We start from the raw sequence: 43,824 nt of genomic DNA, 5'->3' as shown, positions 1-43,824 counted from the left end.
CCCGAATCAAGGCAACGCCGATGTTTTGGCAACGCCAGCGAGCGCCCGTCATTTGAGCCAAGGTGCCGTGAAATGAAAAGGCGCTGACCTTCTGGTCGCGCCTTTGAAGTTGAAAGGCAGATTGCCGCTCTGGCGGGCTTGCAGCGTCAACTGGTTACGCGGTTTGGTAAAACCGCGTAACTTATATGACCATGACGTAGCGGCTGCCCACGTAGTACTGCTTGCCGAGCAAAACCGGCTCGCCATTGGGACCGGTAAAGCCGGCACGCAGGTTGAGCAGCGGATCGTGCGGAGCGATGCCCAGCTCGGCCGCCTGCTCGGCATTGGCGCGAACGGCCTCGACCGTGCGGTAGCCAACCGAGGCAATCGGCGTTCCACCAACACGCTCGACCTCGGCAAAAATCGACTTGTCCTCAAGATCGGCCGTCAACAGCTCACGATATGCGTCAAAGGGCACAAAGATGTTCTCCTCAAAGATGGGCTCGCCGTCGGCCGTACGCACGCGCTTGATATGCAGCAGCAGCGCATCCTTCTGCAGGCCAAAGAACTCCATCTCGTTTTGGCGCGCCGGAACGATCTGGCGATCGATTACATGCGCGCCGGCCTTCATGCCATTGTCGGCACACAGCGCGGTAAACGTCTGCAGCATCGAGGCATGAAACTGGCGGTTGATGTGCGGCGTGGAGACAAACGTGCCACGGCCTTGCTGTTTAACCAGATAGCCATCGGAACACAGCTCCTCTACGGCGCGGCGCACCGTAATACGGCTCACCTCGTACTGCTCGGCAAGCTCAAGCTCGGACGGGATACGCTCCTTGGGTGCATAAACACCCTTCTCGATCGAATCCTTGATTTCGTCGTAAATCTGCTGGTACAGCGGCGCATTTTTGGGTGCAGGCATATCTAATCACTCTTATCGAAATATCGGAATAACAAATACGTATATAACGTCTAGTTTTATGTTACCTCATAACGATAAAACGATACACCCTCCCTACCAAAAAGGGACAGGATTGAGCAGAGCCGGCAAAATGCCAAATACCTTACTTGCCGTCGTCCTGCTGCAGGCTGTCCTGTTCGCTGAGGCGCACCTGCCTGCTGGCCATGCGTGCGGGCTTGTCGGGATCGGGAACGGCCGTGGGCATGGGTTCGTCGACATGACCACCCCACCAACCGCCCACAAAGTTGAGCGTGTGGAACACGTTGATCACGGCGCCGGGATCAACCTCGCATACCAGCCTGATAATGTCCTGGCTCTCGTAGGTCGAGACAACGGTGTGCAGCAGGTACATCTTCTCGCGGCTGTATCCGCCGACGACCTCGGCGCAGCTAATGCCGTGCTGAAAATGGTTTACGTAGGCAGTCATGACCTCGTCTGCCTTACGCGTCGTGATCTGCAGCGTCACACGATCGTAGCGATGATAGAAACTGTCGATGGTCTTGGTCGAAATAAACTGAAACACAATGGAATACGCCGCCTTGTCCCAGCCAAACATAAAACCAAAGATTGCCAGGATAAAGCAGTTGAAGCCAAAGATGACGCCCCAGATGGTCTTGCCCGTGTGGTTGGAGACCCACAACGCGATAAAGTCGGTACCGCCGGTGGATGCGCCGGACTTAAGCGCGATGGCAGCACCCAGGCCCGAGACCACGCCGCCAAAAATGATGAGCATGATCTTGTCGCCCAAAAATGGAGCGAAGTGAAAAACGTTGAGGAACAGCGACGAGAGCACGACCTGCATCATCGAGAAGATGACGAAGCGCTTGCTAATGCCGTTCCAGCATAGGAGCGCCACGGGGATGTTGAGTGCGAGCATACCGAGCGAGATGTCAATGTGAACGCCACCTAGCGAGGTAACGCGATCGAGAAGGACCGCGACGCCGGTAAGACCACTCGGAAGCAGGTCAGCGGGCCAAATGAACGCCTGGATCAGGAATGTCTGGAGAACGGCAGAGACCGTGACTGCCACGGCAGTAATGGCACGGCGGACGATGGTGAGGCGGCCGAGTACGAGCACGCGGTCCGTGAGCTGATCGATGGCATCCGCCACGCAGGCTCCTTTCGAAGGCAGATATAGTTGTGGGGCATGCCCGCGATTGTAGCATGGAGCGTGCGGGGGCGCCTCAATTCACCCTCTCTCGACAACCATCAGAAGGACCGTGAGGCCGCTCAAAAGAAAAACGCCGTGAAGAGAGCGATCCCTTCACGGCGAATTCGGCATTTGCCCAGATAAAACCTGCCAAAATAAACCTGTCCCTAAATGGCAGGTAGGATGTCACACAGATTGTCAATGACAACGTCGGCGGCAGACTGGTCCAGGTTGACGCCCTCGTGCGGACGCAGCGCCAGGACGCGGGCGCCAGAGCGCTTGCCAGCCTCGATGCCCAGAGGCGAATCCTCGATAACCAGGCACTCGGAAGGCTCCACCCCCAGCGCCTCCATGGCACGCTGGTAGATCTCGGGGTCGGGCTTAAACGCACTGCACTCGTGGCCGCTGATGGTGTAGTCCAGCACGTCGGCGATGCCGGCAATCTCCACCAGCTCGTCGATCAGCTCGCGATAGGACGAGCTCGCGATGGCACACTTCACGCCGCGCTCATGCAGCTCACGCATCACCGGCTCCGTCTGCTCGTTGAGAAGCTCGGCATACGGAACGGGGTGGTGCGGGCTGTAGACCTGCTTGTACTCCACGCGCAGGCGCTCACGCAGCTCAACATCGTCGGGCACCAGCGACTTCCAAATGGCCGGCTCGTTAGACCCCGAAAGGTCGGGGATCTCGTCAAAGTGGAACCCCTTCTCTTCCATAAACGCCACGCGGCGACGGTTGTAGAACCACTCGGTATCGACCAGCACGCCGTCCATGTCAAACAGCACTGCCTTGATCATACGCTCCTCCTTCCACCTGCCAAAAAGGGACAGGTTTATTTTGGTAGGTTTTATCTGGGGTTTGCGGCGCGACAAACACGCCCCCAAAGCAAAAAAGGGGACGGGGCGAAAACCCCATCCCCTCTCAATCAACCCGTAAGGTCTACTTACTTGTGATTAGTAGGAAAGCTTCCACATGTAGCGACGCATGGTCAGCGGGTGCTGACGGGCCTCGGCGATCTGGTTGCCGTACTCGCGCATAACGGCGAGGTGCAGCAGCGGGTTGAAGTAGGTGACGACGCTCGCGGGCACGGCGTCAGCCAGGCCGTAGTCCTTGGAGTCGATCAGAGCGACCTTGGCGCCCATGCGCTTAAGGAAGGTGAGGGCGCGGGCGTCCATCGGACGGGTAGCGCCATCGGACATGAAGAAGACGTAGGGCTTACCCTCGGTGGAAACCTCGAACGGGCCGTGGAAGTACTCGCCGGTGTTGTAGGCGGCGGCGTCGATCCACTGCATCTCGGTGAACAGGAAGGCGGCGTGAGAATAAGCCATCTTCTCGGAGGCACCGGAAGCCATGAAGTAGATCATCTTGTCGTCCTTGAAGTCCTCGGCGAACTTCTTGGCGAGCTTCTTGCAGGACTGAGCGGCGTTCTCGCAGAGGTCGAAGACGTTGGTGAGGCCGGTGATCATGTCCTCGTAGTGGTCATAGCCCTCGGTCTGCTGAAGGATCTCGAGAGCAAGAGCGATGGCATAGCCGGGCTTCTCGCACTTGGCAGCGTAGTTGGCGTGGAAGCCGTGGATGATGACGTGGTCGGCGTCGACGGTCAGAGCGGAGCCGGCCTTGTTGGTGAGGGAGACGACCGGGCAGTTGTGCTTCTTAGCGGTCTTGTTGGCCTCGACGGTCTCGGGCGTGGAGCCACCGAGGGAGCAGGTGATCACGAAGGTGTGCTCGTTGACCCAGGAGGGCGTGTCGTAGTTGAACTCGTTTGCGGTGAAGATCTGAACGTTCAGCTTGTCCGTGTTGTTGGCCAGGAAGTACTTGGCGGGGTAAAGGTCGGACATGGAAGCGCCGCAGCCAACGAAGGCGACGCTGTGGATCTCGTGGTTGGACAGGACGTCAGCGACGATCTGCTTAGGGAGGTTAAGGTCGATCTCGTACATCTGACACATTCCTTTCGATTTTTGCGGCGCCACTTTGCCGGACGTGCGCAGGATTACCGTGATTTGGACCGAGTCGCCGGCCCATTGAAGATGTGACATAGGGACTGTCCCTTTGACACATTTAGGGATGGAAGCCTGCCTGGGGTATGGGATGCCAGGCAGGCTCCCCGGGGAAAGCGGTTAGACGCTTGGGCGCGACTAGGCCAGGATGCCGGCCGCGGAGAGGGCGATGCCGCCCACGATGGCGATCACAAGAAGCCAACCGGTGTTGACGTTCTTCTTGATGAGCCAGTACATAAGGCCGGTGAGGCCAAGGGAAATCATCTGGGGCATCATGCCGTCCAGGATGTCCTGGATCACGACGGTGCCGTCAGCGAACTGCAGCGGGGTGGTGGCGCCGATCAGCGTTGCGATCATGCCGCCCACGGACATAAGACCCACGATGCCGCAGACATACATGAGCTTCTCCATGAGGTCGCCGCCCTGAAGCTTGCTCAGGTACTCGTGGCCGCCCTGATAGCCCATCTTGGCTGCGAACCACGTGATCAGCACGGAAGGCACGATGGAGATGAGCATGGCCAGGATCGGGCCCATGATGGAGCCCTGCTGAGCCAGCTGAACGCCCAGACCAAAGGCGATAACGCGGATGGTGCCCTGGAAGAAGGAGTCACCAATACCGGAAAGCGGGCCCATGAGGGAGGTCTTGACCGCGTTGATCGAATCGGGATCGAAGTTCTCGGGATCCTTGGCGTACTCCTCCTCCATGGAGGCGGCGAGGCCCAGGACGAAAGCGCTCGTCTGCGGAGTGCAGTTGTAGAACGCCATGTGACGGCGGTAAGCCTCTTTCTTGGCAGCGAGCTGCTTGGGGTCGGACTCATCCGGATAGAGGCGATCGAGCGTGGGAACCATGCCATAGAGGAAGCCCATGTTCATCTGACGCTCGTAGTTCCAAGAGGCCTGGATGGCCCAGGAGCGCCAGAAGAACTGGCTGACCTTCTTGTTCAGGGACACGTCCTTGGTTGCGGTTGCCATAGTGTGTTCCTCCTTAGTCTTCGTCGTCTTCGAGCGGATCGTAGTCGGAATCGACACCGGCGGCTGCATGGGAACCGTTGAACTTGAAGCCCATGAAGACGACAGCCAGGCACACACCGATCAGAGCGACCGCGATGACGGACAGGTTGAGGTAAGCGGCGAGCAGGAAGCCGATGAACAGGAACGGAGTCATACCCTTCTTGATCATCATGGTGAGCAGCAGGGCCAAGCCGTAGGCGGTCATGATCTTGGTCGAAACGTTAAGACCAGTGGACAGCCACTCGGGGACCATGTTGACGATGGCCTGAACCAGGTCGGTGCCAACAAAGACGGCGAGGAAGATCGGCAGGAAGTACATGACGGCGTACAGACCAGTGCCGACGCAGATGTGCATACGGTAGGCAGTCTTGAACTTTCCGTTATCGATCGCGCTATCTGCCACATGGGTGAGGGCGGCGATGATGGAACGGAACACGATGCCGAGGAGCTGACCCAGGACGGCGACCGGGATGGCGATCGTCATGGCGGTCTCGGCGGAAGCATCGGTCAGGCACGCAAAGGCAGCGGCCACGATGCCGCCCAGGACCATATCGGGCGGAACGGCAGCACCGACCTGCACCAGGCCCATGGACACGAGCTCGACGGCGGCACCGACGGCAAGGCCGGTGGGCACATCGCCCAGCAGCAGACCGACGAGCGTAGCGCCAACGAGGGGCTGCTCGAAGTTAAGACGACCGAGCAGGCGGGAGTCCCACATGCAGAACACGCCGACGAGGCCGACGAGCACCGCACTGATGAACGTATTCATACCCTTCTCCTTTCAGTCAGGCAAAAGCCTGGTTGACTACAGCTTGGCGTCGATGTCGACGCTCTGATACGTGGGGGTCTGCTGGACATAGAGCTTGATGCCCATGTCGAGCAGCTGGTTGATGTCGGCCTTCTGCGTGGCGTCGAAGAAGACGGAGCTGTCCTTGCCGCCGACCTGATCGGCACCGTCGTGGTTGGCGGTAGCGCCCAGGTTGATGGCGTCGAGCTTGTAGCCCTGGCAGAACTGCAGCATCTCGGCAGTGTTGCCAAAGACGAACATGACGCGCTCGCCGAGGGTGTTGAGCTTGTCCATCTTGGCGAGGGCACGCTCGACGGTGAAGACGTTCAGGCGCACGCCCTGGGGCTTGGCCAGCTTAAGAGCGCCCTTCTTGATGTCATCGTTGGCGGCAGCGTTGTCGACGACGATGATGCGCTCAGCCTGAACCTTGGTGGTCCAGGTAAAGACGACCTGACCGTGCAGCAGACGGTAGTCAAGACGTGCGAGGACGATCTTGGCGGGACCGGAGCTGTGACGGGACGCCTTGGCCTTCTTGGCGGGAGCCGCGACGGCCTCGACCGGTGCGTTGGGGTTGGTCAGACCAGTGCGGGCCTCGTTGATGAGGGCCGCGAGCTCGGTGCCCTTGACGGGGGCGGGGCTCATAGCGAGCGTGAGCGCCAGCGGGATGTTGAAACCGCTGACAACCGTGAACTTCGTGCCGTTCTTGGAAAGCTCGACCATGCTGTTGTTGACCGAGCTGCCGAGCATATCGGTCAGCACATAGACGGTGTCGTCCGCGTTGAACGTGGCGATCATGGCGTCCACCTTATTGGTGATGGGCTCCTTGTCGTCACGAGCAAGCGACACGACGTGGACGTTCGACACGTCGCCGAGAACCATCTCGAGCGTGTCTTTGGCGCCTGCGGCCAGGCCGCCATGAGATGCGAGAATGATCTGATTCATCTTGCCTCCTCCTTCTCGTTATGGTCATTATAACGTCTTATACGCTACTTATATTGATAATTAGTATAAAGACCGTTCGCGGTTAAAAATCGACCGTTTACGGGTTTAACGTACTCGAAACGTTGGGGCTGGATAAGCGGACACTGGCTGGATAACCCCAGGTCGGATGCCGCACGCAATTCCCTATCGCACGAAGTACCAGGGACTTTCCTGTACGGTGGGCTCCAGCGCGATGCCGGTGCGTTCCTTAAACAGATCCATGTCCTGCGATTTCTCCGTCCACCACGCGTTGGGCTTAAAGGTCATGCTCTCAATGACATGGCCGACAAACACACTGTTGCGCAGCTTGGAAAAGTCGGTATTCATGATCAGGATGGACGCGAGCACCAGCACGATGCCCAGGACCTTGATCGCGCCGGCGGGCTCGGCGTAGACACCAATGCCCAGCAGTACGGTGACAACTGTCTCGAATGACATTACGACGGGAACTTTCGACGTCTCGAGCCCCATGGACAGACCCTGCATATATAAGATGTAAGCCACGGCTGTGGGGATGAGTCCAAAGCCAAGGAACAGCAGCAGCAGCTGTGGCGACATTGCCGCGGCGACATCCGGCCACGGAGCCGCGATAGCTGCCATAACCGCACCGCCAAAAACAAAGCCCCAAAACGTGACAGCCAGCGGGTGGACCGTCTTGGTTGCTATTCGGCTAAACACCGCGAGCGACGCACCACAAAGGCCTGCAATCACACCCGACGTGACGCCCCAAACCGAAAAATGAAAACCGGAAAGGTCGCCATTGGTCACTGAAAGCACGCAGCCAACGATGTTAAAGACAATGGCAACGAGCTTGTTAGGGGTCACGTCCTCGCGATAAAGCATGCGGCCGAGCATGACGCCAAACACCGGCGAGGTGTAGAGCAGCACCGAGGCCGTGGACATGCCCACCTCGCCCATGCACTCGTAATAGCAGGTGTTGGCGGCGGCCAAACCGACGATACCGACAAGCGCGCAGGGAACAAGCTCTTTAGGGCTTGCCTTGAACAGGGCCAGCGGACCCTGAGCCACGGTAGACCCCTCACCCGGGCGGCAGCCCATAAACATCAGGACCGGCGCCAAGATAAGCGCTCCGACCAACAAGCGAAAGGCAGCCATGCTCTGGGACGAAACGCCCATGGCCGAGATGCCGTTTACAAAGATTCCGATGCTGCCCCACATAAGCGCGGCGATCAGCACCAGCACATAGCCCAGATTGCTTTTCTTCAACGCAGCCTCCTCGGTATTGTTTCCAATATGTTTCATACTACGTTATAGTCGTTATATACATTTTTCAAGCCACAAATCGCCGAACGGAAAAATCTGCTCCCCCACATACTCATTGGGGACGTACTTAAATGACTAGTCATTCAGGAACGTCCCCAATGACTAGTCGTTTAAGTACGTCCCCAATGACTACCCAACGACTAGGACTGTCCCCAACTGCCGGCAGAAAGGGAACGTCCTCAACTGCCACATCTGAACCAAGGCGACGCCGATGCTTTGGCAACGTCAGCGAAAACCCGCCAGAGCGAGCAAGGTGCCTTGAAGCGAAGCGGCATTGACCTTCTGGTCATGCCGCCGAAGTTGAAAGGCAGATTGCCGCTCTGGCGGGTTTGCATCGTCGAGCCGTTACGCGGTTTGGCAAAACCGCGTAACTCCTAGTAGTCGAGCTTCCACATGTAGCGGCGCGTCATATAGTCCTTGTGGGTGACGGCAGAGAGTGCACGCATGTACACGTTGTTGAGGATCGGTGCGAAGATCAGGTGGTTGAAGTATTCGCTCACGCTGTCCTTGATGTCGTTGAGGCCGAGCTCCTTGGCGTCGAGCTGATAGACGCGCTCGCCACCGTACTGGTTGACGAAGCGGATGCCGCGCTCGTCGTTGCAGCGGCTGCGGCCGACGCTGATGAGCTGGAACAGCGAAGTGCGCTTGTCCAGGATCTCGAAGGGGCCATGGAAGAAGTCGCAGGTGTTGATGGTGCAGGAGTCGATCTGTAGCATCTCCTGCACGTTGCAGATGCTAAAGACGTAGGCGGCACCAAAGAGCGGACCCTGAGCCATCACGTTGATGCAGGGCTTGTCGGCGTTCTGCTCGGCCCACTTGGCAGCGAGCGGACGGGTGTACTCGACGGCCTTGCGATAGATGGGGTCGACCAAGTCAAAGGCGGCCATAGCGGTCTCGTACTCGGCATAGCCCTCGGTCTGCTGCGTGAGCTCCATGGCGATCATGGTCACGACGGCGGAGTTGGTGCGGCCCATGCAGGACTCGTCGACGGCCAGGCTGTCGTACTGGATCTTGTAGTCGCAGACCTCGGTGAGGGCGGATTCGTCAACATAGATGGCGATGGTGCTGGCGCCGTGGTCCTTGGCGACCTGGGCGGCGACGATAGTCTCCTTGGTGCCGCGCATGGACACGACGACGGCCAAGGTGTTCTCGTTAACGTAGGCAGGGGTGGCGTGCACGAACTCGTTGCTGGTGTAGCTGGAGCTCACGACCTGCGTGGCCTCGTGCTCCATAAAGTACTGGGCAGGATAGTTACCGCCGTTGGATCCGCCGGCGCCGATCCACACGACGCGCTTGATGCCGCCCTTGTCTGCCTTGTCGGCCAAAACCTGGGAGACGACATCCTTAACCTGTTCCTGAGTGGTCATCGTGCATCAGCCTTTCTTCTCGTTTGATGCTCATCACAGGCATACAAGTTACATACATGTTTTGGTTATGTCGACTAGTTGTATGCTATATTTGTCTTAGAAATTTTGCTGCTGCGGTTTTCGGTAGCTCGCTACCAGCAGTTTTATTGTTTTATTAAATACATGCTTGCTTAGGTAAGCATACAGGTTAGATATAGGTTGGCAATATGGGCGTCACATCTAAAAAGAAACTGACCCAATACGAGCGCTTGGCGGGCACGCTGCGCGATCGCATCGCTGCCGGCACGTATGCGCGCGGAGACAAGCTGCCGTCCGAGATGGAACTCATGGACGAATCGGGGCTGTCACGCAGCACCGTACGCCACGCCCTTAAGGTGCTCGTTGATGAGGGCCTGGTGCGCACCGAGCGCGGGCGTGGCGCCTTTGTGGCCGACACGCCCGCGCTCCACGAGAACAACCTGGTGTTTTCGAGCTATACCAAGCAGGTCGAAGGCCAGGGCATGAAGCCCACCACGCGCACCGTGGACTCGGGCTTTGCCAAGGCGGCCGGCAGCATAGCTAAGTTCTTTGACGCCGCCGTGGGCAGCAAGCTCGTCAAACTTGTCCGCCTGCGCTACCTGGACGACGCGCCGCTGTGCCTGGAGACCACCTACCTGCCGCCAAGCTTCGAGACGCTCATCGATCGCGATATCAACGGTTCGCTCTACGCCACGCTGCGACAGGAGTACCATCGCGCACCGGCACAGGGGCATAAGACCTTTGAGGTGTGCTATGCCTCGCAAAACGAGGCGTTTTTGCTCAACGTTGAGCGCGGGCAGGCGCTGATCCTGATCACCGACTACGTCTACGACACCGACGGCCGACCGCTCCATGTCTCCAAGCGCATCCAACGCACCGACCGCGCCAAATACACCGAACCCATCGGCTAACCTGCCAAAATAAACCTGTCCCTAAATGGTAGGTTTGGGGAGGTCGGGGAACCAGGTTGGTTTGGGTTGGTTGGGCGTGCGCTCGGCTAGGACCAACTCCATCCAACACATGTCGTACCAGCGACCGAACTTTTGGGCGCAGCGATCGAAGGTGCCCACCAGGCGATATCCCATATGGGCATGGAAATCCTGGCTGTTGTGCGTCAGGTACTCGTCGTCCTTGTCGTGCGGCACGGCGATGAGCGCGCACATGTTGGTGATGCCCATCGCAATCAGGCATTGCTTGAGCGCATCGTGCAGCTTGCGGCCCAGCCCGCCGTGGCGCACATCGCGCGCCAGGTAGATCGACGTCTCGACCGACCAGTCGTATGCCTCGCGGCTGTTGAGCGGACTCACATAGGCATAGCCTACCAGACGCCCGTCCAGCTCCATCACCAAATACGGGTAGCGCTTGAGCGTACGCTCGATACGCCCGGCGAACTCCTCAACGCTCGGCACCTCGTATTCGCAGGTAATCGCCGTCTGGCGCACATACGGCTCATAGATGGCAAGCAACGCCGGCGCATCGTCGGGCGTCGCCAGGCGAATCGTCGGCTCGGACATTTCGGTCATACAACCCTTCCCCCTCAAAAACAAAGGCTGCCCTGCGCCAAGCTCTGGCGCAGGGCAGTCCCTTGTCACTACATCAGGCTACAGGACAGCCGCCAACGCGTCGATGTCCTCCTGCGTCGTGGCCCAGCTGGTGCAAAAGCGCACCACCGTGTGGGTCTCGTCGTACTTTTCCCAGTACTCAATCGAGGCATGCTCGCGAATGCGGGCCATGTCCTCGTTGGGCAGAATCACAAACTGCTGGTTGGTCGGCGTCTCCAAAAAGAACTGGTAGCCGCGCTCGTGCAGCACGCGACGCAGCGCCTGAGCGGTCTCGATCGCCTGGCGACCAATCTCAAAATACAGGCCGTCGGTAAAGAGCGCCTCAAACTGCACACCCGTCAGGCGGCCTTTGGCAAGCAGCGCGCCATGCTGCTTAATACGCGGAATGGGATGCGCCGGGGCGTGCATACCGCAGAACACCACAGCCTCTCCGCAGAGCGCGCCGCACTTGGTACCGCCGATGTAGAACACGTCGCACAGCTGCGCCAGCTCGGGCAGGGTAACGTCGCACTCATCGGCCGCCAGCGCATAGGCCAGGCGGGCGCCATCCACAAACAGCGGAATCTCGCGCTTCTGGCACACTGCGTGAATCGCCGCGAGCTCGGCCTTGGAGTACAGCGTGCCGTACTCGGTCGATAGGCTCACGTACACGGCACCCGGGAACACCGTGTGCTCGTAGCTCTCGTTTTCGTAGAACACCTGGATATAGTTCTCAAGGTCCTCGGCGTGCATCTTGCCCTCGTAGCCGGGGATGGTGAGCACCTTGTGGCCGCCAAACTCGATGGCGCCCGCCTCGTGGCAGGCGACGTGGCCGGTCTCGGCAGCAACGACGCCCTCGTACGGCGCGAGCAGCATGTCGATCACCGTCGCGTTGGCCTGCGTGCCGCCCACCAGAAAAAACACGTCGGCATCGGGGGCCTGACAGGCCTCGCGGATAAGCTGCTTGGCACGCTCGGTATGTGCATCGGTACCGTATCCGGGCTGCGGCTCCATATTGGTGTCGACGAGCGCCTGCAGCACCGCCGGGTGTGCGCCGTGGGAATAATCGTTGTTAAACGCGAGCATGGCAATCCTCTCTTACCGGGTATCGGCCAGATGATTCAAACGGAGCTATTGTACGCCGCTGGGATAGGCAATGCGCGCGGCAAGGCACTCAAGTGCCAGCACCAGGGCAAAACCGCAGCTCACATCACTCAAAAAGTGCGCTCCGATCACGATGCGGCCAAACGCGACGAACGCCACAACCACAGCCGCCGTCCAAAAGACCACACGACGGCGCGACGGCTTTTCCTTAAAGGCCGCTGCGGGAAGCCCGGCGAGCATAAGGCCGATTGCCGCGTGCGCCGCGTGTCCGCTCGCAAACGACTTAAAGCCGTCCTTGACTACACCGGCGGCAATATAGGCCCGCGTGTCGGGGTTGCCGATCACCCACCACGGCTGAAACTCGAGCCCCGGCGTCACCTCGATCACGCGCATGCGCGGGCGCGACCACAGTGGCTTGACGATCACGTTGAGGATGATGGCCTGAGCGACCCACACGGCAAGCACCATGAGCGCCCAGCGTGTGAGCTCGTCGGGCTCGGTCGTGCGCGTGAGGCGATAGACGATAAGGTTGGCGACGATGGCCAGCACAAACGTCAGCACCAACTGAGCCACGATGAGTTTGCCGCCAACCCTCAGGGACGAAACGATCTCGTAGCCGGTCAGGCCAACATTGACGAGGATGCCGAGCACGGCGAGCCATTTGCTCCCCCTGGAGTCGGGACGCACCGCGCGCACGAGCATAACGCCCGCGACGCTCGCCGTCAGCTCAAACGGCAGCTCGCCGGCCGCCTCGATAAAGCGGCCGTACATACTGCCGATGTTGAACAGCGCGCTCGAGATCTGATAATCGAAGAAACTGCCCACGCCCAGGCAGAGGGCAAGGATAACCGCGATAGCAGCGGCATCTTTCTTATAAATGTACCCGAACATGCTTTCCTTTCGATGGAACCAGATTGCCCAAATGGGGCGTTTACAACGTCGACCCGTTAGTCATCGTCGGACGTGCCCAGCTGCTGCAGCAGCATGAGTGCCGCGGCCACGGGGCCGGTGCCGTCGTTGGCGTCGAGACCGCGACCCAGGCCGCTGCCCGCGCCGGCGCCCGCCTTGTAGGGCACCGACAGTTTGCGGCTCTTGGGGAAGTTCACCGCGCCATAGCGGGTCTTAAGCTCATAGGCCACCTTCTTGGGAACGTCGACGCCCAAAAACGTGATGCGACCGCCGCTGAGCGTAACGCTCTCGAGCCCCAGGCGCTCGCCGCGAATGCGGATTCGCGCGCGATTGAACAGGTTGAGTCCCGCCAACGGCAGCTCGCCATGCGCGGCCTCGGTCTCTTCCTGCACCTCGTCGATGCTCTCCAGGTCCCCGGCCGCCGCAAGCTTACGGTATACGAGCACGCGCTGATCCACCGCCGGCAGGTACTCCTCGGACAAGAAGTAGTCGGCCGGCAGGTTAATACCCACGCTCGCCGCCTCCACACCGGCATCGTCGTCGCCGCGCGCCTCGGCCACGGCCTGGCCCAGCATCTGCGTAAACAGGTCAAAGCCCACGCTCGACAGGTTGCCGTGTTGCTCGGCGCCCATGAGCGAGCCGGCGCCGCGGATCTCCAGGTCGCGCATGGCGATGCGCATGCCGCTGCCCAGGTCCTGGAACTCGGAGAGTGCGGTCAGGCGTGCCGTAGCCTCCTCGGTGAGCGGCAGCTCGCCCGGGAACATAAAGTACGCGTAGGCTTGCGTGGCAGAACGGCCCACGCGGCCCTTGAGCTGGTAGAGCTGCGCCAGACCCAAGCGCTGCGAATCCTCGATGATGAGCGTGTTGGCGGTCGCGTTGTCGATGCCGCTCTCCACGATGGTCGTGGCGATGAGCACGTCGATCTTTTTGGTCGCGAACTCGATCATCACGTCCTCGACCTCGCGCGGGCTCATCTTGCCGTGCGCCACGCCCACGCGCGCCTCGGGCGCGGCCTCGTGCACGCGCGCCACGGCGTCGTCGATGGTCTTGACGCGGTTGGACACGTAGTACACCTGGCCGCCGCGGCCCACCTCCAGGCGAATCGCCGCGCTCACCACGTCGGGGTCGTACTCCCCCACGTGCACGATCACGGGGCGGCGCCCGGTCGGTGGCGTGGTGATCAGGCTCATGTCGCGCACGCCGCTCGTGGCCATCTGCATGGTTCGCGGAATAGGCGTTGCCGAAAGCGTGAGCACGTCAATCTGCTCGCGCAGGTTTTTGAGCTGCTCCTTGTGCTGCACGCCAAAGCGCTGCTCCTCGTCGATGATCACCAAACCCAGGTTCTTGGGGTTCACATCGGCCGAAAGCAAACGGTGCGTGCCGATGAGCACGTCGATCGTGCCCTCGGCAAACGCCTTGAGCGCGCGCTTCTGCTGCGCCGGCGTGCGAAAGCGGCTGAGCACCTCGACCTCGAGGCCAAACGGGGCAAAGCGCTCAAAGAAGGTCTCGTAGTGCTGTTGGGCCAGAATGGTCGTGGGGCAGAGCACCATGACCTGACGGCCGGAGTCCACGCACTTAAACGCCGCGCGCAGGGCAACCTCGGTCTTGCCAAAGCCCACGTCGCCGCACAGCAGGCGGTCCATGGGCTTGGGCGCCTCCATGTCGGCCTTAATGTCGGCGATAGCCTCCAGCTGGTCGCGCGTCTCGTCGTAAGGAAAGCTCTCCTCCATCTCGATCTGCTCGGGCGTGTCGGGCGGGCAGGCGATACCGGTAATCGAAGAACGGCGCGTATACAGATCGACCAGGTCAAACGCCAGCTTTTTGGCGTTCTTGCGCGCCTTGTTGGTGGCACGCGTCCAGTCGGCGGTGTTGAGCCTAGTCAGGCGCGGCTTGTCGCCGTCGGGACCAACATAGCGCGTGATGCGGTCGACCTGCTCGAGCGGCACGTAGAGCTTGTCGCCGTCGGCATATTCCAGCAAAAAGTAGTCGCGCTCCTTGCCGCCCACTTCCTGGCGCGCGATCTCGCTAAAGAGCGCGATGCCGTGGGTAGCGTGCACCACGTAGTCGCCCGGCTTAAACGGAAACGTGATCTGCGTAATGTCCACCTTGCGACGGCTGCGCACGCGGTTGGCGTCCATGCGGGCATTGAGATCGGCGATCGAGAACACGGCTAGGTTGGCATCGGGCACCACCACGCCCTGCGGCAGGGCGGCATCCACAAAGGTCACGCGTCCGCGCGAGATGGTGGGTACGGCAGCACCGGCGGCAGCCTGGGCGGCGCCCGCCTCGAGCGAGCGGGCGTTGAGCGCGTCGGCCTTGCGCTCGCGGATCGAGGCATGGGCCTCCTGGCGGACAGCACGGTCGGCAGAATCTGCCGCTGCCACGCGTACGCGCTCGCCAATAACGCCGGCGTTTTCGGGGGCGGCCGTCAGCGACTCCTCAAAGGTAATGCCCTCGTCGCCAAAGGTGAGCTCCATCGACTCGCGCGCTCCGCGGTCGGGAATGGCAAACACGCAGGCATAGCGCTTGCCCACGACTTCCTGAACGCGCGTCATAAAGCGGTTGTCCGAGCCCGCGATAGCCGGCTGCTCAATCTTGAGCTCTGCCGTAACCGCACCGCCGGCGCGGATCAGGCTCACGTAGTTCAGGCGCTGCTGAGCACCAAAGTCGAGCTGCTGGGCGCGCACGTACAGGCCGTCCAAGCGGTCAATCCCCGCCTCGCCGGCGCGCGCCTCGATATCCTCGTAGGCACGCAGGCAGTCGTCGAACAGCGAGCGCGGCTCGGACAGAACCACAAGCGCCTTGCCGCTCACGTGCGCCAACGGGCTCACGGTCTGGCCGTACATCACCGGCAAAAAGCGGTCGAGCTCGGGTGTAACAATGCGTGCATCCACCATCTCGAGCAGCGCCGCCAGCTTGCTGTCGTCCTGGCTTGCGCGGTAGAGCGCCACGTGCATGTTGTGAACGGCATCGTCGGTAAGCGCCAGCTCACGGCAGGGGAAAATCTCGATGCTGTCCTCGTTGCCGATGGTTTGGCCCGTGGAGCTCACCATACGGCGAATGCGATCAATTTCGTCGCCAAAGAACTCAATGCGCACGGGTGCTTTCTCTTGTGCGGGGAATACCTCGACGGTGTCGCCGTGCACGCGGAACAGGCCGGGTGCGTCGGCGGCGCCGGCATTGGTGTAGCCCATGCCCACCAGGCGCTGCGGCACCTCGTCAAAAGGAATCTCCTCGCCCACCGCAAAAGTAGTGGACTCCCAGTAGCGGCTCTCGACCGGCGGCACGCAACGCAGCAGCGCGCGGGCCGAGGCAACCATGATGCAGTTGTCCCCGCGCACGATGCGCCCCAGAGCCTCGCAGCGCTGCGCCACCACGGCATCGTCGGGCGCCTGCTCGCGCCACGGATAGTCCTTGCGCTCGGGAAAGCGGCACACGTGCGCCAGGCCCACGTAGGCGGCCAGGCTGCGCGCGGCGCGATCGGCCGCGTCCTCGCCGCTCACAATGTAGACCGTAGGGCGCGGGCGGCGCGCAAACTGAGCAGCCGCCATAAGCGTACGGCCCGACTGCGACACGGCCAGCGTCACATCCTCGCCGGCGTCGAGCCCGGCCTCGACGGTCTGCAAGGCCTCGGCAGTGTAGAGCTGCGCGGCTATACGGTGAATGAGCATGCTGTTCCTCCGGCATCGCAACGCCAAAAGCCCGCCGGGGCAAGCTCGGCGGGTCGTGCGTCAAAAGAGTATTGATTATCATGGTAGCGCATGAGGTGAACACGCCAGCGCACGCCAAACAGCTACCCCAAAACGCGCATGCTCGGGCAAAGGTCTGCCAGCGGGCACTCGTCGCACTTGGGTTTGCGGGCATCGCAGATCTCGCGGCCAAAGGTGATCCACTGGTGGTTGACCGATTCCCAATACTCGTGCGGCAAGATCTTGAGCAGATCCTGCTCGGTCTTGAGCGGCTCTTTGGCGTGCGTCTTGGGACTCAGCATCAGACGGTGCGCGATGCGGTTGACGTGCGTATCGACCGCGATGCCCTCGACAATGCCAAACCCCACGTTGAGCACGATGTTCGCCGTCTTGCGCCCAACGCCCGGCAGCTTGACAAGCTCCTTCATGTCGGCCGGCACCTCGCCACCGTAATCGGCGACGATCATCTGCGCGGCCTCCACGGCGTGCTTGGCCTTGCTCTTATAAAAGCCGAGCGACTTAATGGTATCTGCCACATCGGCAACGCTCGCCCCCGCCATGGCCTCGGGCGTGGGCCACTGGGAAAACAGCTTTGGCGTCACCTTGTTGACCTGCGCGTCGGTCGTCTGCGCCGAGAGCAACACCGCTATGAGCAGCCTATAGGGATTCTCGTGGTCCAAAAAACACTCAACCGGGCCATAGCGACGGTTGAGGCGCTCGCACACCTCAACGGCGCGCTCGCGTTTGGCGGCATTGGTCTCGCGTGGCATAACGACTCCTCGGATTGGCGGCATAACTTACCTATGGGCACGATTGTCCCACGTATGGGGTCTTTACGCCTCCAAAAATGCGCCGGTCTGGCGGCCCCACAAGCTCGCATACTCGCCGCCTGCCTCAACAAGCTGCGCATGCGTACCGTCCTCGACAATCTCGCCGTCCGCCAGCACCACGATGCGGTCGAGCGCCGCCACGGTGGACAGGCGATGTGCCACCACAATAGAGGTGCGGCCGCGCATCAGGTTCTCAAGCGCCTCCTGCACCAGCGCCTCGGACTCACTGTCCAGGGCAGAGGTCGCCTCGTCGAGCACCAGAATCGGCGCGTCGGTGAGGATGGCACGGGCGATGGCCACGCGCTGGCGTTGGCCGCCCGAAAGCTTAACGCCGCGCTCGCCCACCATGGTGTCAATGCCCCGGGGCAGGCGGTCGATAAACTCCAGGGCATTGGCCAAGCGGGCCGCCTCGCGGATCTGTTCGTCGGTGGCGTCGGGGCGGCCGTAGGCGATGTTCTCGCGAATGGAGCGGTGAAACAGCAGCGCCTCCTGCGGCACGTAGGCAACCTGGCGACGCAGGCTCTGCTGCGTGCAGCGCGAGACATCCTGACCGTCCACGAGTACGCGACCGCCCTGTACGTCGTCCAGGCGTAGCAGCAACTTGGTGAGCGTCGTCTTGCCCGAGCCCGATTTGCCCACCAGGCCCACGCGCTGACCCGCCGCCACATGGAGCGTCAGGTCGTCGAACACGCTCTCGCCCGCCGCGGCGTCGCGGTATGCAAAGCTCAGGTGCTCAAAATCAATCGCGCCCTCGCCCACCTTGAGCTCGGGAGCGTTCTCGTCGTCTGCCACCAGACGCGGCTCGTCCAGCACGCGCGTCATCTCGGCCGCATCGCCCAGCGCGCGGTTGATGCGCTGCATCATGGAGCTTACGTAGTTCAGGCGCATGGTGAGGTTGTACGTATAGGTAAAGATCATGACGAGCGCGCCGGCAGAGATGCCAAACCACGCGTTGCCGCCCGCGACGAACACGCTCACCACGGCCATGGTGATGACGATAAGGCCCGAGGTCGTAAAGTTACGCTGCATCATGGCGTGCATCGAAACCGTCTCGGCGTCGCGCGCGGCGCGGTCGGCGCTATCGAACAGGTCGCGCTCAAAGTCTTCGCGTCCGCAGGTCTTGACGGCCAGGATGTTCGTGACCGCGTCGGAAAGCACGCCCGACAGCTTGTTCTGCGCGGCGGACGTCGCGGCCGAAAGCGGCATGATGCGCTTATACATGAGCCAGACAAACGCAATGTAGACGACCATAATGCCCACCAGGATCACGGTAAACGTCGGCACCACCGGAGCGAGCGCCGCCACCGTGCAGACAACCGAGGTGATAGTGGGAATGAGCGAATACACCGTCACGTCCACCAGCCCCGTGTAGCCGCTCATAAAACGGCTCGTCTGGCTCACAAGCGATCCGCCAAAACGGCTGGTGTGGAATGTCATGGATTGATTGGAGAGCGTGTCGAAGCACAGGCGCGCCAAGTGATAGTTACCCGCAATCTCGAGCTTGTAGACGGTGTAGTCCTGCAGCTTGGAGAGGATTTGGCCCACTAGGTTAACGAGCACGAGCGCCAGAATGTAGGGGCCAAAGACCTCAAACACCCGGTCGCCCGCCACGGGGCCGGCCTGGACGCGGTCGACGATAAGCGCCATCACGTAGGTGTTGGCAAACGTGAGCAAAAAGATGTAGCCCGCCGACGAGAGCACCGAGAGAAAGACGATCAGCGGCTGCGTGCGCGTGACGTCCCAAAAACGCTGTAGCGTGCGGCGCACGGTTGAGCGTTTGAGCGGACTGGTGCTTCTCTGTGACATGGGCTTCCTTTCACATCTGGCGGGGCTAAACGTCATTGTTGCATACTAAAGCGCACTTCAGGCAAGCACGATGCGAAAAGCAGCGGGGTGCCCGCGTTTGCGCCGGCGCCCCACCGTCTTGTTGTAATTATTCCTCGTCTTCTTGGTCTGTGGGAAGGCCCGCGGGCATGAGTCCCAAGATCTCATCAGCTTGGTCGGCGTCTTCCAGCGCGTCGATGTCCTTGAGCTTGCGCTCCATGACGTTGGTGCGCGTGGTGATGATGCCCTCGACCGTCTTTCCCGCGGTCTCGATTTGCTGCTGGGCGCGGCGCAGCGCCGCCTGATAGCGCGGCAGCTCGGCCTTGACGGCAGAAAGCACGCGTAGCACGTCATCGGTGCGTTTTTGCAGCCTAAACGTTTGGTAGCTCATCTGCAGGCTGTTGAGGATAGCCGCCATGGTGCTAGGGCCGGCAACGTTGACGTGATAGTCGCGGCCCAGGGTCTCGATAAGTCCCGGACGACTGACAACCTCGGCGTACAGCCCCTCAAACGGCACGAACATAATGCCAAAGTTGGTCGTTGCCGGCACACTCAGGTACTTTTCGCAGATGTCCTTGGCCTCGCGCTTGACCATGGCGTCGAGCGTCTTACGCGCAGCGGCGACGGCCTCAGCGTCACCCGACTCCTGGGCGTCGAGCAGATGCTCATATGCGTCACCCGGGAATTTGGAGTCGATCGGCAGCAGCACGGGATCGCCCTCGTCTACCGGCAGCTTGACGGCAAACTCAACGCGCTCCGAGGCGCCGGGCTTGGTGGCGACGTTTTCCAGATACTGGTCGGGCGTAAGGATGTCCGCCAGGATTGCACCCAGCTGCACCTCGCCCAAAATGCCACGCGCCTTTACGTTGCCCAGCACGCGCTTAAGGTCGCCCACGCCGGTGGCGATGGACTGCATGTCGCCCAGGCCCTTGTACACGGCCTCGAGCTGGTCGCTCACCTGCTTAAACGATGCCGACAGGCGATCGTTGAGCGTGCGGGAGAGCTTCTCGTCCACCGTCGCGCGCATCTGATCGAGTTGCACGTTGTTATCTTTGCGGATAGCACCCAGCTGGGCATCGACCGTCTCGCGCACCTTGTCCAGGCGGTGCTCGATGCCCTCGCGGTTGGCACCGAGTTGTTGGGCCGTCTCGCGGCGCAGGTCATCCATCCGGTCACCAGCTTGCGAAAACTCGCGTGCGATGTTCAGGTAGCGTTGCTGCTCCACGGCCGCATCTGTCGTCTGCTGCTGCGCGATGGCATTGGCCGTGCGGCGGGTTTCGGCCAGCGCGACGTTCAGGGCATCGAGCGCGTTGTTGGCCTGCTCGAGTGCCGCCATCGCCTCCGCACCGCCATCGCTGCGCTCTCGCAGCTCGGCGCGAAGGCCCTTGAGCTGCAGGGCGCAAGCCACAGCCACTCCTACCGCTACCAAGGCGATCACGACCAGCACAATATCAACAGCAGACATAAACTCAGCCTAACAAACCCAATCGATCATCAATCAAAACCGCGATCAATCTTACCCCGCCACACGCACCGGGCGCCCGGCCCCTTCTTGGGCGCCCCTCTCCTCCGCATATTCCATAATGCGGCGCGCCGTCTCCCTGCTCACCTTTGAGTCATCGCCGGCTAAGTATGCGTACACGTTTCCCTTATTCAGATTCAAATCGCGGCAGAGACCGTAGCGCGTTACGCCCGATTCCCCTAGCGCTCCCAACGTTCTTTTTCGCATCAGAGCGTTGATCCTTCTGTCCGCCACTGGCTTTTCCTTCACCGCTCTATACGCACGCCAAACGTTGGCATAACGATTAGGGAGTTTGTCCTCGGCGCATAGAGATGCCAGGCTACCCGTTTGGGCGTACAAGGACAAAACGCCTCGGTAACCCTCTTCCATCCACGAACCCTCGGATAAGCCCAGAACGTATTCGGCTTTACCCTGCGCCAAAGCGAGCAAAAACAGGGGCTCCGCCACGCGCGGCGCAACCGTCGTCGCCTGCTTAACCAGTTTTCTAAAACTGAGCGACTGCTGTCCGGATAGCTCTCGGCAATAGCCTTTTAAGAATCCCTCAAAGGTCAGATTCAATCGAGCACCTCCTTTTTGTATTGCCTGTATGCGCAGACCATCTCTTGATAACTCCGCTCCGAAGGCGACGACGCCAGCGCCTCGCCCTCGTCGAATATAAGCCGTTCGAGCAGTCCCCAATCAAGTCGGTCGACGAATGCCTGGCTATGAAGATCGACGATGTCGTTCGGACGGTAGGCATAGAGCTTCATTACCGCCAGGTCTTCCAAGGATGGCGTAAAGTACCTGATAAAACGCGCCCCAATATCCAAGGGAATCAAACGATCTTCGTAATTGAATGGCATCTGATTACAATATGCCACCGCCATACCATTCACCTCGGGATATCGAGCTATGATCTCGCGGAGGCACCTGTCTGCCTCAAACACATCAATGTCATGTGTAACCGACCGATTCGTCACATCGTTAAGCATGAAGGCGCTCCCTCCCACCAATACAACGCTCGGTCTATCGTCTCTTGGACCTATTTCCAGCTCCGCCTCTTCGTCAATACCCAAAAGAGTCTGTTCTAAATCCTGCTTATGCATAGCAAAATCATATTATTATTCATCATCAATAATACTATTCAGTCGCACGACAGGACCCAAAGGATGCAAGAATTCTACTCGTGGCGATAATCCCTGCACCCTAGAAGTCCTAATGTGACAAACGCTAACTCTCCCAGCCGGCGCGGATGGTTGTTACGACATCGCCCAGGCGCTGGCCGAGAGCTGTTAAATGTTGGAGCACTTCGCTGGGCGAAGCGCCGTTGAGAATGCACGTGAGGGCATATGAGGCCAAGAAGATTGCCGCGAGTCCCAACGGGATCAGCACGATCATCGCCAGCGTACGCAGGCGCTGGGCCCAGCGACGGCGACGCGCACGACGCTTGTCGAACGCAAGCTCCTGCGCATATGAATCTTGCTGTACGGAATAGGCTCCTGGGTCCACCTCACCCGCAGACGATACCGCGGGCGCGGCGTTTTGCGCAGGAGGCTGGACGGCTGCCCCTTGCATTTGCATCTCCATAAGCCGCTGCTGTTGGCGCAGCATGCGCTCGGCTTGTTGCTGCGGGGTCTCAAGAAACAGATCCATGTTGGCCTCCTCAATAGGAGCATTCGATGCTTGCGCCCAGCATCCCGCACCATCGCGGCCGCGGCAATGAAATCCGCGGCAATAGCCGCAAAGATTCTTTTGTCAGAAAACTGTCGAAAAGTTCAACAACTCCCCTACCAGCACTTTCTTTGAGCTTTTTTCGCCAGCAATCTTTTGCCCTCTCGCCCTTGCGCCATCCGACCAAAACCTAACCAAAAGCTTGACGGAAATTGTGAAGACAGGGACCCCAAACAAAACGTGCCGCCCCAAAAGGGGCGGCACACAAACTAATCTATGAGCCAAAACTCGTTGGCAAGCCCGCGCCGTCAGAACCGCGGCGCATGCCTTTGCCTCGCGCGACCCTGCGAAGCCGTGAGCGAGAGGGAAAGGGATGCGCCGCGGTTCTGATGCCCGGAGCGGCGAGGCCGGCAGTTGCCCTGCGGAGCCGTGAGCGAGAGGCAAAGGTATTTCCCCGCCCTGCGCTCCGCAGCAGCCAGCGCCACGCGCTAGTAGTTCACCACCTGCTCCTCAAAGTACGCCTTGGGATGGTTGCAAACCGGGCACACCTCGGGCGCCTTGGCACCAACATGCAGGTGCCCGCAGTTCAGGCACTTCCACACCTTTACGCCCTCGCGCTCAAACACCTCGCCCGATTCAATGCGCTCGACGAGCTTGTTATAGCGCTCCTCGTGAGCCTTCTCGACAGCGCCAACGCCACGGAACTTCGCGGCGATCTCGGCAAAACCCTCCTCTTCGGCGGTCTTGGCGAACTCGTCATACATCGTGGTCCACTCGTAGTTCTCGCCCGCGGCGGCATCGCGCAGGTTGTCCAGCGTATCCGGAACAGCACCGTCGTGCAGGTACTTAAACCACAGCTTGGCATGCTCGGACTCGTTGCCCGCCGTCTCTGCAAAGATATTCGAAATCTGAACGTAGCCGTCCTTTTTGGCCTTGGATGCATAGTAACGATACTTGGTGTGCGCCTGGGACTCACCGGCAAAAGCGGTCTCGAGGTTCTTCTTGGTTTGAGAATTCTCAAAATCCATAGGTGTACTTCCCTTCAATACGCGCCGCCCATAGACTTTGAGCGGCATTGCCTTTAGGATACCCTCATGCCGAGAATCTAAACCTTACTATCCTGTTCTGCAAATTCGCGTCATCACACACTCAGCCAGCGCTCGCCTTCGGCACGACAAAAGCCTTCGCGCTCCAGGTCGGCAAGAATGCCCGCAATAAAATCGCAACCAACCGGTTCGCGACCCGCTGCGGCCTCCATCTTGTTAACGCCTGCAACAGCTTCAACAAGCGTTATGCCCGCCGGCTGTCCGTCGCGAGCTGCAAGCAGCATGCGCACGATATGGGCACGCTTTTGCCGACGCGAGCCCTCAAACTTGGACTGGCGGCTGTAGCCCGCCGAGCGCCTAGACGGATTGGGCAGCGTCTTTTTAAGATACGCGCCGTAATCCAGCAGCGCGTAATACCACGCGCGCGGCGTATCGGCATCGTCGAGCGGCACGGCAAAGGGAGCGACCTCATCCGCCGCCGCACCGGGCGCCGCCGGGCAGGCCGCCTGGATCAACGGCACCAGCTCGCGGTCGGGAACAGACGGAACGTCAGGAAAAAAGTGATGCAGAAAGACCGTGCGCACATTGGTCTCCAGGTACACTCCCGGAAGATCAAACGCAAACGACCGAATGCCCTGCGCCGTTGCGGGCCCAATACCGGGCAGCGCGACCAGGTCGCGTGTATCACGCGGAAACTCCCCATCCCAGTCCTCCACGAGTCGCTGCGCGGCCTTATGGAGCGCCAAAGCACGGCGGTTGTAGCCCATGCCCTGCCAAGCGTCCAAAACATCAGAAGGAGCGGCCTGGGCGAGAGAATGCACGGTCGGAAAGCGGTCGAGCCATGCCGGCATGCGCGTCTCTACGCGTGGAACCTGCGTCTGCTGCAGCATGACCTCGGAAAGCCAGATGATGTACGGGTCGCGCGTGCGGCGCCACGGAAGGTCGCGATAACGCAGAACCCCTTCCGAACGAATCATCGAACGAAAGGGGTCCTGAATCATAGCTATACTCCTTATGCGGCGCTACTCCTCCCGGCAAGCACACGCGCAAACGGCATACTCGGGAAAGGCGTCGCGGTCGGCGAACTTGGGATCGACGGCGGGGAACTGGCGGCGAGCGACGACATCGTCCAGCGAAACGGAATCGAGGTAGTCACGCATCAGCGCCTGGGCCCCAGCCCACAGGGGATGATAGCAGCACGTGCCCCTGCGTGCACAGTCGCCATCGAGTGCCGTGCAATCATTCATAACCATAGGGCCCTGAACGGCCTCGACGACCTGACGGATAGTGACCTCGCTCGGGTTGACCTTAAGACGCATACCGCCGTGGACGCCACGCAGGCTCTCCACAATACCGGCCTGAACCAAACCGTGTTGGATCGAACGGGCAAACGAATACGGAACATTGACCTCTTCGGCAGCAGTGCGAACAGAAAGCAACCGCTCCGGCTCCTCGGCAAGCATCGCAAGCATGCGGAGGGCATAATCAGTCTTCCTCGATATGTCCATGTTTCCCCTTTCAAGGAATACGAACAGCTCGAACGGGCTCCGGGGCCGAGCTTACGTCGAGACGCTAAATAACCGCCGGGACAACCAAATAGTGAATTAGATGTCCGCTGAAGGTCGAATCCAAAGCAAATTGCATCAGATTAGGCCTGCAGTGGAATTTAGTATAACCTAACCCCCTGTTTCATTGAACGAGTGTTGCGCAACAAACCCCCCTTGTTTAAACCGATATACTTAATTCATTTCCGCATCTCGGAAGCAAGGAGCTGAATGAAAGGGACGGCCGAGCGGTTGTCCTATTAAACGCAAAAAGCCACGTCCGAAGACGTGGCTTTAATTGCGTTGGCGGGAAGTACGGGGCTCGAACCCGCGACCTCCGACGTGACAGGCCGGCGCTCTAACCAAACTGAGCTAACTCCCCAGGCAGTCGTTCGCGTTTGTTTCCGCTCGCGTGCGCTGCGGGGATTAGTATACACAGAAGTCTGTTCGCCGCGCAACAACTTTTTTGAAAATATTTTTTGGGTCCCTCCGGGAGGGTCTCCGGGGCCGGCTGGCGCGGGTTAAGTTTGCTGCTCTACAGTCCTGCGCAAGACGGAAAGCACATTAAGTGCTTTCCTTTGCCTGCGGAACTCGCGACAAACTTAACCCGCGCCAGCCGGCCCCGGAGACCCTCCCTGCCGTCACTATGTTCAACCAGTTTTGCGGGCGTGCGCCGCTGCGCGGCTAGCCCGCGTGCTCCTCGGCGGGGTTGGTCTGATTGTTCTTGTTGAAGCTCGGCCTTTGGCTCAAAGAAAAACGGGGGATGCAATCTGCATCCCCCGTTTTTGTTGCGTTTACTCTAGGTCAATAAATTTGGTGCTGAGAATCTTGCCGTCTTTGACGAGCATTCTGGCCATGGTGGGGCCTCGGGTGCCTCTGGGGTAGCTAGCACTACCGGGGTTGAGGACCAAGCAGCGGCCCACCTGGGCCTCTTTGGTTACGTGAGTGTGACCGTTGATGGCTACGTCCACGGATCCCACCGGGAGGTCTTCGCGGTAGTGGGCTACGGCAAACTTAAGGCCCTCGTAGCTAAAGAGCGCCAGACGGTCCACTTCGGGGCCGTAATCACAGTAGTAGTCGTTATTGCCCAGAACCGCTCGCACGGGGGCAATGGTTCGCAGATGTTCGTAGTCCATCTCCGACGTAAGATCGCCGGCATGGATAATCAGGTCCGCGCCGCTCAACTCATCTAAAAGCGCGGGCGACAGATAACCGTGGGTGTCCGAGATGATGTCGATACGCTTGGCGCTTGCACTGTTCATGGGATCCCTTTCGCAAAACGATTTGGTGCATTCATACAAAAGCCCCGCGGCTCCGCAGACGATTTTGGTCTACAGGGCTGCGGGGCCGGTGTGCTAGAGGCTCAGGGCCTTCTTGAGCGGTACGACGCGACGGCGCGAAACCGGTACGCGTTCGTCGACGCCCGTAATGCCCAGCTGGATAGCGCCCGAGGGGACCGTCTCGACGTCGGTAACACACGCCAGGTTAACGATATAGCGGCGGTGAACGCGGAAGAAGCCAAAATCACAGAGCTTGGCCTCGAACTGTGCCAGCGAGGTCGTCGACAAAAAACGGTCGTCGACGGTATAGATACAGGAGTAATCGTCCTTGGCCATAATGAAGCGAATGTCGTCCACGGGGATGAGCACCTTGCGGCCGCCCTTCTCCACCGGGATGCGCTCGATGGTCACCTTGCTGTCCGCAACGGGCTTCGTGCGCTGCATGACCTTCTCGATTGCACGATCCAGGCGGGCTTCCTCTACCGGCTTCATCAGATAGTCGACGGCATCCACATCAAACGCCTCAACCGCATGATCGCTGTACGCGGTCACAAACACGATCGCCGGCGGATTCTTAAGCTTATGCAGCGCCTCGGCAAGTTGCAGACCCGAAGCGCCAGGCATCGAAATATCGAGGAATACGACATCAACGCGACTCTCCATAAGCATCTCGATGGCGGAGCGAACGCTCGACGCTTCTGTGATCGTGCCGATCTTGCCCGTCTGCTCGAGCAAGAAGCGAAGTTCCGAACGGGCCGGGGCCTCATCATCCACAATCATCGCACGCAGCATGGGGATAAAACCTTTCGTCAACAAACTACATCGGGCATACGCCAACCGGCGTTAAGCCCGTGACCAATTATTCTACTCTTGAATGTCGAAGATGCTCTCCGACAAATCGAGATGTAGGAGCACTTTAGCGCCCTTACCCGGCGCCGATTCGACGCGCGTATAGGAGTGCGGCCCATAAAAGCGATGAATGCGCTCCGAAATATTGTGCATGGCAACGCCGGCGCCGCCACCCTGCGGGGAGCTGGCGTCGGGACGGGCAGAGCGCTCGTCAAACAGTCTGGCAGCGATGCCCTCGTCCATGCCCACACCGTCATCGGCCACCGAAATCAAAATCGCATCGTCACCATCCCTGCGCACCGTCACGTCAATCTTCAGCGCACTGGCATCACCCATGCCGTGACGCACGGCGTTCTCGACAATCGGTTGGATCACAAATGCCGGAACCAGCGTGTCCTCGACGTCCTCGGACACGTCAAAGGTCGCCAGCACGCGATCCTCGCCAAAGCGCGCCTTCTCAAACGTCAGGTAGCGCTTGGTCTGTGCGACCTCGCGCGACACGGGAATGAGCGAGCCCGAATTGTCGAGCGTTGCGCGATAGAACGAGGAGAACTCGCGCAGCAGCTCGCGGGCGCGCAGCGGGTCGGTACGCGTAAACGATGCGATGGTGTTGAGCGTGTTGAACAGGAAGTGCGGGTTAATCTGCGCCTGCAGGGCACGCACCTCGGCACGGGCCGTGAGCTCCTTTTGCACCTCGAGCTCGTGAATGGCGAGCTGCGTGGACAGGATTTCGGCAAAACCCGAGGCGAGCGCATACTGGGTACGGTCGACGGCACGCGGGGTCTTGTAATAGAACTTGAGCGTGCCGACGGTGCGGTCGCCCACCTTGATGGGTGCGATGATGCCAGCGGGGACCTGGTTGTGTGAGCCATCCGAACCCACCACGTCCACCACACGGTTGAACGACTGGACGATACCGTGTTCGATGACGTAGCGCGTGGCGAGCGTATGAATGGGAGAATTGGGCAGCAGCTTTTCCTCAAACTCGCCCGCGCAGGCCAGTACGTTGCTCTCGTCGGTAACGGCAACTGTCATGGCGCGTGTCTCGGGCAAAATGCGCTGGCACACCAGACGTGCTGACTCCTGCGTCAGACCGCCTTTAATGTCCTCGAGCATGGCCGAGGCCACCGAGAGCGTCTCCTCGGTGTACTGCGAGCGAACCGAATCGGGATTGAGCGTCAAAAAGAAAAAGATACACAGGAAGATGCATAGCAGCGTACAGGCGACCACGGTCGCGATTGGATCGATTCCAGTCGCCAGGGCAAAAACAAAGTACACCAGCACACAAATGGCGCAGGATACGGCAATGATGCGAAAGATTGACATTGAACTATCGCGCTGGGCGCGGCGGTCGATCATTCAGTCCCCTCCAGGATGCTGGTCAGCTGGGCGTCACGCCAGAGCCCATCCATAATCTTGGGCCAGAAGCTCTGGAAACGCAGGTAGCTTGCGGCGTTTTGGCGTGCGTAGGTCCTGGCCTCGTCAATACCGTGGCGCCAAATGCGTAGGTATCCCTCGTGCTCGCGGGTAAAAATGCTGCGGACCATGGCAGTCTTACGCACGCGATCGTCAAGCTCGCGCGAAATCCACGGGCCCGGATAGGGCATGAGAGACGCGGCTGTAACGGGAATGAGCTCTTTCTGATGCGCGGCAAACGTTAGCTTGGCACGTTCGTAGTACCAACGGTACACGTCCTGCATAAAGCGCGGCGAGCGTTTCTCGGACTCGGGCGGCAGATGGCGCACGGTCCACTCGTTATCAAACCATACGTCGTAGCCAAATATGCGCATATTAAAGAGGTAGTCCAGGTCCTCGCCACGAGTGATAAACGGGTCAAATGCCACGCGGGTAAAGGCGCGGGCATGGAGGGCCATAAGGCCGCCGCACACATAGTTTGAACGCGAAATACGGGTACCCGAGAGCGCCTTTTTCATCCAGCGATTGAACTCAATACGCTTGGTCCACCAACGGTGGCAGATGCCCACCTTGTCCGTGGGGGCCAGCGGCGATCCGTCTCGATCGTAAAAGTAGCCGCTCTTAACCAAGATCGGCAGGCCCTGACGCGTCTGCTGCCCCAACGCGTAAGTCGCGCGTTTCATAAAGTCGGCATCGATGACAGTCTCGTCGTCATCCAAAAAGATGACGGCATCGTGACCCAGCACGGCGGCACAGGCAAGTCCCATATTGCGGATGGCGCCATAGCCGCGCAGGCTCACGCATTCTCCCGAACCCTTGGGCGCAATCTGCGCTACGCGGTCGGCGATACGCGATGCCTGGGTATTGGTGACTACGGTAACTTTGAGCGTAGGGTGCGCGTCGACGATTTCGCGTACGCGCTTCGACACATCCGCCGTGGCCAAGATGGGACAGACCACCAAAAGGATGATTCGCGGAATATCGCGTACCTGCTCGAGCGAAGCAAGACAGCGATCGAGCTCGGGATTGGCGGCGTTGAGCTTCGTCGAGTGGTCATAGACACCGGGAGCGTTTGCATGGGCATCATCGCCCGCCCAATATGTTGGAATCACAACCGTGGCGTTCATGCCTTCCCTCCCTGCAACACAAAAACGAGGCGCCGCCAAACACAGGCGACGCCCCGCGACCTAGCTGATTCCATCATACCCACTTGGGCAAATCATTGCTCGCAAGTCGCAATGTTTATTGCGGATAACCCCAAAAGAGTACCGCGGACAGGCACAATAGCCGCTCGCTCCTATGCGGCATGCTCTGCCGCTCGAGTCATGCGAGACAGGCGGGCCAGCAGCATAAAGCCAACGATCAGCAGCACAGCAATGGAAAGAACGCCCAGCGACGGGTTGCCAGTCAGCGAGGTGACGACCGACACCAGAAAGGTGCCCATAACGCTTGCATAGCGCCCAAAGATGTCAAAGAAGCCGTAGTACTCGTTGGACTTTTCCTTGGGGATGATGCGGCCAAAGTAGCTACGGCTGAGTGCCTGCACGCCACCCTGGAACAGGCCGACCATAATGGCAAGCACCCAGAATTCAAAGGCGGTCTTGAGGAAAAACGCGGCGAACAGCACAATGCCCATGTAGGCGGCGACCGCCACCAGGATCATGTTGAGCGTGCCCACGCGTCCGGCGAGCTTGCCGTAGATGATGGCGGACGGAAAGGCCACGAACTGTGTAACGAGCAGGGCCAGTACCAGCTGGGTCGAGTCGATGCCCAGAGCCGAACCGTAGCTGGTTGCCATGGAAATGACCGTGTGTACACCGTCGATGTAGAAGAAGAACGCGATCATGTAGACCAGCACGGTCTTGTTGTGGGCGATCTCGCGCATGGTGTGTACGACCTCGGAGAACACGCCGCCCACGATGTGGCCGATGGTGTCCTCGGGACCGCGCTCGCGACCGTACTTTTGCTTATAGGTGCGAATGAGCGGCAGGGTAAAGATGAGCCACCAGGCGCCAGTGATGACAAACGACAGACGCGTTGCCAGCATGGTGGGGACGCCAAGAGCGGGACCACCCATGATAAGCGCCAGGCAGATGATGAACGGCACGGTGGAACCGATGTAGCCCCAGGCATAGCCCGAGCTGGACACGGCGTCCATGCGCTCGTCGGTGGTAATGTCGGGCAGCATGGCGTCATAGAACGTCATAGAAGAGTTAAGGCCGATGGTGCACAGCACGTACACGGCCAAAAATGCCATGGCGGACATTGGGATAGCCTGCGCCAGGCAAAGCACCAAGCCCGTGAGGAAGAAGCCCAAGAAGAACTTGATCTTGTTGCCGGCGTAATCGGCAAGCGCGCCCAGAATGGGCATGAGCATGGCAATGACCAGCGAGGCAATCGTCTGCGCGCTACCCCAAGCGACCACCAGGTCGGCCGAGGAAGCACCGGTATTGATGGCGTTAAAGTAGATGGGCACCACCGAAGTGTTGAGCAACACGAGGGCCGAATTGCCCACATCGTACATAACCCAGTTACGCTCGAGCTTGGTGTATTTCATGGACAGGGACCCTTCGTATTCGCCCGATATGCAGTCAGTTCATCGTACCCCAATTGCACAGAGGCACCGGTAAGGATTCGGCAAAGGGACACGCACGAACCCTACTCCTCGCGGTCGAACTCTTCGTCAGCGCCGAGTACGCGACCGCTGTAATTGACGTGGTTGGTCACGGCCTCCATATCGCCGGTCTCGATAAAGCGGGTGACCGTGCACTCGTAATCGACCAGCGCGCGGTCAAAGACCTCGGGGAAGCTCTCGTTCGAGACCTCATCGGTAAAGGGATTCTTCCACGTCAGATGGCCCAGATTGCCGGTGCGCTCGGGCGGCTCGGTCGTCACGCGGTGAGCAAGGCCATCGAGCAGGGAGTAGTCGTGTACTAGGCCCTCGACCAGGGCGATTGCACGCGTCTTGACCGAGCCCGCCGGTTCAATGGCGCGATAGAGCAGCTGCATGTCGGCAACGGCGGCACCGTACTCCCCCGCTGGGATATCGATACCGTACACACGCCCGGCAACATAGCTCATCAGCACGCCGGCCACGCGATTGATGCGGTCGGTGGTGACGATCTCGCCCGCCGGCGGATAGTCCTCGACCGTGGCCCCGTCGCGCTTGAGCTGCAGCATCAACACGTCCAGGTCACTTTCGAGCACCGCATGGACCTGGCTGCCCGAATCCCCCAGCTCGGGATCGGACTCGACAATGCCAAACTGCTGCTCGTAGACAAAGGGGTGGGCATTACGGTCGAGCACGTAGTGCGACAGCAGGCCCAGCGCAAAGGCGCGGCCCAAGTTGGCATCGCGCGGGAGCAGATGGGACACGCCGTCGCGCAGGCACGAGAACTGGCGCGACATGCGCGAGCGATGCATGGCCTGCGCCAGCAGCGTGCAGTCGGAAACGCGCGGCGTCAGGATGTGGAAGAAAAACGGGTCGGGACCCTGGTTGCCCAGGATAAAGGCAATGCGTTCCTCGTCGGACGTAATGACGCCCTGCGGCAGACGATCGATGCTTTCCTCGCCAAACAGATGATGCGTAATAAGCGCAGGCATAATGATCCTTTCGATTTCATTCGATGTCACCCATTATGCCCACCGCGCGGCCATGCCAAACCCGCGTCGGCAAACGATGGCATGCGGACCGTCTACACAAGCCCCAGGCGCGCCTTAACCTCGGCAGCGCGACGACGGGACACGGGCACCGTCGAGGTTACGCGATCGAGCCTGAGTTCCATAAGGCCCGTAGAACCGATCTCGACATTGTGCACGTCTTCCAAATTGACCAGATAGCTGCGGTGGACACGGATAAAGCCCTCGGAGGCCAGGCGCCGCTCGAGCGATGAAATCGACTCATTGATCAGATATGTTCCCTCGGCGCAGACGGCGTTGCAAAAATCGGCGCGCGCCTCAAAGTAGCAGACATCCGCCACGGGAATGAACACCTTTTTACCCCCACGATCCACCGTCAGGCGCAAAGGCTGGCGCGGAGCATGGACGACACGGCGAGCGCCCAGGGCGGTCTCGATCTTATCGAGCGCCTTTGACAGGCGAGCATCCTCGACCGGCTTTACGATGTAATCGACGGCATCGAGGTTATAGGCATCGGCCGCATACTCGGCAAATGCCGTCACAAACACCACGACCGGCGGTGTCTTTAGGTTCTGAAGCGTCTCGGCAAGCTCAATTCCCGAGCGACCGGGCATAGTAATGTCTAAAAACAGCACGTCAGGCTTGTTCGACAGAATCGATTCCACGGCTTCGGTGACATTGCCCGCCTCGGCAATCTGGCCCACACGCGCATCCTTTTCCAACAGATAACGTAGCTCAGCCCTAATTGGAGGCTCGTCATCAACCACCAAGATGTTCCAGCCTTCGGACATATGCGCTTCCCCTCTTTTTTCTCTCAATCCAACCGCGTGCTACACCGTTAGCGGCGCCGGCTCATGCGGCTCGCCGTTCAACTCAACGATGACCTGCGTTCCCACGCCCTCCTGGGACTTCACACGCATGCCAGAATCTTCTCCGTAAAAGAAATGGATGCGCTGAAGCACGTTGAAGAGCGCCAGGCCGCAGCCTCGCTTGACGGAGCCGTCGGCGGTAATGCTTTCGGGCTCCTCTCGGCGATGCTGCTCAAACAGATGCGCGCAGACTTCTTCGCTCATACCGATGCCGTCATCTTCGACGATGATCTCCAAGCCGTCATCGGTCTCAAAAGCCCTAACACGAATGGAAAGCGGCTCGGTCTCGCGCTGCGCATGCTTGATACAGTTTTCGAGCAGCGGCTGCAAGATAAACGGCGGCACCAGGCTGTCGCGCACCTCAAAGTCGATGTCGACCGAAACGCGCAGACGGCCGTCGCCATACCGGGCCTGCATAAGATTGATATAACGGGTGCCCTGTTCCACCTCGTGCTCGAGCGTGGTGAGCGTATCGGAGTCAGAAAGCGTCTGACGATAGTAGTTGGAAAAGTCGATCAGCAGCGATCGCGCCTTGTCGGGCTCGGTTCGAACGAGCGAAACGATCGTGCTAATGGTATTGAATAGAAAATGCGGATCGACCTGCGACTGCAGAGCGCGGAGCTCAACGCGGGCCGTGAGCTCATCCTGGCGCTCGAGCTCAAAGCTGGCGAGCTGCGTGGAAATGAGATCGGCAAAACCCGAGGCAAGCGCCGTCTGGCGCATATCGATGCTGCTCAGGCGGGGGTAATACAGCTCGAGTGTGCCCACGCAATGACCACGCACGCTAAGCGGCGCGACAATACCGGCACGCAGGCGGGGAAAATAGCCGCCCGTCTCATTGGAGGCATCACGCGAAAACACGCTCTGCTCGCCCGTCTCAATCACGTTGAGCGTGGTCTTGAGCACTACCGGGGTTCCGGCAGGGCACTTTGCCGAATCCTCGCCCCAGCTTGCCAGCACCTGCCTGCCGTCAGTAAAGCAGATGGCAGAAGCGATGGTCTCGGACAGGATGATTTTAGAGGCACCCAGGGCCGCTTCGGGCGTAAGGCCGCGCGACGTGTAGGCAAATATTTTTGATGCGATGGCGAGCGTGCGGTCGGTTGCGCTCGATGTGAGGTCATCGGGGACCACAAAGACATACGAGAAGAAGAAGCACAGCATGACCAGGCCGGCAATAACGACAACGCCTGGAACGGGATTGGGATTATCGGTTAAATCCCAGATAAGCAGCAAGATAAGCGCCGGAACGACAACACCGAGTAGGATGGCCTGAACCACATGCTGGGCCGTACGAAAGACCTTGGTAGAGTTGTAACTCTTGCCCAGAATCAGCCTATTGAGATCCACCGTCATCCCCTCTTGTCCGTAGCACCGATAGCAATAAAGAGGGCCGCAAGCGACCCTCTCCATTGCATTATGCAATCAAAAACTGTGTTTTACATCCAGCCATCGACTAACGGTAGCTTAGGCGCTGTACTTGTTTGGCTCGCCGAAGGTGCCGGCCTCGACAATCCAGCCGTCCTTCATGATGACGTCCATGTTGTCGGTGTTGAGCACGTGGATGTCGGCGGCGACGTCACCGTTGACGACCAGCAGGTCGGCGCACTTGCCGGCCTCGATGGAACCGGTCTCGTCTTCGATGTGGCACATCTTGGCACCGTTGAGGGTGGCGCAGGTGATGGTCTCGACCGGGGTGAAGCCGATCTTGTCGACGAACTCGTACATCTCCTCGATGGAGCAGGTGCCGTACGGGGTGACGAAGGAGAAGGAGTCAGAGCCGATCGTCATGACGACGCCGCGCTTCTTGGCCTCGCGCAGGCAGTCATAGTTGCGCTGCAGCTCCTTCTCGACCAGGGTACCCTCGTACTTGTCGTGCAGCTCGGGGACGTAGACGGGAGGATAGGTGGCGTACCAGGTGGGCAGGAAGGCGATCGTCGGGGTGAAGAAGGTGCCCTGCTCGGCCATGAGGTCCATGGTGCGCTCATCGATATCGAAGCCGTGAATCAGCTGCTCGCAGCCAAAGCGAACGGAATCGTAGGCGGCGGCGTGGTTGTTGTAGCAGTGGCTCCACACGGGGATACCGACCATCTTGGCCTCTTCGACCACGGCCTGGATCTCCTCGGAGCAATAGTGCTGGTCGCGACCGGAGTCCCAACGCCAGATGCCGCCACCGGTAGCCCAGATCTTGATGGCATCGGGGTTCTCGCGCAGGCGACGACGGACGGCCTTGCGCAGATCCCAAGGACCGTCGACCTGGTCGCCCCAGGGATGGGATTCCTTGTTGAGCTCCTGGGTGCAGTGGTGGGAGTCACCGTGACCGGCAACACGGCAGAAGCCGAGGCCGGTGGCCAGAACGCGCGGACCCTTAAAGACGCCCTTGTCGATGCAGTCGCGAATCTGGATACCAAAGCGGCCGATCTCGCAGACGGTGGTGAGGCCGTGGGTGAGGCAGTCGTAGGCCTGCTTGACGGCGACGGCCTGCTTCTCGAGGAGCGGCTGCATGACCCAATCGGTGTCATCGTCGGTCAGGTTGCCCGAGAAGTGCAGGTGGGTGTCGATCAGGCCGGGAAGGACAGTCTTGCCGGCGGCGTCGATAACCTCAACGCCCTCGGGAAGGTCCTGCATAACACCGGCGTACTCGATCTTGCCGTTATCGTCGACGAGAACGAGGGAGTTCTCGACCGGCTCGGCACCGGTACCGTCGATGAGCTTGCCGCCAACGATTGCATACTTAGTGGACATGGTTCCTCCTTATGGATCCATATAGTGGGTGAGGCCGTGTTGGGTTAAGGCCTCACAAAGCTACCCAAGTGATGCCGGGTTCGGTACGCGGGAGAGAGGGCACCGCGCACCCAATCCGCCCCGGCTCAGCGTTACTTTTTGCGGGAATTGGTGAAAGCCATGAGAGCCAGGCCAATAGCCAACCAGCCGATCACGATGCTCCACTCCACCATGTTGAGGGAGGCGGGAGAGAACGGAATCACGAGCAGGCCGATGATGATGGCGCAGGCAGCGATGGCGAGGCTGATGCCAAACTTGCCGCCGGGCACCTCGTAGGGACGAGGTAGGTCGGGCTCGGTGAAGCGCATGCGCAGGCAGGCAAGAGCGACCATGCCGCAGGAGAAGATGAAGGCGAGAGCCGACACATTGGTCAGAGGGATGAGCATGTTCTTGCCCAGGAACGGACCGACGACGGTGATGATGGCCAGAACGACGCAGGCGAGCTTGGGAGCACCGGAATTGGGATCGACCTCGGCAAACTTCTCGGGCAGCTGGCCCTTGCGGCCCATGGCGAGCATAATGCGGCTCGTGGCGCCGTAGAAGGAGTTCATCGGGCCCATGGGTCCAAGCGTGGCGATGACGAGCATGGCCAGGTACAGGAGCATGTTGATGCCCTTAAGACAGGCAAGCGCGGGAACGGGGCTCTTAACAAACTCATGCCAGTCAAGGATAGTGCCGAACGAGTAAATGCAGACCATGTAGAAGCCGCCGGCGGCCAGCAGGGCCAGGGAGATGATCTTGCCGAACTTGTTCCAGTTAAGGCCCTCGGCTGCTTCCTCAGCCTGCTGAGGAATGGTGTCGAAACCGGCGTAGAAGAACGGGGTCAGAACCAGGACCGACACGATACCGGCGAACAGGCTGGTGCCCTCGGTGGCGGCCTTACCGCCGCCAGCACCGGCGACCTGGGAGAACACAGGCATGGCGTTGTTCGGCGAGCCGGTGAACAGCGAGACGCCCATGGCGAGTAGCATGCCGCAGAGCAGGGCCTTGGTCAGGAAGGCTTGGAGCTTGGCGGCCGAGCTGGCACCGCGGAAATTGAGGAAGATGACGTAAACTGCAAAGCCGAGCGCGATCAGCGTCGGGAACAGGTAAACGTCGGCGCCCAGGATGGTGTAGAGCTTGATGGCGCGCAGCCACTCAAGACCGGGCAGGCTACCGAACATCTCGGACACGAGAGTCGAAATGGCAATGGCCTCCCACGGGCACAGGATGCCGTTGCCCAGGGCCAGGAGCCAACCGGTGATGTAGCTCAGTGTACGGCCAAAGCTACGATCGACATACTCGACGATGCCGCCCGAGATGGGGATAGCAGCCGTAAGCTCACCGAAAACAGCTCCGACGGGCACGAGGAAGATTGCACCCAAGAGGAATGCGATCATAGCGGGAACGGGACCGCCGCCCACGACCATCCAGTCGCCGACCTGCAGAACCCAACCGGTACCGATGATGGCACCGAAACCGATGGTGAAGAAGTTCCAGAGCGAAAGCGTTTTCTTCATGCCGCCGGTATCCTCGACTGCAACTTCTGCGTTCTTGTCCGCCATTGTTCCCCTCCTTTCCTTTCTGACGCCCCTTGGCGTCACCCCTTGCACGGCCTGTTTTGCCGCGCACTTTTTATTTCATGGCTTTAAGATACGGCCTTGGCACAGCAACGCCACTCGTAGCTCGACCGAAGGCAGAACTGCAAAACGAGCGGCGCCGTTTTTGGGACGAACGGCACGGTTTGCCGCTCATTGCTGCCGCCCGCCCGACGGGCGTACGTTCATCGAACGCATAGAGAGATGTTTTTGAAGCCGTGTGTTTTGCGCCTTTCGTACCGTTTACCGAGCTTTCGACGCGCAGGCCCATTTGTTGCACATCTTTTTTGTAGGATAGACAGGTTATACATGAGACAAGGCGGTACGAATGGCATACGGATATAACGACGGTGATCAACGGCGACAAAGCGTTCGCCTTGCTGGCCGTACCACGCCGACGCCCAGAAGTGCCACGAGCAGCAATCCGCAACGCCCTCAAGAGCAACCCAGGCCTTCGTCTCGGCAGCAGACAAGCAGAACACGGCAGAGTGGCCGTCCGAGCATAGGCACAAGCGCGCAGCAAGATAGCCGCTTGGGCGCGCGCACTCGACAGCGTCAGGCCGAGGTTCCGCAGCTGCGCCGCAACGGCGTACGTCAGCCCGGCATCCATATCAACCGCTTCTTTTCGCATCCCCAAGGCGGACGCAACGGCAAGCCTTACCGCTCGACATCGCACGTGAATGCCCCCGCCCTGCCGGCTCGTCGACTTCGCCTCGCACTGTGCTCTATCCTCACCTGTCTGGTCTTTGTGTTTATGAGCTCCTGTATGTCCCACGGCTTGGCCGGTCTCGAGCCCACCGCCGAGGACAAGCTGCTCAAGGCCCCCGTCGCGCCCGGTTATTCTTTCGCCTTTTCGACCCCGCGCTCGCAATGGCAAGCCGGCACGATGCCCCATATCTATCAGATCGACCCTGCGTGGTCGGAGCTGCCTTACGCCGGCGGCACCATCCGCCAAAATGCCTGCGGGCCTACGTGCCTCACCATGGTCTACATCTTTAAAACGGGGCGCACCGATATGACGCCGGTCGATACGTGCACCCTTTCCGAGGCGGGCAACTATGCCCCCACCGGTGCCACCGAGTGGTCGTTTATGACGAGCGGCGCCGCGCAGCTGGGGCTTAACGGGACGCAGCTCCATAACGATCGCGACTCTATGACTCAGGCGCTACGTTCGGGAGCGCCCGTCATCGCCGCCGTTCGGCCGGGCACCTTTACCAACGTGGGCCACTACATTGTGCTTTACGGTATTGACGGCGCCGACCAGATTGGCGTCTACGACCCCAACTCGGCCAGCCGCAGCGCCCGCCGCTGGGGCGTCGTAGAAGTCCTTAACGAAGTCGAAGCCATGTGGGCCTACTACTAGTCATTGGGGACAGACTTAAATGATTGGTCGTTGGGGACGGCCCTTGCGGATGCCGCTCGTGGGCGGCCATGCCGGCTGCCCCACACCGCCAGAAACTGCCAGCATGGAAAACGTCTCCCACTTTGGAGCTCGATTACGGGATGCACTTTCCGCGCACGGCCTGTTTGGGAAACTGGGGGCCACTTTTCGATCAAATTCCGGGATGTATTTTCCGGTTGAGGGCCATAGGGAAACTGCATCCCATTTCGAACGCCGATTCTGGGATACAGTTTCCCGCTGCTGATCGATGCGACCTTTAGAGAACGTCCCCAATGACTAGGTGAATAGCAAAAGCCCCGCAGTCGGAGCGGACTGCGGGGCTCATGAAGAGAGGCTAGTTTGTGGGCGCTTTGCCTGGCGCCCACAAGAGAGGCAACAGAGTAGAGACTACTCGTGGATGCGGGTACCGGAGAGGCCGGCCATGGTCTCGGCGGCCTTGTCCAGGGCGCCGATAATGCAGGTGCGGCCCTTGCGGGAACGGGCGAACTTGATGGCAGCACGGACCTTGGGCTCCATGGAACCCTTACCGAACTGGCCCTCGTCGGCCAGGCGCTCGGCCTCGTCGGCGGTGAGGTCCTCGAGCTCCTCCTGGTTGGGCTTGCCAAAGTTGATGGCGACATGCTCAACGGCGGTCAGCAGGAACAGAACGTCGGCGTCGCAGTCCTCGGCCAGCAGCTCGCCGCCCAGGTCCTTGTCGATGACGGCGGGAACGCCCTTGTAGCAACCCTTGTTCTCGTAGTCGCGGACGACGGGGATGCCGCCGCCACCGCAGGCGATGACGATGAACTCGTTGTCGAGCAGGTTGAGGATGGAGTCGGCCTCGACGATCTTCTTGGGATCGGGGGAGGCGACGACGCGGCGCCAGCCGCGGCCGGAATCCTCGACGAAGACCTTGGAGGGATCCTCGGCCATGAACTCCTTGGCCTGCTCCTCGGTGTAGAAGGGGCCGATCGGCTTGGTCGGGTTCTTGAACGCGGGATCATCCGGATCGCACTCGATCTGGGTGACGACGGTGGCGGCGTGCCAACGCTTATAGCGCTTGTGCATCTCGCGACCGATGCCCTGCTGCAGGTGATAACCAATGTAGCCCTGGGACATGGCGCCGCACTCGGGCAGCGGCATCTCGGGGGTGCCGATGGCGTCGTGGGCGGCAGCGAAGGCATTCTGGATCATGCCGACCTGCGGGCCGTTGCCGTGGGTGATGATGATCTCGTTACCCTGCTCGATGAGACCAAGGAGTGCGTGGGCGGTGTTGCTCACGGCCTCGATCTGCTCGACGGGGTTGTTGCCGAGGGCGTTGCCGCCAAGGGCGACGACAATACGATCGGGCTTGCCAAGAGGCTTAGACATTGCTGGAATCCTTTCTGTAAAAGGCCTACATCCCATTAATAACCCACGTCCGTGCAATACGCGAGTTTATTAAGGTTTATATTCTCTTTATCGCTCATTTTATTCATTTTGAAAACAGTTGAACGGTGAACGGTCGTTTTTACCCGTTCAGCGTAAAGATGCCCAGCTCAAGCATATCTAAGCTATTTACGTGCGACTTTATTTTGATAGAGCAGGGATTAGACCAGATTATGCAGACTATATCTTTGCTAAACACAAAACAGACAGCGCAATATCTTACTCGCACTATACGAGATTCTATGCACTAATTGGACGAGTATGCAGCCCTGCAATAACATGGCGTTTTTCATCCAACTTAAGGAATAGACAAGTGTTCATACCGCGCGTCGGCCGGTAGCCGGCGAGCCGTCTCGTCGATTGCCGCTTCCAGAAATTCAAAAACTGATATTGCGCGCGCAATTGCGGCATGGTACTTTAGCGAGGAACAGCACGGGCTGGGGCGACAGAGATCTGTCGTGAAGTTTGGGTTCGGCGACCCCGCTGCTGTCTTCTCCTTATCCGCCAGCGAACCCCTTGAGCGACGGATTGAGGAGGTCCTTACTATGACAAAAATGCTCAAGATCACGCTAAATGGCGAGACGTTTCTCGCCGACATGCTCTGGGACAAGGCTCCCGAGGCATGCAAGCTGTTCGAATCGTCCTGTCCGGTCGAGTCACGTATCTTTTCGGCCAAGATCTGCGATGCCGAGGTAACCTATCCCGTATCGGGCCCCATCGCCAATTACGAGCACATCGAGAACCCCGTCTTTCACGAGCCGGCGGGCGCCGTGAGCTGGTATGGTGGCTGGTCGTCAATTTGCATCTTCTTTGACGTGTGCGAGCCCTTTGGCACCTGCAGCATGTTCGCCCGCATCTGCGAAGCCGACCGCGAGCGTTTTGCCGCCGCCTGCCGCAATGTCTGGGACAACCAGGGCATGTACATTAAAAACGAAATCGTCGAGATCGAAACGGAGGCCTCAAGATGATGGATATCAACACCCTGCTCACACTCGACCTTGCCGAGTACACCACTGCACTTGAGGCCCTCGCCGACCAAATGATGCTCGAGGAACCGCGCGATATCGACTACATGCGCCGCCGCAAGCTCGACACAGGCCGCGAATTCGCCGTCTGGAACTTCACCGTCGGCTACTGTATGAACGCCGCCGACGCCCTCTCCCTCTTGCGTGCCCAGGCCAACGAAAACGCCAACGACGGCACCGCCGACCTCGCAACAATCAACAACAGTGCCGCGCGCCTGTGCGACTGGTTCTCGGGCGCCTTCGACGTCACCGGCAAAATGGACGACACGACGGCAATCCTCGCCCACAGCCGCGACCTCTACGCCCAGGTAGAGACTCACGAACAGTTCGCGGCCCTCACACGCGCCACCGAGCGCTATCTGGTCCAGCTCCAATTTTGGGTCGACCGCCAGATTCCCTGGCCGGCTATTAGCGACCTCGTCCACGGCTACCGCCTACGCACAGAGAGCGGCGAGACAAGGTAAACCGACCAGGAAGGCCAACAAAGTCCCATCGCGGAACCAAAAGTAAGAATCAGAGGGCTGGAGACGCACACAGCAGCGTCTCCAGCCCCTTCGCAAAGTAGAGCGCTGTTTCAGTGGCTTTGAGACCTTATCGGACCTTTGCTATCTTCCAATTTTTGTATATTTACGCACGCTATTATCCGCAAATTTTTGTATGATTTCAGGCAATTCTATCTGCCAATTTTTGTCATTTGGGGGTTTTATGCTACGCCGTAAGGTCACTGATAAGCTTTTGAGCTGGAAGAATACCTCCAATAAGGCATTACTTGTTACTGGTGCGCGTCAGATCGGCAAGAGCTATGCGATTCGCGCGTTCGGAAAAAGCAACTACGCTTCGTATTTTGAGGTCAATTTACTACTCAATGTCGAGGCAAAGAATGTGCTTATTGGCGCAAAGAACTCCGTTGACTTCATCAACCGCGTAGCCCTTCTTGCGAATGCGCCGCTTGTTGAGGGGAACACGCTTGTCTTTGTCGATGAGATTCAGGAGTATCCGCAGATCGTTACACTCATGAAGGCGTTGGTCGAGGATGGGCGCTTTAGCTATGTCTTCTCGGGGTCTATGCTTGGGACTGAGTTTAAGGGAATCTCTTCTTTTCCGGTGGGGTATGTCGAGCACATTGTTATGCGCCCAATGGATTTTGAAGAGTTTTGTTGGGCAAACAGCGTCAGCGAGAATGTGCTTGCCGGTATTCGCAGCTGCCTTGTCGAGAAGCATCCTGTCGAAAACTATATTCATGAGGCGATGCTCAAAAACTATAGAGCATATATCATTTGCGGCGGCATGCCGGAGGTCGTTCAGAACTATATTGATTCGGGTTATTCGCTCGTGAGCACACGTGAGCTTCAAACTCAGCTGGTCGATCAGTACAAAAGCGATATCTCAAAATATGCATCGACTCGAGCGTTTAACGTTCGGTCGATTTTTGAGCAAATTCCCGTTCAGCTTGAGGCGGAGTCCCATCGCTTTGTTGTTTCGTCTCTGGGTGAGGGAGCTCGCCTTAAAAAATATGAACAGGATTTCCTGTGGCTTGTTAACGCAGGTGTTGGATTGATGGTCGCCAGGGTGACGGAGCCACGGAGTCCTCTCAAGAGGACGGAGAAAACGACAGCCTTCAAACTATACGAGTCTGATACAGGCATGCTAGCATCGCGGTACCCCGGCAGCACTGCACGCGCCGTCTATCTTGATATGAAAACTCCCAACCTTGGTGGTCTCTATGAGAACGTGGTCGCGCAGGAACTTGTTGCCCTCGGGGCGGATGCATGGTACTACCAAACGCGTGAGGTCGGTGAAGTTGACTTTGTAATCGAAGGCGCCCACGGGCATGTTGTCCCAATCGAGGTCAAATCGGGTAAGAAGGTTCGAGCGCACGCGGCCCTCGATCGTCTGATGAGTGTGGGCGAGTACAAAATTCCCGAGGCCGTTGTACTGAGCCACGAGAACCTCAGCAAAGAGGGCAAGGTTCTGTATGTTCCAATCTACATGACGTTTTGTCTTGATGAGTTTATGGAAAAGGATGACCCCAATAACGATTTCTCGTTCGCGCCCATATCTCTCTAGCCATTTGAATCTGCAATCCAGCCCCGCCCACGCATCAATGCATTTCCCAAGGTGCTGCGCGTTTCGCGGCAAAGCCGCGAAAAAGCAAAGGGATAAGAAGCGGCAACAGCCAAATCCTCCATCCATCCCCAAAGTAGCGCGACTTTCGCGGCAAAGCCGCGAAACAGCGAAAGGGGCAAAAGGCCCCCTCAGCCACGTCCTTCATTCAGCCCCACAATCCGAGGACGTAGTCGTAGCAGGATCTGAGGGCTAACCTTCGCGGACATTCCGCAGGACGAAAGAACCCCCGCCGCACGTAGTGTGAACTGCCTCCCATTT

The 43,824-nt window shown here is 59.5% G+C and carries 40 protein-coding genes and 1 tRNA gene; 6 read left to right on the top strand and 35 right to left on the bottom strand.

Annotated elements, in window-relative coordinates; all coding sequences use genetic code 11:
- Positions 1-181 precede the first annotated feature (181 nt).
- From ACQRAP_RS07410 to ACQRAP_RS07370, 9 genes are all read right to left on the bottom strand, one after another.
- Entirely contained in the window at positions 182-901 is a 720-nt protein-coding gene (locus ACQRAP_RS07410) for a GntR family transcriptional regulator (protein WP_427719478.1), read from the bottom strand.
- Positions 902-1,043: 142 nt separating this feature from the next.
- Complete coding sequence (locus tag ACQRAP_RS07405) at positions 1,044-2,051, bottom strand: YitT family protein (RefSeq protein ID WP_427719479.1); 1,008 nt, start codon at positions 2,049-2,051, stop codon at positions 1,044-1,046.
- 206 nt (positions 2,052-2,257) lie between these two features.
- Entirely contained in the window at positions 2,258-2,887 is a 630-nt protein-coding gene (locus ACQRAP_RS07400) for an HAD family hydrolase (protein WP_427795266.1), read from the bottom strand.
- A gap of 156 nt (positions 2,888-3,043) precedes the next feature.
- Positions 3,044-4,027, bottom strand: a complete 984-nt coding sequence (locus tag ACQRAP_RS07395; RefSeq protein WP_427795265.1) for an SIS domain-containing protein — start codon at positions 4,025-4,027, stop codon at positions 3,044-3,046.
- A gap of 198 nt (positions 4,028-4,225) precedes the next feature.
- Positions 4,226-5,059 (bottom strand): PTS system mannose/fructose/sorbose family transporter subunit IID, encoded by an 834-nt coding sequence (locus tag ACQRAP_RS07390; RefSeq protein ID WP_154518549.1) that lies wholly within the window; start codon positions 5,057-5,059, stop codon positions 4,226-4,228.
- Between the two features lie 13 nt (positions 5,060-5,072).
- On the bottom strand, positions 5,073-5,867 hold the full coding sequence (locus ACQRAP_RS07385; RefSeq protein ID WP_154518546.1) for a PTS mannose/fructose/sorbose/N-acetylgalactosamine transporter subunit IIC: 795 nt from the start codon (positions 5,865-5,867) through the stop codon (positions 5,073-5,075).
- Between the two features lie 36 nt (positions 5,868-5,903).
- Positions 5,904-6,827, bottom strand: a complete 924-nt coding sequence (locus tag ACQRAP_RS07380) for a PTS mannose/fructose/sorbose transporter subunit IIAB (RefSeq protein WP_154518543.1) — start codon at positions 6,825-6,827, stop codon at positions 5,904-5,906.
- Between the two features lie 183 nt (positions 6,828-7,010).
- The gene (locus ACQRAP_RS07375) at positions 7,011-8,093 is read right to left on the bottom strand and encodes a DMT family transporter (protein WP_427795263.1); all 1,083 of its coding nucleotides are present in this window, start codon (positions 8,091-8,093) and stop codon (positions 7,011-7,013) included.
- A gap of 431 nt (positions 8,094-8,524) precedes the next feature.
- Positions 8,525-9,517, bottom strand: coding sequence for an SIS domain-containing protein (locus ACQRAP_RS07370; protein WP_117648180.1), 993 nt, complete (start codon positions 9,515-9,517; stop codon positions 8,525-8,527).
- 206 nt (positions 9,518-9,723) lie between these two features.
- Here ACQRAP_RS07370 and ACQRAP_RS07365 point away from each other — a divergent pair, with 206 nt between their 5' ends.
- Complete coding sequence (locus ACQRAP_RS07365) at positions 9,724-10,446, top strand: GntR family transcriptional regulator (protein ID WP_427795262.1); 723 nt, start codon at positions 9,724-9,726, stop codon at positions 10,444-10,446.
- Between the two features lie 21 nt (positions 10,447-10,467).
- On the opposite strand, the gene ACQRAP_RS07360 is transcribed toward ACQRAP_RS07365, so the two are convergent.
- The 10 genes from ACQRAP_RS07360 to ACQRAP_RS07315 form a co-directional block, all read right to left on the bottom strand.
- Entirely contained in the window at positions 10,468-11,058 is a 591-nt protein-coding gene (locus ACQRAP_RS07360; RefSeq protein ID WP_427795261.1) for an N-acetyltransferase family protein, read from the bottom strand.
- A 78-nt stretch (positions 11,059-11,136) separates the two neighbouring features.
- Positions 11,137-12,162 carry a threonine aldolase family protein gene (locus tag ACQRAP_RS07355; protein WP_427747832.1) on the bottom strand — a complete coding sequence of 342 codons (1,026 nt, stop codon included), beginning with the start codon at positions 12,160-12,162 and terminating at the stop codon, positions 11,137-11,139.
- Positions 12,163-12,207: 45 nt separating this feature from the next.
- Positions 12,208-13,071, bottom strand: a complete 864-nt coding sequence (locus tag ACQRAP_RS07350; protein WP_427795260.1) for a phosphatase PAP2 family protein — start codon at positions 13,069-13,071, stop codon at positions 12,208-12,210.
- Positions 13,072-13,127: 56 nt separating this feature from the next.
- Positions 13,128-16,760 (bottom strand): transcription-repair coupling factor, encoded by a 3,633-nt coding sequence (gene mfd, locus ACQRAP_RS07345; protein ID WP_427795259.1) that lies wholly within the window; start codon positions 16,758-16,760, stop codon positions 13,128-13,130.
- A gap of 122 nt (positions 16,761-16,882) precedes the next feature.
- Positions 16,883-17,548 (bottom strand): endonuclease III, encoded by a 666-nt coding sequence (gene nth, locus ACQRAP_RS07340; RefSeq protein WP_427747829.1) that lies wholly within the window; start codon positions 17,546-17,548, stop codon positions 16,883-16,885.
- Positions 17,549-17,611: 63 nt separating this feature from the next.
- Complete coding sequence (locus ACQRAP_RS07335) at positions 17,612-19,414, bottom strand: ABC transporter ATP-binding protein (RefSeq protein WP_427795258.1); 1,803 nt, start codon at positions 19,412-19,414, stop codon at positions 17,612-17,614.
- Between the two features lie 127 nt (positions 19,415-19,541).
- On the bottom strand, positions 19,542-20,897 hold the full coding sequence (locus tag ACQRAP_RS07330) for a DNA recombination protein RmuC (protein WP_427795257.1): 1,356 nt from the start codon (positions 20,895-20,897) through the stop codon (positions 19,542-19,544).
- A 51-nt stretch (positions 20,898-20,948) separates the two neighbouring features.
- Positions 20,949-21,512, bottom strand: a complete 564-nt coding sequence (locus ACQRAP_RS07325; RefSeq protein ID WP_427719501.1) for a hypothetical protein — start codon at positions 21,510-21,512, stop codon at positions 20,949-20,951.
- Positions 21,509-22,039: a DUF6036 family nucleotidyltransferase gene (locus ACQRAP_RS07320; protein WP_427747826.1), complete on the bottom strand. Its 531-nt coding sequence runs from the start codon at positions 22,037-22,039 to the stop codon at positions 21,509-21,511. Before ACQRAP_RS07320 ends, ACQRAP_RS07325 begins: the two co-directional genes overlap by 4 nt.
- A gap of 124 nt (positions 22,040-22,163) precedes the next feature.
- Positions 22,164-22,586, bottom strand: coding sequence for a hypothetical protein (locus ACQRAP_RS07315; RefSeq protein WP_154518493.1), 423 nt, complete (start codon positions 22,584-22,586; stop codon positions 22,164-22,166).
- 26 nt (positions 22,587-22,612) lie between these two features.
- On the opposite strand from ACQRAP_RS07315, the gene ACQRAP_RS07310 reads away from it, so the two are divergent.
- Positions 22,613-22,798 carry a hypothetical protein gene (locus ACQRAP_RS07310; protein ID WP_154518490.1) on the top strand — a complete coding sequence of 62 codons (186 nt, stop codon included), beginning with the start codon at positions 22,613-22,615 and terminating at the stop codon, positions 22,796-22,798.
- Positions 22,799-23,092: 294 nt separating this feature from the next.
- On the opposite strand, the gene rbr is transcribed toward ACQRAP_RS07310, so the two are convergent.
- From rbr to ACQRAP_RS07240, 14 genes are all read right to left on the bottom strand, one after another.
- Positions 23,093-23,632: a rubrerythrin gene (gene rbr / locus ACQRAP_RS07305; protein WP_154518486.1), complete on the bottom strand. Its 540-nt coding sequence runs from the start codon at positions 23,630-23,632 to the stop codon at positions 23,093-23,095.
- A gap of 113 nt (positions 23,633-23,745) precedes the next feature.
- A complete protein-coding gene (locus ACQRAP_RS07300; protein ID WP_427719505.1) occupies positions 23,746-24,651 on the bottom strand; it encodes an adenine glycosylase in 906 nt (301 codons plus the stop codon).
- 21 nt (positions 24,652-24,672) lie between these two features.
- Complete coding sequence (locus tag ACQRAP_RS07295) at positions 24,673-25,158, bottom strand: RrF2 family transcriptional regulator (RefSeq protein ID WP_154518481.1); 486 nt, start codon at positions 25,156-25,158, stop codon at positions 24,673-24,675.
- A 340-nt stretch (positions 25,159-25,498) separates the two neighbouring features.
- Positions 25,499-25,576 (bottom strand) — tRNA-Asp (locus ACQRAP_RS07290).
- Positions 25,577-25,988: 412 nt separating this feature from the next.
- The gene (locus ACQRAP_RS07285) at positions 25,989-26,456 is read right to left on the bottom strand and encodes a metallophosphoesterase family protein (RefSeq protein WP_427795256.1); all 468 of its coding nucleotides are present in this window, start codon (positions 26,454-26,456) and stop codon (positions 25,989-25,991) included.
- Between the two features lie 93 nt (positions 26,457-26,549).
- Positions 26,550-27,266, bottom strand: a complete 717-nt coding sequence (locus tag ACQRAP_RS07280; RefSeq protein ID WP_154518646.1) for a LytR/AlgR family response regulator transcription factor — start codon at positions 27,264-27,266, stop codon at positions 26,550-26,552.
- A 72-nt stretch (positions 27,267-27,338) separates the two neighbouring features.
- On the bottom strand, positions 27,339-28,682 hold the full coding sequence (locus tag ACQRAP_RS07275) for a histidine kinase (RefSeq protein WP_154518643.1): 1,344 nt from the start codon (positions 28,680-28,682) through the stop codon (positions 27,339-27,341).
- Complete coding sequence (locus tag ACQRAP_RS07270; RefSeq protein WP_427795254.1) at positions 28,679-29,866, bottom strand: glycosyltransferase; 1,188 nt, start codon at positions 29,864-29,866, stop codon at positions 28,679-28,681. The genes ACQRAP_RS07275 and ACQRAP_RS07270 overlap by 4 nt, the downstream gene beginning before the upstream one ends.
- Positions 29,867-30,036: 170 nt before the next feature.
- Complete coding sequence (locus tag ACQRAP_RS07265) at positions 30,037-31,296, bottom strand: MFS transporter (RefSeq protein WP_427795252.1); 1,260 nt, start codon at positions 31,294-31,296, stop codon at positions 30,037-30,039.
- Positions 31,297-31,397: 101 nt separating this feature from the next.
- Positions 31,398-32,342: a zinc dependent phospholipase C family protein gene (locus ACQRAP_RS07260; protein ID WP_427747822.1), complete on the bottom strand. Its 945-nt coding sequence runs from the start codon at positions 32,340-32,342 to the stop codon at positions 31,398-31,400.
- Between the two features lie 92 nt (positions 32,343-32,434).
- On the bottom strand, positions 32,435-33,169 hold the full coding sequence (locus ACQRAP_RS07255; protein WP_154518631.1) for a LytR/AlgR family response regulator transcription factor: 735 nt from the start codon (positions 33,167-33,169) through the stop codon (positions 32,435-32,437).
- 39 nt (positions 33,170-33,208) lie between these two features.
- Positions 33,209-34,594, bottom strand: a complete 1,386-nt coding sequence (locus ACQRAP_RS07250; protein ID WP_427728891.1) for a sensor histidine kinase — start codon at positions 34,592-34,594, stop codon at positions 33,209-33,211.
- A gap of 117 nt (positions 34,595-34,711) precedes the next feature.
- The gene (locus ACQRAP_RS07245) at positions 34,712-35,989 is read right to left on the bottom strand and encodes a metal-dependent hydrolase family protein (protein ID WP_154518625.1); all 1,278 of its coding nucleotides are present in this window, start codon (positions 35,987-35,989) and stop codon (positions 34,712-34,714) included.
- Between the two features lie 131 nt (positions 35,990-36,120).
- Positions 36,121-37,572: an APC family permease gene (locus tag ACQRAP_RS07240; RefSeq protein ID WP_427728889.1), complete on the bottom strand. Its 1,452-nt coding sequence runs from the start codon at positions 37,570-37,572 to the stop codon at positions 36,121-36,123.
- 565 nt (positions 37,573-38,137) lie between these two features.
- Here ACQRAP_RS07240 and ACQRAP_RS07235 point away from each other — a divergent pair.
- Positions 38,138-38,968 (top strand): C39 family peptidase, encoded by an 831-nt coding sequence (locus tag ACQRAP_RS07235; protein ID WP_427728886.1) that lies wholly within the window; start codon positions 38,138-38,140, stop codon positions 38,966-38,968.
- A gap of 426 nt (positions 38,969-39,394) precedes the next feature.
- Here ACQRAP_RS07235 and arcC read toward each other — a convergent pair whose 3' ends face one another.
- Complete coding sequence (gene arcC, locus ACQRAP_RS07230; protein ID WP_006235166.1) at positions 39,395-40,357, bottom strand: carbamate kinase; 963 nt, start codon at positions 40,355-40,357, stop codon at positions 39,395-39,397.
- A gap of 602 nt (positions 40,358-40,959) precedes the next feature.
- Between arcC and ACQRAP_RS07225 the strand changes: the two genes are divergently transcribed.
- The 3 genes from ACQRAP_RS07225 to ACQRAP_RS07215 all read left to right on the top strand — a co-directional run bounded on the left by ACQRAP_RS07225 (position 40,960) and on the right by ACQRAP_RS07215 (position 43,506).
- A complete protein-coding gene (locus tag ACQRAP_RS07225) occupies positions 40,960-41,382 on the top strand; it encodes a hypothetical protein (protein ID WP_427719521.1) in 423 nt (140 codons plus the stop codon).
- On the top strand, positions 41,379-41,903 hold the full coding sequence (locus ACQRAP_RS07220; protein WP_055310074.1) for a hypothetical protein: 525 nt from the start codon (positions 41,379-41,381) through the stop codon (positions 41,901-41,903). The genes ACQRAP_RS07225 and ACQRAP_RS07220 overlap by 4 nt, the downstream gene beginning before the upstream one ends.
- 241 nt (positions 41,904-42,144) lie before the next feature.
- Positions 42,145-43,506 (top strand): ATP-binding protein, encoded by a 1,362-nt coding sequence (locus ACQRAP_RS07215; protein WP_427795251.1) that lies wholly within the window; start codon positions 42,145-42,147, stop codon positions 43,504-43,506.
- On the opposite strand, the gene ACQRAP_RS07210 is transcribed toward ACQRAP_RS07215, so the two are convergent.
- Positions 43,503-43,685: a hypothetical protein gene (locus tag ACQRAP_RS07210; protein WP_427729279.1), complete on the bottom strand. Its 183-nt coding sequence runs from the start codon at positions 43,683-43,685 to the stop codon at positions 43,503-43,505. The genes ACQRAP_RS07215 and ACQRAP_RS07210 overlap by 4 nt on opposite strands.
- Between the last annotated feature and the right edge of the window lie 139 nt (positions 43,686-43,824).

The sequence above is a fragment of the Collinsella sp. SGI.180 genome (assembly GCF_050313455.1).
Taxonomy (GTDB): domain Bacteria; phylum Actinomycetota; class Coriobacteriia; order Coriobacteriales; family Coriobacteriaceae; genus Collinsella.
Note: the sequence above shows the minus strand (reverse complement) of the source record. Positions and strands in the feature narration are given on the sequence as shown.

Bases quoted from the DNA above. Each gene is read 5' to 3' on its own strand.
- ACQRAP_RS07410 (WP_427719478.1), bottom strand. From the start codon at position 901: ATGCCTGCACCCAAAAATGCGCCGCTGTACCAGCAGATTTACGACGAA.
- ACQRAP_RS07400 (WP_427795266.1), bottom strand. From the start codon at position 2,887: ATGATCAAGGCAGTGCTGTTTGACATGGACGGCGTGCTGGTCGATACC.
- ACQRAP_RS07395 (WP_427795265.1), bottom strand. From the start codon at position 4,027: ATGTACGAGATCGACCTTAACCTCCCTAAGCAGATCGTCGCTGACGTC.
- ACQRAP_RS07390 (WP_154518549.1), bottom strand. From the start codon at position 5,059: ATGGCAACCGCAACCAAGGACGTGTCCCTGAACAAGAAGGTCAGCCAG.
- ACQRAP_RS07385 (WP_154518546.1), bottom strand. From the start codon at position 5,867: ATGAATACGTTCATCAGTGCGGTGCTCGTCGGCCTCGTCGGCGTGTTC.
- ACQRAP_RS07380 (WP_154518543.1), bottom strand. From the start codon at position 6,827: ATGAATCAGATCATTCTCGCATCTCATGGCGGCCTGGCCGCAGGCGCC.
- ACQRAP_RS07370 (WP_117648180.1), bottom strand. From the start codon at position 9,517: ATGACCACTCAGGAACAGGTTAAGGATGTCGTCTCCCAGGTTTTGGCC.
- ACQRAP_RS07365 (WP_427795262.1), top strand. From the start codon at position 9,724: ATGGGCGTCACATCTAAAAAGAAACTGACCCAATACGAGCGCTTGGCG.
- ACQRAP_RS07360 (WP_427795261.1), bottom strand. From the start codon at position 11,058: ATGACCGAAATGTCCGAGCCGACGATTCGCCTGGCGACGCCCGACGAT.
- ACQRAP_RS07355 (WP_427747832.1), bottom strand. From the start codon at position 12,162: ATGCTCGCGTTTAACAACGATTATTCCCACGGCGCACACCCGGCGGTG.
- ACQRAP_RS07350 (WP_427795260.1), bottom strand. From the start codon at position 13,071: ATGTTCGGGTACATTTATAAGAAAGATGCCGCTGCTATCGCGGTTATC.
- mfd (WP_427795259.1), bottom strand. From the start codon at position 16,760: ATGCTCATTCACCGTATAGCCGCGCAGCTCTACACTGCCGAGGCCTTG.
- nth (WP_427747829.1), bottom strand. From the start codon at position 17,548: ATGCCACGCGAGACCAATGCCGCCAAACGCGAGCGCGCCGTTGAGGTG.
- ACQRAP_RS07335 (WP_427795258.1), bottom strand. From the start codon at position 19,414: ATGTCACAGAGAAGCACCAGTCCGCTCAAACGCTCAACCGTGCGCCGC.
- ACQRAP_RS07330 (WP_427795257.1), bottom strand. From the start codon at position 20,897: ATGTCTGCTGTTGATATTGTGCTGGTCGTGATCGCCTTGGTAGCGGTA.
- ACQRAP_RS07320 (WP_427747826.1), bottom strand. From the start codon at position 22,039: ATGCATAAGCAGGATTTAGAACAGACTCTTTTGGGTATTGACGAAGAG.
- ACQRAP_RS07315 (WP_154518493.1), bottom strand. From the start codon at position 22,586: ATGGATCTGTTTCTTGAGACCCCGCAGCAACAAGCCGAGCGCATGCTG.
- ACQRAP_RS07310 (WP_154518490.1), top strand. From the start codon at position 22,613: ATGCTTGCGCCCAGCATCCCGCACCATCGCGGCCGCGGCAATGAAATC.
- rbr (WP_154518486.1), bottom strand. From the start codon at position 23,632: ATGGATTTTGAGAATTCTCAAACCAAGAAGAACCTCGAGACCGCTTTT.
- ACQRAP_RS07300 (WP_427719505.1), bottom strand. From the start codon at position 24,651: ATGATTCAGGACCCCTTTCGTTCGATGATTCGTTCGGAAGGGGTTCTG.
- ACQRAP_RS07295 (WP_154518481.1), bottom strand. From the start codon at position 25,158: ATGGACATATCGAGGAAGACTGATTATGCCCTCCGCATGCTTGCGATG.
- ACQRAP_RS07285 (WP_427795256.1), bottom strand. From the start codon at position 26,456: ATGAACAGTGCAAGCGCCAAGCGTATCGACATCATCTCGGACACCCAC.
- ACQRAP_RS07280 (WP_154518646.1), bottom strand. From the start codon at position 27,266: ATGCTGCGTGCGATGATTGTGGATGATGAGGCCCCGGCCCGTTCGGAA.
- ACQRAP_RS07275 (WP_154518643.1), bottom strand. From the start codon at position 28,682: ATGATCGACCGCCGCGCCCAGCGCGATAGTTCAATGTCAATCTTTCGC.
- ACQRAP_RS07270 (WP_427795254.1), bottom strand. From the start codon at position 29,866: ATGAACGCCACGGTTGTGATTCCAACATATTGGGCGGGCGATGATGCC.
- ACQRAP_RS07265 (WP_427795252.1), bottom strand. From the start codon at position 31,296: ATGAAATACACCAAGCTCGAGCGTAACTGGGTTATGTACGATGTGGGC.
- ACQRAP_RS07260 (WP_427747822.1), bottom strand. From the start codon at position 32,342: ATGCCTGCGCTTATTACGCATCATCTGTTTGGCGAGGAAAGCATCGAT.
- ACQRAP_RS07255 (WP_154518631.1), bottom strand. From the start codon at position 33,169: ATGTCCGAAGGCTGGAACATCTTGGTGGTTGATGACGAGCCTCCAATT.
- ACQRAP_RS07245 (WP_154518625.1), bottom strand. From the start codon at position 35,989: ATGTCCACTAAGTATGCAATCGTTGGCGGCAAGCTCATCGACGGTACC.
- ACQRAP_RS07240 (WP_427728889.1), bottom strand. From the start codon at position 37,572: ATGGCGGACAAGAACGCAGAAGTTGCAGTCGAGGATACCGGCGGCATG.
- arcC (WP_006235166.1), bottom strand. From the start codon at position 40,357: ATGTCTAAGCCTCTTGGCAAGCCCGATCGTATTGTCGTCGCCCTTGGC.
- ACQRAP_RS07225 (WP_427719521.1), top strand. From the start codon at position 40,960: ATGACAAAAATGCTCAAGATCACGCTAAATGGCGAGACGTTTCTCGCC.
- ACQRAP_RS07220 (WP_055310074.1), top strand. From the start codon at position 41,379: ATGATGGATATCAACACCCTGCTCACACTCGACCTTGCCGAGTACACC.
- ACQRAP_RS07215 (WP_427795251.1), top strand. From the start codon at position 42,145: ATGCTACGCCGTAAGGTCACTGATAAGCTTTTGAGCTGGAAGAATACC.